The organism is Kitasatospora sp. NPDC001119, from assembly GCF_053598475.1.
The window spans coordinates 57672-114463 of record NZ_JBSFKI010000016.1; the positions used below are offsets into that span (position 1 = coordinate 57672).

Annotated in this window: 51 protein-coding genes; 24 read left to right on the forward strand and 27 right to left on the reverse strand. The window is 74.1% G+C overall.

The genetic code is table 11. The features are described from left to right. Window positions 1-1047 precede the first annotated feature (1047 nt). Window positions 1048-2118, reverse strand: coding sequence for a terpene synthase family protein (locus ACWDD9_RS20870; protein ID WP_449812280.1), 1071 nt, complete (start codon window positions 2116-2118; stop codon window positions 1048-1050). A gap of 293 nt (window positions 2119-2411) precedes the next feature. Between ACWDD9_RS20870 and ACWDD9_RS20875 the strand changes: the two genes are divergently transcribed. Beyond that, window positions 2412-2705 carry a hypothetical protein gene (locus ACWDD9_RS20875; protein WP_387821566.1) on the forward strand — a complete coding sequence of 98 codons (294 nt, stop codon included), beginning with the start codon at window positions 2412-2414 and terminating at the stop codon, window positions 2703-2705. 64 nt (window positions 2706-2769) lie between these two features. Here the strand turns inward: ACWDD9_RS20875 and ACWDD9_RS20880 are convergent, their stop codons facing one another. Together ACWDD9_RS20880 and ACWDD9_RS20885 are read right to left on the reverse strand one after the other, a co-directional pair. Next, window positions 2770-3357: an RICIN domain-containing protein gene (locus ACWDD9_RS20880; protein ID WP_449812281.1), complete on the reverse strand. Its 588-nt coding sequence runs from the start codon at window positions 3355-3357 to the stop codon at window positions 2770-2772. Window positions 3358-3388: 31 nt separating this feature from the next. Continuing rightward, entirely contained in the window at window positions 3389-4042 is a 654-nt protein-coding gene (locus ACWDD9_RS20885; protein WP_449812282.1) for a hypothetical protein, read from the reverse strand. A gap of 323 nt (window positions 4043-4365) precedes the next feature. On the opposite strand from ACWDD9_RS20885, the gene ACWDD9_RS20890 reads away from it, so the two are divergent. Further along, complete coding sequence (locus ACWDD9_RS20890; protein ID WP_449812283.1) at window positions 4366-7311, forward strand: AfsR/SARP family transcriptional regulator; 2946 nt, start codon at window positions 4366-4368, stop codon at window positions 7309-7311. A 74-nt stretch (window positions 7312-7385) separates the two neighbouring features. Here the strand turns inward: ACWDD9_RS20890 and ACWDD9_RS20895 are convergent, their stop codons facing one another. The 4 genes from ACWDD9_RS20895 to ACWDD9_RS20910 all read right to left on the reverse strand — a co-directional run bounded on the left by ACWDD9_RS20895 (window position 7386) and on the right by ACWDD9_RS20910 (window position 10895). Further along, entirely contained in the window at window positions 7386-7835 is a 450-nt protein-coding gene (locus ACWDD9_RS20895; protein ID WP_449812284.1) for a hypothetical protein, read from the reverse strand. 230 nt (window positions 7836-8065) lie between these two features. Then, on the reverse strand, window positions 8066-8575 hold the full coding sequence (locus ACWDD9_RS20900) for a hypothetical protein (protein ID WP_049649255.1): 510 nt from the start codon (window positions 8573-8575) through the stop codon (window positions 8066-8068). Between the two features lie 404 nt (window positions 8576-8979). After that, a complete protein-coding gene (locus ACWDD9_RS20905; RefSeq protein ID WP_449812372.1) occupies window positions 8980-9843 on the reverse strand; it encodes a serine hydrolase in 864 nt (287 codons plus the stop codon). Window positions 9844-9944: 101 nt separating this feature from the next. Next, window positions 9945-10895, reverse strand: coding sequence for a LysR family transcriptional regulator (locus ACWDD9_RS20910; protein ID WP_449812285.1), 951 nt, complete (start codon window positions 10893-10895; stop codon window positions 9945-9947). 165 nt (window positions 10896-11060) lie between these two features. On the opposite strand from ACWDD9_RS20910, the gene bla reads away from it, so the two are divergent. The 4 genes from bla (at window position 11061) to ACWDD9_RS20930 (ending at window position 14338) form a co-directional block, all read left to right on the forward strand. Further along, on the forward strand, window positions 11061-12020 hold the full coding sequence (bla, locus tag ACWDD9_RS20915) for a class A beta-lactamase (protein ID WP_449812286.1): 960 nt from the start codon (window positions 11061-11063) through the stop codon (window positions 12018-12020). A gap of 82 nt (window positions 12021-12102) precedes the next feature. Further along, the gene (locus ACWDD9_RS20920; protein ID WP_449812287.1) at window positions 12103-13194 is read left to right on the forward strand and encodes an MBL fold metallo-hydrolase; all 1092 of its coding nucleotides are present in this window, start codon (window positions 12103-12105) and stop codon (window positions 13192-13194) included. Window positions 13195-13361: 167 nt separating this feature from the next. Next, window positions 13362-13856, forward strand: a complete 495-nt coding sequence (locus ACWDD9_RS20925; RefSeq protein ID WP_449812288.1) for an HAD domain-containing protein — start codon at window positions 13362-13364, stop codon at window positions 13854-13856. Then, window positions 13853-14338 carry a hypothetical protein gene (locus ACWDD9_RS20930; protein WP_449812289.1) on the forward strand — a complete coding sequence of 162 codons (486 nt, stop codon included), beginning with the start codon at window positions 13853-13855 and terminating at the stop codon, window positions 14336-14338. The genes ACWDD9_RS20925 and ACWDD9_RS20930 overlap by 4 nt, the downstream gene beginning before the upstream one ends. Here the strand turns inward: ACWDD9_RS20930 and ACWDD9_RS20935 are convergent. The 5 genes from ACWDD9_RS20935 to ACWDD9_RS20955 form a co-directional block, all read right to left on the reverse strand. After that, complete coding sequence (locus ACWDD9_RS20935; RefSeq protein WP_449812290.1) at window positions 14245-14733, reverse strand: protease inhibitor I42 family protein; 489 nt, start codon at window positions 14731-14733, stop codon at window positions 14245-14247. The genes ACWDD9_RS20930 and ACWDD9_RS20935 overlap by 94 nt on opposite strands. Beyond that, window positions 14730-15119, reverse strand: a complete 390-nt coding sequence (locus ACWDD9_RS20940) for a hypothetical protein (protein ID WP_387975269.1) — start codon at window positions 15117-15119, stop codon at window positions 14730-14732. The genes ACWDD9_RS20935 and ACWDD9_RS20940 overlap by 4 nt, the downstream gene beginning before the upstream one ends. Window positions 15120-15127: 8 nt before the next feature. Beyond that, window positions 15128-16690, reverse strand: a complete 1563-nt coding sequence (locus ACWDD9_RS20945) for a hypothetical protein (RefSeq protein ID WP_449812291.1) — start codon at window positions 16688-16690, stop codon at window positions 15128-15130. Window positions 16691-16692: 2 nt separating this feature from the next. Further along, window positions 16693-17010 (reverse strand): hypothetical protein, encoded by a 318-nt coding sequence (locus ACWDD9_RS20950; RefSeq protein ID WP_380739742.1) that lies wholly within the window; start codon window positions 17008-17010, stop codon window positions 16693-16695. A gap of 232 nt (window positions 17011-17242) precedes the next feature. Beyond that, complete coding sequence (locus tag ACWDD9_RS20955) at window positions 17243-18397, reverse strand: DUF6183 family protein (RefSeq protein ID WP_449812292.1); 1155 nt, start codon at window positions 18395-18397, stop codon at window positions 17243-17245. Window positions 18398-18727: 330 nt separating this feature from the next. Here ACWDD9_RS20955 and ACWDD9_RS20960 point away from each other — a divergent pair, with 330 nt between their 5' ends. The 4 genes from ACWDD9_RS20960 to ACWDD9_RS20975 all read left to right on the forward strand — a co-directional run bounded on the left by ACWDD9_RS20960 (window position 18728) and on the right by ACWDD9_RS20975 (window position 24559). After that, on the forward strand, window positions 18728-19711 hold the full coding sequence (locus ACWDD9_RS20960) for an ABC transporter permease (RefSeq protein ID WP_049649271.1): 984 nt from the start codon (window positions 18728-18730) through the stop codon (window positions 19709-19711). A gap of 97 nt (window positions 19712-19808) precedes the next feature. After that, window positions 19809-20669: an ABC transporter permease gene (locus tag ACWDD9_RS20965; protein WP_449812373.1), complete on the forward strand. Its 861-nt coding sequence runs from the start codon at window positions 19809-19811 to the stop codon at window positions 20667-20669. Continuing rightward, a complete protein-coding gene (locus tag ACWDD9_RS20970; protein WP_449812293.1) occupies window positions 20666-22810 on the forward strand; it encodes a dipeptide ABC transporter ATP-binding protein in 2145 nt (714 codons plus the stop codon). Before ACWDD9_RS20965 ends, ACWDD9_RS20970 begins: the two co-directional genes overlap by 4 nt. A 51-nt stretch (window positions 22811-22861) precedes the next feature. Then, window positions 22862-24559: an ABC transporter family substrate-binding protein gene (locus tag ACWDD9_RS20975; protein ID WP_449812294.1), complete on the forward strand. Its 1698-nt coding sequence runs from the start codon at window positions 22862-22864 to the stop codon at window positions 24557-24559. A 114-nt stretch (window positions 24560-24673) separates the two neighbouring features. On the opposite strand, the gene ACWDD9_RS20980 is transcribed toward ACWDD9_RS20975, so the two are convergent. The 6 genes from ACWDD9_RS20980 to ACWDD9_RS21005 form a co-directional block, all read right to left on the reverse strand. Further along, window positions 24674-27001, reverse strand: coding sequence for a Helicase associated domain protein (locus tag ACWDD9_RS20980; RefSeq protein ID WP_449812295.1), 2328 nt, complete (start codon window positions 26999-27001; stop codon window positions 24674-24676). 44 nt (window positions 27002-27045) lie between these two features. Further along, window positions 27046-27342, reverse strand: a complete 297-nt coding sequence (locus ACWDD9_RS20985) for a hypothetical protein (RefSeq protein WP_449812296.1) — start codon at window positions 27340-27342, stop codon at window positions 27046-27048. Continuing rightward, window positions 27339-28046: a helix-turn-helix domain containing protein gene (locus ACWDD9_RS20990; RefSeq protein WP_449812297.1), complete on the reverse strand. Its 708-nt coding sequence runs from the start codon at window positions 28044-28046 to the stop codon at window positions 27339-27341. The genes ACWDD9_RS20985 and ACWDD9_RS20990 overlap by 4 nt, the downstream gene beginning before the upstream one ends. Next, the gene (locus ACWDD9_RS20995) at window positions 28043-30205 is read right to left on the reverse strand and encodes a hypothetical protein (protein ID WP_449812298.1); all 2163 of its coding nucleotides are present in this window, start codon (window positions 30203-30205) and stop codon (window positions 28043-28045) included. Before ACWDD9_RS20995 ends, ACWDD9_RS20990 begins: the two co-directional genes overlap by 4 nt. Continuing rightward, window positions 30205-30681 carry a hypothetical protein gene (locus tag ACWDD9_RS21000; RefSeq protein ID WP_387975241.1) on the reverse strand — a complete coding sequence of 159 codons (477 nt, stop codon included), beginning with the start codon at window positions 30679-30681 and terminating at the stop codon, window positions 30205-30207. Before ACWDD9_RS21000 ends, ACWDD9_RS20995 begins: the two co-directional genes overlap by 1 nt. A 190-nt stretch (window positions 30682-30871) precedes the next feature. Next, the gene (locus ACWDD9_RS21005) at window positions 30872-31789 is read right to left on the reverse strand and encodes a helix-turn-helix domain-containing protein (protein ID WP_387975238.1); all 918 of its coding nucleotides are present in this window, start codon (window positions 31787-31789) and stop codon (window positions 30872-30874) included. A gap of 228 nt (window positions 31790-32017) precedes the next feature. Here ACWDD9_RS21005 and ACWDD9_RS21010 point away from each other — a divergent pair, with 228 nt between their 5' ends. The 3 genes from ACWDD9_RS21010 (at window position 32018) to ACWDD9_RS21020 (ending at window position 35397) form a co-directional block, all read left to right on the forward strand. Then, on the forward strand, window positions 32018-32719 hold the full coding sequence (locus ACWDD9_RS21010) for a CHAP domain-containing protein (protein ID WP_449812299.1): 702 nt from the start codon (window positions 32018-32020) through the stop codon (window positions 32717-32719). A 382-nt stretch (window positions 32720-33101) separates the two neighbouring features. Then, window positions 33102-34619 carry a S8 family serine peptidase gene (locus ACWDD9_RS21015; protein ID WP_387975232.1) on the forward strand — a complete coding sequence of 506 codons (1518 nt, stop codon included), beginning with the start codon at window positions 33102-33104 and terminating at the stop codon, window positions 34617-34619. 238 nt (window positions 34620-34857) lie between these two features. After that, a complete protein-coding gene (locus tag ACWDD9_RS21020) occupies window positions 34858-35397 on the forward strand; it encodes a hypothetical protein (RefSeq protein WP_387975229.1) in 540 nt (179 codons plus the stop codon). Between the two features lie 124 nt (window positions 35398-35521). Here the strand turns inward: ACWDD9_RS21020 and ACWDD9_RS21025 are convergent, their stop codons facing one another. The 3 genes from ACWDD9_RS21025 to ACWDD9_RS21035 are packed head-to-tail and all read right to left on the reverse strand — an operon-like array spanning window position 35522 to window position 38126. Next, the gene (locus tag ACWDD9_RS21025) at window positions 35522-36124 is read right to left on the reverse strand and encodes a hypothetical protein (RefSeq protein WP_387975226.1); all 603 of its coding nucleotides are present in this window, start codon (window positions 36122-36124) and stop codon (window positions 35522-35524) included. Continuing rightward, window positions 36121-37380 (reverse strand): DUF7224 domain-containing protein, encoded by a 1260-nt coding sequence (locus ACWDD9_RS21030; RefSeq protein WP_387975223.1) that lies wholly within the window; start codon window positions 37378-37380, stop codon window positions 36121-36123. The genes ACWDD9_RS21025 and ACWDD9_RS21030 overlap by 4 nt, the downstream gene beginning before the upstream one ends. Window positions 37381-37382: 2 nt before the next feature. After that, window positions 37383-38126 carry an ATP-binding cassette domain-containing protein gene (locus ACWDD9_RS21035; RefSeq protein ID WP_387975220.1) on the reverse strand — a complete coding sequence of 248 codons (744 nt, stop codon included), beginning with the start codon at window positions 38124-38126 and terminating at the stop codon, window positions 37383-37385. A 400-nt stretch (window positions 38127-38526) separates the two neighbouring features. Between ACWDD9_RS21035 and ACWDD9_RS21040 the strand changes: the two genes are divergently transcribed. Next, a complete protein-coding gene (locus ACWDD9_RS21040; protein ID WP_380739712.1) occupies window positions 38527-39507 on the forward strand; it encodes an endonuclease/exonuclease/phosphatase family protein in 981 nt (326 codons plus the stop codon). Between the two features lie 280 nt (window positions 39508-39787). After that, entirely contained in the window at window positions 39788-40867 is a 1080-nt protein-coding gene (locus ACWDD9_RS21045; protein ID WP_449812300.1) for a hypothetical protein, read from the forward strand. Between the two features lie 93 nt (window positions 40868-40960). On the opposite strand, the gene ACWDD9_RS21050 is transcribed toward ACWDD9_RS21045, so the two are convergent. The 4 genes from ACWDD9_RS21050 to ACWDD9_RS21065 form a co-directional block, all read right to left on the reverse strand. Continuing rightward, entirely contained in the window at window positions 40961-43309 is a 2349-nt protein-coding gene (locus ACWDD9_RS21050; protein WP_449812301.1) for an FtsX-like permease family protein, read from the reverse strand. Continuing rightward, window positions 43306-43992 carry an ABC transporter ATP-binding protein gene (locus ACWDD9_RS21055; RefSeq protein WP_049654433.1) on the reverse strand — a complete coding sequence of 229 codons (687 nt, stop codon included), beginning with the start codon at window positions 43990-43992 and terminating at the stop codon, window positions 43306-43308. The genes ACWDD9_RS21050 and ACWDD9_RS21055 overlap by 4 nt, the downstream gene beginning before the upstream one ends. Next, window positions 43989-44522, reverse strand: coding sequence for a PadR family transcriptional regulator (locus tag ACWDD9_RS21060; protein WP_074005410.1), 534 nt, complete (start codon window positions 44520-44522; stop codon window positions 43989-43991). The genes ACWDD9_RS21055 and ACWDD9_RS21060 overlap by 4 nt, the downstream gene beginning before the upstream one ends. A 126-nt stretch (window positions 44523-44648) precedes the next feature. After that, entirely contained in the window at window positions 44649-45905 is a 1257-nt protein-coding gene (locus ACWDD9_RS21065; RefSeq protein ID WP_449812302.1) for an alpha/beta hydrolase, read from the reverse strand. Between the two features lie 145 nt (window positions 45906-46050). Here ACWDD9_RS21065 and ACWDD9_RS21070 point away from each other — a divergent pair, with 145 nt between their 5' ends. Then, window positions 46051-46509, forward strand: coding sequence for a MarR family winged helix-turn-helix transcriptional regulator (locus ACWDD9_RS21070; protein WP_049654428.1), 459 nt, complete (start codon window positions 46051-46053; stop codon window positions 46507-46509). A 111-nt stretch (window positions 46510-46620) separates the two neighbouring features. Beyond that, complete coding sequence (locus ACWDD9_RS21075) at window positions 46621-46905, forward strand: hypothetical protein (RefSeq protein WP_117484918.1); 285 nt, start codon at window positions 46621-46623, stop codon at window positions 46903-46905. Window positions 46906-46971: 66 nt separating this feature from the next. Here the strand turns inward: ACWDD9_RS21075 and ACWDD9_RS21080 are convergent, their stop codons facing one another. After that, on the reverse strand, window positions 46972-47784 hold the full coding sequence (locus ACWDD9_RS21080; RefSeq protein ID WP_449812303.1) for a maleylpyruvate isomerase family mycothiol-dependent enzyme: 813 nt from the start codon (window positions 47782-47784) through the stop codon (window positions 46972-46974). Window positions 47785-48005: 221 nt separating this feature from the next. Here ACWDD9_RS21080 and ACWDD9_RS21085 point away from each other — a divergent pair, with 221 nt between their 5' ends. The 7 genes from ACWDD9_RS21085 (at window position 48006) to ACWDD9_RS21115 (ending at window position 54116) form a co-directional block, all read left to right on the forward strand. Then, the gene (locus ACWDD9_RS21085) at window positions 48006-48530 is read left to right on the forward strand and encodes a SigE family RNA polymerase sigma factor (RefSeq protein ID WP_449812304.1); all 525 of its coding nucleotides are present in this window, start codon (window positions 48006-48008) and stop codon (window positions 48528-48530) included. Beyond that, a complete protein-coding gene (locus tag ACWDD9_RS21090) occupies window positions 48517-49389 on the forward strand; it encodes a hypothetical protein (RefSeq protein WP_449812305.1) in 873 nt (290 codons plus the stop codon). The genes ACWDD9_RS21085 and ACWDD9_RS21090 overlap by 14 nt, the downstream gene beginning before the upstream one ends. 252 nt (window positions 49390-49641) lie before the next feature. Beyond that, window positions 49642-50178, forward strand: coding sequence for an EF-hand domain-containing protein (locus ACWDD9_RS21095; RefSeq protein WP_449812306.1), 537 nt, complete (start codon window positions 49642-49644; stop codon window positions 50176-50178). Beyond that, on the forward strand, window positions 50175-51308 hold the full coding sequence (locus ACWDD9_RS21100) for an isocitrate/isopropylmalate family dehydrogenase (protein WP_449812307.1): 1134 nt from the start codon (window positions 50175-50177) through the stop codon (window positions 51306-51308). Before ACWDD9_RS21095 ends, ACWDD9_RS21100 begins: the two co-directional genes overlap by 4 nt. Beyond that, complete coding sequence (locus tag ACWDD9_RS21105) at window positions 51305-51928, forward strand: cysteine hydrolase family protein (RefSeq protein ID WP_449812308.1); 624 nt, start codon at window positions 51305-51307, stop codon at window positions 51926-51928. The genes ACWDD9_RS21100 and ACWDD9_RS21105 overlap by 4 nt, the downstream gene beginning before the upstream one ends. Beyond that, window positions 51925-52875, forward strand: a complete 951-nt coding sequence (locus ACWDD9_RS21110; protein ID WP_449812374.1) for an SAM-dependent methyltransferase — start codon at window positions 51925-51927, stop codon at window positions 52873-52875. The genes ACWDD9_RS21105 and ACWDD9_RS21110 overlap by 4 nt, the downstream gene beginning before the upstream one ends. Window positions 52876-53330: 455 nt before the next feature. Further along, window positions 53331-54116 (forward strand): MHYT domain-containing protein, encoded by a 786-nt coding sequence (locus tag ACWDD9_RS21115; RefSeq protein ID WP_049659004.1) that lies wholly within the window; start codon window positions 53331-53333, stop codon window positions 54114-54116. 155 nt (window positions 54117-54271) lie between these two features. Here ACWDD9_RS21115 and ACWDD9_RS21120 read toward each other — a convergent pair whose 3' ends face one another. Continuing rightward, complete coding sequence (locus ACWDD9_RS21120; RefSeq protein WP_449812375.1) at window positions 54272-56284, reverse strand: M4 family metallopeptidase; 2013 nt, start codon at window positions 56282-56284, stop codon at window positions 54272-54274. Between the last annotated feature and the right edge of the window lie 508 nt (window positions 56285-56792).

Here is a 56792-nt window from a genome sequence, read left to right on the forward strand (position 1 = left end):
GGCCGAGGACAGCCGTCGGCTGCCCCGCCTGCCGCCAGGCCCGAACGCCGCCGGCGCCGCCTCGAGGAGTCCCTGCCCGCCCTACGGGACGATGCCCGCGCCGGACCCGCCGGTCGCTGCCGGGGGTGCGGTGACATCAACTGCCGCGCATCGTTCGGCCCTTCCGTGGACGGGGCGGACAGCTCGGCGAGGAGCGCGGGATCGGGCCCGTCGTGGCGGGCCGGGCCCTCGTCGATCCCGTCGTGGAAGTCGCACACCAACCGCCCGGCGTGCTCCAGCGTGCGCGCCGACTCGGGTGCGGTGACGTCGAGTTCTCCGGGACGGGCGAGCAGGGGCGGGAACGTGGGCGGGGTCGGGGCCGGCGTGCGGTGTCGGGGGACGGTGCGGTCGTTCGTCCGGGTTCCTGCGGAGGTGCTGCTGCCTGCTCGTGGCCGACGGCTGCTCGCGGGGACGGGGCGGGCGCGGGTGGGTGTTCGGATACCCGGGTCACGGGCGTACGTCGTGGGCGTACGGGGACGACCGGCGGTTCAGCAGGGGGTGGGCGCGTCGAGCGGGGAGGGGACGGAGTGGGACTGCGGTTCGGCCGCCCGGAGGCCGACCTGGTCGCACAGGGCGCCGATACGCGCGGCCGCGGCGGGGGCGACCGGGCCGGTCAGGGCCGCGGCGAGGTCGTCGCAGAGGGCCAGGACGGCGGCCTCGGCCTCGCAGCCCCACAGGGGTCCGAACCGGGCCGGTGGCAGCGCGTGGTGGAAACATGCTTGTACCTCCCTGGAAGTGGCCCGGTGCGCGTTCGACCGGACAGCCGGCGAAGGGGGCACGCCTTTGCGACGGCCTTCACGGATGTGGCCCCCGTCCTGCCCTGAGGATCACCAACGACCTTGTCGATCACGGGTCACGGCCTCGACCCGACGCGCGTCCGAAGGGTCGTGTGGTCTTCCCGCCCTCTTGCCGCCGTCTTGCCGGGCGCTCGCGAGCTCCTGGGCCCGCGGGCGCCCGGCAAGAGGGCGACGGTGCCGGCGGGACAGCAGGACCACCGGTAGGCGAGGACTACGGGATCGCGGCCGGCGACGACGGCGACGTCGACCGGGGCCCGGCCGAGGACGCGGGCCGGAAGGCGTAGGCCGCCGAGGTGCCCAGCCCGCGGGGCTTCGCGAGGGCTCCGAAGGCCGTTCGGCCGAAGCGGCCGGTCAGCTCGTGCCACCGGTAGGAACCGGCCAGTGCCTCCTGCAGGGCTCCGACGAATTCCACCGCGTCGGGGGGTACGGTCCCGGGGGCCCCGGCGAGGGTGTGCACCCTGGCGGTCAGCAGGGCGTTGACGATGTCTTCGGCGCCGCGCCGGTCGGTTCCGAGGACCTTGCGGGTCACCTCCACACCGTTGTTGCCGACCGTGCCCTCGGCGGCCTCCCGGTCGTAGGACACGATGTCGTTGTGCAGGCTGACGCCGTCCACGAACGCGTCCAGGGCGGTGCGGAACTCGCGGCGGCCGTGGACGTGCCGCGGGAGCTCGCCGACCGCGTGTTCCATCAGCACGGCGGTGAACTGCAGGCCGCCGAAGTCGCGGCGGGCCCCGAGGTACTCGATCAGGTCGGTCACGGCGTGGTCGACGTGGTCGAGTTCCCACAGCACTCCGTCCAGGAAGCGCCGCACGCTGCCGACGAACCGGTCGCGCCAGGGCAGGGTCATGGTCGCGGCCGTGCCGGACCACAGGTCGGCGAAGGCCCGCTCCACCGGATTGTCCGGGACGAGCGGCCGTGGGAGGCCGTCCAGCGGCAGGAACCGCATCAGCCGTTCCGCCCGGGCCTCGGCCGACGCCCGGTCGTGGTCGCGACGGACGAGCGGCAGGAACAGATCGTCGACGAACCACAAGGCGACGTGCCAGTCCGTGACGAGCTCCAACTCGTGGGCGCCGGCGTCCGGGTGGGTCAGGGCGACGAACAGCGGGAAGTCCGCCCGGCCGAACGCGTCCTCGCTCCATCGCTCCGGCCACTCCAGGTACTCCTCGTCGAACATGCCCATCCGCCCGGCCCACTCCCTGGCGTGTGCGCGGGCCTGATCGACGTGCGGGTTGAGCCTGGACCGGAACGGCATGTGGAATCGCGGCTGTGCAAGGACCCCCATGATCGGCAGTCTCCCGCTCCGGCGCCCGCTCCGGGCCCCGATCGTGCCGGAGCCACCCCTACGGGTCGGGTTGCGCGCCGCGCCGTGACCGCCGTGGACGTCCGGCTGTCGAGGTCGTTCCGGTGCCTTCCCCGAAACGGACGGCTCGTCCGGAATGACGTCCGGGCCGACTGTAGGCGCTTCGCCCGTACCGGCGGCACTCGTCCGGCATTCGGCCCATCGGGCCCGCCCTCCAAGGGCGACGCCTGCCCGTCCCGGCCACGGCACCAGCCTGAAATGGATATGCGCAGGGTATGAGAATCACCTGCCGCGCCGCCCTCGGCGTCCCGTTGATGGCCGCTGCCGCCCTGGTCCTGCCCGTCGGCCCGGCCGCCGCGGCCACCGGAAACCTCTACCTCAACAACGCGGAGGTCTACACGGACCCCTCCGGCTGTTACCCCCTGGAGGACTCCAGCATCGTCGACAACAACACCGACACGGCCGTGACCCTCTACTCGGGGCCGGACTGCGACGGAGAGGAGCTCGGCCGTATCAGCGCCGGTGACGACGAGAGCGCCACCGGCGCCCGGAGCGTCTACGTCCCCTGACTCCCCCGCCCCCCCGGCCGCCGGCCCGGCCGCCGGCCGGGCCGGCGGCCGGGGGGTCACGGGTTCAGAGCTGCTGCAGGGTGAAGGCCGTTGCCCGGTAGGAGTACTGGGCCACGATGGAGTTGGCGTTGGCGGCCTCCGCGACCGCGAGCCAGTTGCCGGAGTGCTGCAGCTTGAGGACGAAGGCACCGGAGGACGGGTCCACGACCTTCCAGAACTTCTGGTTGGGGCCGATGTAGCCCGAGCAGTCGAACACGCTGATCCAGGAGGCGTCCACGCTCCCGCTGTCGTAGCTGCCGATGCAGTCGCCGTTCTGCCGGTTGCGCAGCACGTAGGCGCCGGTGTCCTCGGGGTCGCCCGGCCACCGGCACAGGCCCCACTGCTGGTTGCGCTGGCCGTTCCAGGGGTACTGGATGAGCGCTCCGTCGAAGAAGGTGCCGCCCTGGCTCATGTCGAGGACCTGCCCGGCCGGGGTGTTGATCCGGTAGTACCCCGAGCAGCTCCAGCCGTGCCAGTCGGACGAGTCGAACGTCGGCGGGGTGTCGGCGGACGCGGGAGCGGCGAGCAGTGTGGCACCGGCCAGCGCGGCCAGGACGCCGGCGCCGAGCGTGCGCAGGGCGCCCGCCGTCCGGCGCCGCAGCGGGTTCGTCATGGGTTCCTCCGTCGTGGTGTGGGTGGGCGGGTCAGCAGGAGAGGCGGATCTGGGCGGTGCGGCGCAGGGTGCCGGCCGGTTCGGTCTGGGCGCAGTTGACGCTGCCGATCTCCGGCAGCTCGTAGGTGGTGAAGCTCCCCCCGCCGCCGTCCGGGAAGGCGTTGATCCACACGCCGGTGGTCGGGCCGGTCTGGGCGCAGACGAACTTGGCGTACTCGCCCTGGACCCGGCGGGTGCCGCGGTAGAGGCCGTAGTAGCCGGGCTGGTTGAGGTTCCAGGTGGTCGAGACGGTGGTGCTGGTGGTGGTCGAGGTGGTCTTCTGGACGGAGAAGCCGACCTTGGCCTCGATCTTGACGAAGAGCACGCTCGCCGAGGCGCTGATCTCGGTGCTGCGGTTGACGACGGTGGTGACGGAGTCCACCCGGCTCAGGGTCTCGGTGCGCTGGCCGGTGGTTCCCGGGGCGACGTGGACGGCGAGGAAGTCGGTGACGACGGGGTCGACCTGGAGGGACGTCACGTCCAGCCAGGTCTGGTCCACGGCGGGGTTGCAGTTCGTCGTCGGCGGGCGGGTGCCGGCGTGGGCGGTGCCGGCCCCGATGCCCCCGATCTCCAGCAGGGTCATGATGATCGTGGCGGCGGCCGCGGCCGTCGCCGTCCGTCGGCGGGGCCGGTGGACGAGGGTCATCTGTTCTCCTCCGTGCTCTGGTGGATGGGCCGCGCCCCCGCGGCCGGAACCGTGCCGGTGCTGGTGCGGGCGGGGAACGGTGGGGCGGTGGGGCGGTCCGTCGTGGGGGATCCCGTCCGGCCCGGTGACGATCCTGCGCAAGGCCGTCATGAATTCCTCACGACCCCATCACGCTGCGGGAGGGCGCCCCGGAGCGCAGCGCCGCGTCCAGGGCGCCATGGACACGCCGCCGCGCCCGGGCGAGGATGGCCCTGCCGCACCCGTCACGGGGGCTCGGGGCGTAGGACGACGCACGGCACCGTTCGATCGCCGGAGGCCATGGGGTGGAGTTCAGGATCCTGGGGGCGCTGGAGGTGCGGGCCCGGGACTCCGGCCCGCTCGCCGTCGGCGGCCGGCTCCAACAGGCGCTCCTGGCCGTGCTGGTGGCCCACGTCGGCCGGACGGTGTCCGTGCCCCGGATCGTCGACGCGGTGTGGGACGAGTGCCCGCCCGCCACCGCCGACCGCCAGGTCCGGAACATGGTCGGGCTGCTGCGCCGCGCGCTCTCGCCCGGCCCGCGGCGCCCTTCACCGATCCGTACCGACGGCCCGGGCTACCTCCTCGCCGCGGACGGGGTCCGCGTCGACGCGCGGGAGTTCACCGCCCGGGTCGACGCCGCCGCCCGTGCGGGCGCCGACGGCGCGCCCCTGCTGCGCGAGGCCCTGGACCTGTGGCGCGGCCCGGCCCTGGACGGCCTGCCGGGCCGTGCCCTCGCCACCATCGCCGCGGGCCTGGAGGAGCAGCGGATGGCCGCCCTGGAGCGGCTCTTCGAGCTGGAACTGGCGGCCGGCCGGCACGAGCGGATCGTCCCGGAGCTCATCGGCCTGGTCGGGGCCACTCCCCTGCGCGACGGCCTGGTGCGGCACCTGCTGACGGCCCTGCTCCGCAGCGGGCGCCGGGCGGAGGGCCTGGCCGCGTACCGGCGGTACGCGGCCGACCTCGCGCGGGAGCTGGGCCTCGACCCGTCGCCCGAACTCCGCTGCCTCCAGCAGGAGTTGCTGGGCTCCGGCGTGCCGAACCCGGCCCCGCCCCGCGAGCCCGCCGCATCGAGGCGGCCGGCCGCCGCGGTGCAGCGGACCCTGCCGCGTCCCGCCCAACTCCCCTGGGAGTCACCCGCCTTCGTCGGCCGCGAGGCGCAGCTTCGCGCCCTCGGACGCCACCTGGTCGGCCCCGGGGGGCCGGGCGGCCGTGCCCCGGCCCCCGGGGCCATCGCGCTCGTCACCGGTGCCCCCGGGGCCGGCAAGTCGGCCCTGGCGCTGCGCTGGGCCCACCGCACCCGGGACCGCTTCCCCGACGGCCAGCTCTTCACCGACCTGCACGGCTGGTCGTCCACCGGCCCGCAGCACCCCCACGCCGTCCTGGGCTCCTTCCTGCGCGCCCTGGGCGTGCCGGCCGAGGACGTCCCCGCCCGGCTCGACGAGACGGCGGCGCTCTACCGGTCCACGCTGGCCGGCCGGCGGGTCCTGATCGTCCTGGACAACGCCCTGGACGCCGCGCAGGTCCGTCCGCTGCTGCCCGGCGCCGGGGGCTGCGCGGTCCTCGTGACCAGCCGTGAGCGGCTCACCGGCCTCGTCGTACGGGAGGGCGCCCAGCGGATCGAGCTGGCGGAGTTCAGCCCGGACGAGGGCCGCGCCCTGGTGCGCCGGGTGCTCGGGGCCGAACGCGTCGAGGCCCGGGAGCAGGCCGTCGCCCGGCTGCTCGACGCCTGCGGCCACCTCCCGCTGGCCGTCGCGCTCGCCGCCGCCCGGCTGCGCGACCGCCCGCACCACGACCTCACGGACTTCGCCGCCGAACTCGCCGGCAACCGGCTCGACGTCCTCAGCGCGGACGGCGACGACCGGTCCGCCTGCCTGCGCACGGCCTTCTCCTTCTCCTACCGCGCGCTCGACGGGCCCGCCCGGCGCCTGCTGGGGCTGCTCGCGACGAGCCCCGCCGTCGACCTGTCGGCGCCGGTCGCCGAGGTGCTCGGCGGCCTGGAGCGCGGGAGCGGCGCGCGGGTCCTGCGCCGGCTGGCCGACGTCCACCTCCTCACCGAGCACTCCGCCGACAGCTACCGCTTCCACGACCTGCTGCGCCTGTTCGCCGCCGAGCAGGGCGTGCGGCAGGAGAGCCGACGCTCCCGCCGCCTCTGCCTGGAGCGCTGGTACGCGTGGTGCCTCCACCACGCCTGCGCCGCCACCCGGACGCTGGTGCCGGGGCGGCCCCACGTGGCGCTGCCACCGCCGCCCCGGGACCTGGAGACCACCGCCTTCACCGACCCCGCCCAGGCGCTGCGGTGGTGCGACGAGCAGCGGGCCAACCTCCTGGCCACCGCCGCCCACGCCTTCGAGCACGAGGACGACGACGTCGCCTGGAAGCTCCCCTCACTGCTGTGGCCCTACCTGCACCGGACCGGGCCGCACGCGGAACGACTGGCCGTGAGCCGGACCGCGGTGGCCGCCGCCCGCCGGCTCGACGACCCGCTCGCCCTGGGCCTCAGCCTGAACGACCAGGGGCACGCCTGGGGCTCCGCGGGCGACCTGCCGCAGGCCCGCCGGCACTACGAGCAGGCCCTGGAACTCGTCCGCGCGGCCGGCGACCGGGCCGTCGAGGCACTGGTGCTGGCCAGCCTGGGGGTCTCGCACTTCAACTGCGCGGACTACGCCGGGGCGGCCGACCACTTCGAACGCGCCCTGCGCCTGCTGGCCGCGGACGGTCCGGGCGCCGCCCGGTGGACGGTCCTGCTGTGCGAGACCAACCTCGCCAGCAGCCTCCTGATGCTCGGCCGGGCCGAGGAGGCGCAGGCCCTGGCCGAGCGGCTGCTCGCGCCGGAGATCCGCCGGCTCGGCGGCGTCCCGGAGTGCAGCCTCCTGAACGTCGTCGGCATGGCCCGCTATGCCGCCGGCCGCCCCGAGGAGGCGCTGGTCCACCTGGAGCGCTCGCTGGCCGTCGGCCGGACCATCACCGGATACGTCGACCAGCGCGCCAACTCCCTGACCGCCCTGGCCGCCGCCCAGCAGGCGCTCGGCCGCGGCGCCGACGCCCTGCGCTCCTGGGAGGAGGCCCTCGCCATCTACCGCGAGCTGCCCGCCCACTACCGCGACGCGGCGGTCGGCCTGCTGACCTCCCTCGGCTTCACCCCGCCGACACCGCCGTCCCCGGGGCGCGCCGCTCGCCACCCGGGCCCGGACTCGGCAGCCGGCCCGGGCGGCGCGGACGGCGACGGCACCACCGACCCCGCGCAGCCGTGACCGGCGTCGGGACCTGTCGGGAGGCCTTGCCGGGAGATGTCGGTGCCGCGTGCCGCCGGTGGAGGCGACCGGCGTCAGGACGCGGCCGCGCGCGCCGCCTCGAGTTCGGCCACCAGCCGTTTGACCCGCTTGTTGGTCCGGCCCGAGCTGTGGCCCGCCAGCATGTACAGCGGGTCCGTCCCGCCGGAGGCCAGCACCAGCTCCGGGACGTCGGACGTGTAGACCCTGCCCTCCAGGACGGCCACCCGTACCTCCCGGATGTCCGCCCACGCGTAGGAGCGCGCTCCGAGCAGCCCGGAGTACTTCACCCCGGCCGGCCCGTAGGAGACGCCGAACACCGGCGCGCGGAACGTCAGCACCGCACCCGGGACACCGAGGATCAGGACCGGGATCAGGGGTCCCAGCCCGCGCGCGGCCCCCGTCGTCACCAGGCCCGTCGCCATCACCACGGCGATCAGCAGGCACGCGCCGCCCAGCAGGAAGTAGGTGAGCGACCAGGCCGTACGCCTCGTCCGCTTCCGCATGCCCGCGCCCCTTTCCGCTGTCCGCGGCGCGCGGCGCCGTCCGGGGTTCGGGGGTGCCGCCACCGCCCGTACGCAAGCATACGAACGTGTGGCCGCGCCGCCGGGGGCAGGGCCTCAGCGCGCTCCCTGACCCCTCGTCGTCCTGCTCCGGCCCTCCCCCGGCACCGGCGGGCGCCCGGGCGCGGCGGACTCGACCGGCCCGGCGGCCCGGCGCTGCCGGAGCGGCGGCGTCAGGCCCGCCCGCCGGGGACGGGGGCGAGGCGGCCGAGCATCGCGATCACGGTGATCCGTGTCCTGCTGTCGTTCGTCGCCGCGCAGTGGGCGTCGACGCCCCGCTCGTCCGGTGCCTCGTTCGGCTCGGCCAGTCCCAGCCGGATCAGGTCGACGGTGTACTCGTGGCACCGGGAGTAGTCCGCGGCGGCGCTCACCGCTTCGGCGTGGTCGATGCGACCGGGATCCGCGGCGCGCAGCAGCGCCGGGGTGGGCGGCGGGCCCAGCGTCTCCCCGATCCACCCCGAGACGGCCTCCCGGGGGCAGCCGCGCTCCAGCTTCGAGGTGGTCGCGGCGGAGAGCGCCAGGTGGATGAGGAGCGTCCCGAACCAGGCTGTGACCTCGGCCGGGGGCGTGTCCGTGCCCGCCGGCGGCATCACGGCCTGGTACAGCGCGGCCGGGTCGTCGGCGTGCGCGGCGGCGACGACCGCCTTCATCGCGCTGTCGAGGGCGGCCCTGTCGATGGTCATGTCAGCGGTTCTCCCCATGGTCGGCGGCCGTCAACGTAGCGCTCCGGCGCGGTGCGTGGCCGGTGAAGGGGCGGATTTTCCCCGGTACGCGTGAGGAGGGGGTCGACCGGATTGACGGCTGTCGGCTGTCGACTGTCGGCTGTCACGCGATTCCCCGTGGCCTCGGCTTTGTGGCGGCGTGATTCCCGACCCTGGTGGTCACGAGTCCCCCGGGGGGACGGTGACCGGCACCAGGCGCACGCGGTGGCGGCACCCGTGGCTGTGGGCCGTCGCCTTCGTCCTGCCCGTCGTGCCGTTGGCGGCGCGGCCCTCGGGCCCGGGTCGGGACGCCCTTCGGCGTACGGGCCGTCAGGCGACCGCCGACGGGTGCGCGATGGCGGAGGCCGGGACGCGGTGGGCGCCGGTCAGCACGCCCGGCCGGCTGCTGCCTGGGCCCGGAGGGCGTCGACGGCGAGGCGGGCGGCGGTGCCGATGGCGGCGTCGGCGGCGGGCAGGGTGATGGTGGTGGCGGCGGCGCGGGTGAAGACGGCGAGGGCGTAGCGGCCGCCGTCGGGGTATTCGACGACGCCGACCTCGTGGCGCAGCGTGGGGAGGGTGCCGGTCTTGCCGTGGACGCGGACGTCGTCGTAGGGGAAGCCGGAGGCCAGGCGGTGGGGCCAGACCTGGAGGCCGAGGAGGCGTCGCAGGGCGGTGCCGTGGTCGCCGGGGCAGGCGTCGCCGTGCCAGAGGGCGGCGAGCAGGGTGGTCATGTCGCGGGGGGTGCTGTGGTTGGTGAAGGCGGGGTCGAGGACTCTGAGGCGGGCGACGACGGCGGGGTCGACCGGGGAGTCGGGGCCGGTGTCCTCGGCGAGGGCGGCGATGAGGTCGCGGAGTTTGTGGACGGCGACGGTGCGGGTGAGGCCGAGGTCGGCCATGGTGCGGTTGACGGTGTCGAGGCCGATCCGGTCCCACAGGGTGTCGGCGGCGGTGTTGTCGCTGACGGCGGCGGTGAGGTAGGCGAGGTCGCGCAGGGAGAGGCGGGCGTCGTCGAGCATGGCGCCGAGGCCGGTGGACCCGGGGGTGCGGCCGGCGGCGGGGATGTCGACCTGCCGGGTGAGGTCGATGCGTCCGGCGGCGGCCTCGCGGTAGAGCGTCACGAGCAGGCAGAGCTTGTGGACGCTGGCGGTGGAGACGGCGGTATCGGCGCCGAGGCCGATCTCGGCGCCGGTGTCGAGGTCGCGTGCGTGGAGTCGGCCGGTGACGCCGGCGTCGGCGAAGGCCGCGGCGATGCGGGTGCGTGCGGCGCGGCCGTGCGGGGTCCGGTCGGCGGCCGGGCGGTCAGGAGCCGGGCGGTCGGCGGCCGGGCGGTCGGCTGTGGTGCGGTCGCTGGTCACAGCGGGAACTCCATTGCGGGCCGGGGGTAGAGCGGGGGGCGGTGGGGCGGCTGGGGCAGCAGGCCGCCGGGTCCGGTCAGCGCCTCGTGGGCGGCCTGGGCGAACAGCCGGACGGCGGGCCCGCCCCGCCCGGTCGGCCAGGCTGTGGAGGTCCGCCAGGCCAGCGGGGTGCCGGTGAGCGGACGCCAGACTGTACCCGGTGGGGGTGTGGTGCGCGGCACCAGGGCGATGGCGCTGCCGGTGAGCACGAGCGCGCCCGCGACGTCCGGTCCCGGCGGGTCGACGACGGCTTCGGGGGTGCAGCCGTGCCTGGTCAGCGTGGTGAGGATCTCGTCGTACAGGGCCGGGGCGGTGGCGCGCGGGAAGAGGACCAGGCGCAGGCCGGTCAGGTCGGCCACCGCGAGCTCCGGGCGGTCGGCGTGCGGGCCGCCGGCGGCGAGCAGGGCGCCGAGCGGCTGGTGCAGGACGGGGCCGAAGGCCAGTCCGTCGGCCGGGCAGGGGTGGCGGACGACGGCGACGTCGACGGTGTGCTGGGCGAGTTCGCGCACCACGGCCGCGACCGGCAGTTCCCGCAGTTCGAGCCGGGTGCCCGGGGAGGCGGTCTCGAAGCCGGTGAGCAGCGCGGCGAGGGTGGCCGGCCCGAGTTCGGGCGGGACGGCCGCGCGCAGGGTGCCGGCCCGTCCGCTGCGCAGGTCGGCGGCGGTGGCGAGGAGGCGGGCGGCGCTGTCCAGGGTCTCCTCGGCCTCGGCGAGCAGCAGCCGGCCCGCCGGGGTGAGGTCGACGCCGCGCGGGCCGCGGTCGAACAGGGTCACGCCGAGTTCGCGTTCGAGGCGCTGGATCCGCTGGGAGAGCGAGGGCTGGGCGATCCGCAGGCGCTCGGCGGCGCGGCCGAAGTGCCGTTCCTCGGCGACGGCGCGGAAGTGGCGGAGGTGCCCCAGCAGGTCCATGGCCAGCAATCATAGGTGTTTTCTTATCGTTCACTTCACGATTGCGGTCTTGGACTGGGTAGCCCGTGGCCTGTTTAGCTGAGCGTGATCGCGCGGATCGCGGCGGTGTGGACCACCGCCGCGGGGCGCGACCGTGATGACACGAACCACCTGGGGAGACCACTGATGACACCCGACCTCCGCCGTACCGGCACCCGTACCCGGACCCGCGTCGCGCTGCCCGCGGTGGCCCTGCTCGTGGCCGCGCTGGTCGGCGGGTGCGGCCGGGCGGACGGCGCCTCGACGGCGGCGGCCACCGGCGCCACTACAACGACGACAGCGGCGGGGGCGGTCTCGGCTGCCGCGGCGGACGCGGCCTTCGCGGAACTCGAGCAGCGGTTCGGCGCCCGGCTCGGCGTGTACGCGGTGGACACCGGCAGCGGCCGGGAGGTCGTCCACCGGACCGACGAGCGGTTCGCGTTCGCGTCCACGATCAAGTCGCTCGCCGCCGGGGCCCTGCTGCGCAAGGCCTCCGACGCGGACCTGGACAAGGTCGTCCCCTACCGCCAGGAGGACGTGCTGGCGTGGGCACCGATCACCTCGCAGCACGTGGCGACCGGCATGAAGCTGCGCGACCTGGCCTCCGCCGCCATCCAGTACAGCGACAACACCGCGGCCAACCTCGTCTTCGCCGAACTCGGCGGCCCGGCGGCCGTCCAGCAGTCCCTGCGCGACCTCGGCGACTCGACCACCAGCGTCGACCGCACCGAACCCACCCTCAACGAGGCGACCCCGGGCGACACCCGCGACACCAGCACGCCGCGCGTCCTTGCCGCCGACCTGCGCCGCTACGTGCTCGGCGACGTCCTCCCGGAAGGCCGGCGCGGGCTGCTGACGGACTGGCTGGTCGGCAACACGACCGGCGGCCCGTACATCCGCGCGGGGGTGCCCGCCGACTGGCGGATCGGCGACAAGACCGGCAACGCGGGCTACGGCACCCGCAACGACGTCGCCGTGGCGTGGCCGTCGGGCGGGCGCGCCCCGATCGTCATCGTCGTCCTGACCGACCGCGGCAAGGCCGATGCCACCTCCGACGACGCCCTGATCGCCCAGGCGACGAAGACGGTCGTCAGCGCCCTCGGCTGACGTCCGTATCCGCATCCGTCCCGAAGGAGCATCCCCTCCCGAAGGAGCGCCCCTTCCCGACCGACCAGGAGCCCCGACCGCGATGATCCGACCCACCCGCCGGGCCGCCACGGACGCCGACTTCACCCGGCGCCGTCTCGCCCAGCTCGCCGTCCTCGGCCTCGCCGCCGGGGCCACGCCGGCCGCCCTTCCGGGCACGGCCTCGGCTGCCGACCCCTCCTCGGCGACGGCACCGCCCGCCGGCCGCGCGCACTACGACCGCGCCCGCCGCCTCGCCGACGACGACCCCGTGCTGCGGGCCCTGGTGACGGCGCTGACGCCCGGCTCCGTCCTTCCCCCGCTGCCCGCGCCCGCGCCCGTCAAGCTGTTCGACAACCTGGTGCTGCTGAGCGCGGGCTGGGTCTCGGCGATGGCGGTGCTGACGGACGACGGCATCGTGCTGATCGACGCGCTCACCTCACCCGCCGATGCCGAGGGCGTCGTCGTCCCCGGGCTGCGGGCGGTCGGCGCCGACCCGGCGGCGATCCGGCACGTCGTCGTGACCCACGGCCACCCGGACCACTTCGGCGGCGCCCAGACCCTCGCCGACCGCTACGGCGCCCGCGTGCACATGTCCCCGGCCGACTGGGACCTCCTCGCCCGCACCCGCCCCGCCTACGCCCCCGTCCGCGACCTCGACATCGCGGACGGCGCGCAGCTCACCCTCGGCGGCACGACGATCGAGCTGCACCACACCCCGGGCCACACCCCCGGCACCGTGTCCCCGGTCATCCCGGTCCGGGCGGGCGGCCGGTACCACAGCGCGATGCTGTGGGGCGGCCTCAACCCGCCCTCGACGGTGGCGGAACTGCGCACCCTCCTCACCTCCGTCCACTCCTTCCGGGCCGTCATGCGCCGGACGAACGTGGAGGTCGAGCTCTCCAACCACCCGAACGACCACGGCCTCGAACGAGCCGAACAGCTGCGGCGCCAACCGCCCGGCGCCGCGAACCCCTTCCTCCTCGGCGGCCCCCGCACGCAGCGGTACATGGCGGTCATGGACGCGATGGTGCGCGGCCGCATCGCCGACGCGGAGGCTGCGGAGGAGGCGGAGGCGGGGGCGGAGGCGGGAACCGGGGCACGTGGAGCCCGGACCGTGGCGGCGCCGCACGCCTACCGCGGGATTCGGGCATGAAGCCGGAGCTTGTCGTCTGCGTGGTGTCCGGGGCAGACGCCGCTCCTCCAGGTCGGGTGGACAAGGCCGCACCACCCCGCACATGCACAGGTGGTCGATCGTTTCCCGCGTTCGCGGCGGTCGCTTCCCGTTGTGGCGGGGGTCCTACGGCGGCAGGATGAGTCGTCGTGACTGCCGACCTGCCGTTGTTGCTTCTGGACGTCGACGGGGTGCTGAACCCGTTCGCCGCGGCGGTGTGCCCGGCGGATTACCAGGAGTACGGGTTCTTCCCCGGTGAGGAGCCGGTGCGTCTGAACCGGGTCCACGGGCGGTGGCTGAACGGACTTGCCGAGCACTTCGAGATCGTTTGGGCGACGGGTTGGGAAGAGGAGGCGAACGAGTTCCTCGCGCCGTTCCTGGGGCTGGAACCGTTGCCGGTCGTCTTCTTCCCGCCCAAGCCGTTCGAACCGTGTGAGAAGGTGCCGGCGGTGGCGGCCTTCGTCGGAGAACGGGCAGCGGCCTGGGTGGACGATGCGCTGACGCCGCAGGCGCGGGCCTGGGCCGACGGCCGCGCGGCCGCGACCCTGCTGGTCGACACCGATCCGTGCGTGGGCCTGACCTGGAGTGCGGTCGAGCGGTTGTCGGGGTGGTCGATGGACCTGAGGCGGCCGAAGGCTGAGTGACCGTCGGTGCCCGGGACCGCGAGGCGCTCCGATGCCGCTCCGCCGACCGGGACGTCACCCTGATCAAGCGGGCCACCGCCCCGGCCACCTCCGAGGCCCTACGGCAGTACACCGGCATCGAGAGCCTGCCGGACCAGCGCGTCACCGGCTACCTGCTGGTCGACCCCACCGCCGCCGACCAGGCCGAGGCCCGGGTCACCGGCCTCCTCACCCGCTACGTGCTGCCCAGCGCCACCCTGTTCACCGCCCTGGTCGCCTGGCTGGTCACCGGGCCTGGCGCTGCGGCCGGTGGAGCCGATCCGCCGGGGCATGGCCCAGGGGCCCGCGCGGTGGTCCGCCCCCTGGAACGGACCCGCCGTACGCGAACCGGCCTCCTCGGAACGGGGGTTCAGCGGGGGGCGTCGGAGCTGACGTCGACGGTGAACTGGCGCTTGATCTGGTCCGGCCCTCCGGGCCAGTCCCCACCGAGCTCGTCGCGGTAGGCGATGTGCACGGTCATGGTGGTACGGCCGGGGTTCTGGGCGCGGAAGGTGAAGTAGTAGCGGCCGCCCGAGCCGGTGTTTCCGATTTCGCCGAAGTCGAACAGGTCCCTGACGTCGAAGTTGTGGACGTACTCGTCACCGGCGGCCTTCGCGACGGCCGGGTCGGGGGCTGGAGCGGCCATGCTCCAGACGTCGCCTGCCAACCGGTGGGCGGGCACCTCCACGGAGAACAGCTCGCCGGGCTTGACGGTGATCTGTCCCGAGGTCTGGGTGAATACGGTGCCGTGATCGAGTCTGCCGGTGGTCTTCCGGTGGACGGTCACCGCGCGCATGGTGGCCGGGACGGCCAGCGCCACGACGACTACCAGCAGGACGAGGCGCCACCTGCGCTTCACGGGGTCGCTTCCCGGTGGGTGACACGCAGCGCCAGGACGGCGGCGACGGCGTCGAGCCAGCGGGCGACCAGTTGGTCCCCTGTGGGGTCCTGTACGACCATGGCGGCTGCCTCCAGCCAGCCGCGGGCCACCGTGGCGGCCGGTCCGGGCAGCGGTTCGGGCAGGGCGGCCGCGAAGCGGGTGCCGCCGGCGCGGACGGTCTCGCCGAGGAAGGCCAAGGCCCGTGGCAGCGCGCCGAGCCGGTCGACGGTGATCGCGGCGGCCACCGCGCCGTCGCCGAACAGGGTGGAGCGGTGCGGTCCCGGGTGCGGCAGGCCGAAGCGCAGCAGGATCTCGACGTCCAGCTCGGCGAGCCGGCTGTCGCTCTGGGGTTGTGGGGTGTTCATCTGGTGCCTCACTTGGGCATTCGGACGCTTGTGACGTTGGGGAGGCTGTCGTCGGAGGCGCCGCCCATGTGGTTGTTGATGAAGTCGCTCTCGCTGACCCAGACGGTGTAGCCCCAGGGGTTGTAGAGCTCCAGTTGGTCACCCCGGTGTCCGATGATCATCATTTGGTGGCCGCCGTCTCCGCGGACCGACACGGGGACGGGCTTGCCCTCGTCGATCTTCTGCTCGATCTCGGTCAGCGCACTCTGGCGCTTGTCGCGGCTGTCGAGGTCGACGTTGTGGTACTCCGCGCCGGTGTGCTTGCCGATCTCGTCGTCGGCGACGTCGTCGGACTCCCAGTCCCACATCCCGCCCTTGTCGAAGTGCCACCAGGAGCGGGTGTCGTAGACCCGGTTGGTCTCCTTGTCCCATCGCTCTTTCGACGCCTGACCGTTGTCGTAGGCCGGGTCGCCGGGGTGACCGCCGGTGGTGAGCTGGAAGGCGAAGAGCGGGTCGACCATCGCCCGGGCGGTCACGGTCGAGGCCGCCACGCAGGTCGGATACGGTCCCTGACCCCATTTGACGCCCTGGTAGGCCGTGTCCGTCTTCTGGGTGGAGGTCGCGTCGAGCTGCACCGGGGATATCCGATCGGCGAGCCAGTCGGGATCGTCGGCGTGTTCGTGGATCAGGTCGTCGAACTTCTTGACCTCGTCGTAGCTGTGCCCGGCGGCGAGCGCCTTCATCAGGTAGGCGCGCTCCTCGGGGGACTTGCAGCCGGCCAGCAGCTGGTCGAAGCGTGCCCTGTCGGCTTCGCTCATCTTGTCCATGACCTGGCCGGCACGCGTCACGTCGTTGGCCGTGAGGATGCTGCCGTACTCCTGGCTGCCGGCGAGAGCGGCATCGACGATGACCAGCTTGTCCTCCGCGCTGAGGCCCTTGTTCTTGAACTTGCCCGCCAGCGCCTTGCCCGCCAGCGCGTTCAGCTCGCGGGCGGCGGCGCGGCCCGCGTTCTCGGCCTTCACCGCGGCGTCGTGGACCGACTTGATGCCCTCCCTCGCCTTCGCCTGGGCGGTGTGCATCGTGTCGTCGTCCCAGTGGACCGGGTCCGGCATATCGCCGACGGTGATGTCGTGCAGCAGTTTCAGCGCCTCGGCCAGCGGCGCGTGGCCCTGCCCGTGCAGGACCTGAGCCTCGCTCAGCGCGCCGGCCAGCGTCTTGAGCTGGTCCCGGCCCTTGCCCAGGGCGTCGCGGCAGCGCCCGAGGTCGTCGGCGGAGGCCTTGACCACCTCCGCGGCTTTCTCCCCGACCTGCCCGGTCCAGGCGTCGGGCAGCTGCTGCGAGCCGACCTGCGTCACCGTCATCTGGATCTGGTCCAGCCGGCCGCTCGCTGTGTTGTAGGCGGCGGCGAGTTCGCCTAGTTTGCCGGAGTCGCCCTTGGGCGCGGGCAGTTGCAGGGCGTCGTGGACGGCGTACTTGAGGTCGCCGGCGCCCCACATGCCGTGGGACTCGTCGATGGTCTTCTTCAGCTTCTCGGCCTGCTGGCGCTGGCTGCCCGACGGCCCGCCGAGCGGGTGCGCGCTGTGGTCGGCCACGGTCAGGCCCCCTGCTGGTACTGCTGCTGGACGCCGTGGTCCGTGGTCGCGTAGTTGGCCGCGGTGGTGTGCACCTTGCCGCCGAGATCCTTCAGCGCGTCGACGTTCACCTGGAGCTCGTCCTGCCAGGCCTGCCAGAAGGCCTTCGCCGCGTCGCCCGCGCCGTACTCGCCGAGGACGGCGGGGTCGGACATGTTCAGCTTGTCCAGGGCCGCTTTGACACCACCCACGTCCCCGCCGGCCGCGACGAGCTTGTCGCCCGCGTCCCCGAGCTTCTCCGGATGAGCGCCGAACCCCGTTCCGGCACCATCGATGCCCATGTTCCCCCCATGCTGTTCGACACGCTCTGTAGAGCATCGAACATCATAACGTCGGCCGATGGACAGTTCGACGGGCGTCGCCGGCACCCCGCTCACCGGTATCGGGGCGCAGGCCCAGCCGAGGGCGATAGCGCTGCTGCCGGTGACGGGAAGGGCGGGCGGGGCAGGCCGGAGGGGGCTGCCCGGAGGCCGGGTTGCGGCTGCGGGCCCGGCCGGCCGGGGTGGCGTGTGGTCAGTCGGTGTCGGTGGCGGCCAGGACCGCGAGGTGTCGGCCGTCGGGGTGTAGGGCGGCGAGGGCGAGGTCCCAGGCGACGTTGTGGAACCAGGGGGCGGACGCGGTGCCGAGGCGGAGCCAGGTCGTCTGCCGCACGCGGTCGGCGGTCCGGGTGATCGGCGCGTCGGCGGGGGTGCCGGTCAGGGCGGCCAAGGAGCGCCAGGCGGCGAGTCTGCCGTAGGCGCCGTAGTTGCCGTGGCCGTAGGCCGGTGCGCGCAGGGCGGCGGTGAGCAGGGTCCGTAGGGCGAGGTCGGGGTCGGAGGGGTGGAGCCGGGCCGGGGTCTGGCCGGGCGGCCAGGGGGTGAGCGGCAGGAGCGCGAGGAGTGCCGGGAGGTCTTCGGGGGTGACCGGGTCGGGCAGCCAGAACTCCTGGGCGGCGAGCTTGCCGTTGGACTGGGCGAGCCAGTGGGCGACGGCCGCGCCCATGGCCTCCGTCGTGGCGGGCAGGCTGGTCTCGGTCGGTTCGGCCGCGGCCGCCCGCTGCCGCGTCGCCGGCGTGGTCTCCAGCGCGTCGCCCGGCTCCGGCCACACGGCCGGGACCGTCCAGGTCCAGTCGTCGGCGGCCCCCGCGGGGCGCCGCAGCCCGTGCTCCTCGGGCAGCAGGGCCAGCGGCAGTACGGCGAGCGGGTGGCCCTCGGCCAGGAGGGTGTCGGCGAAGGCGCGCAGCGCGGGGTGGCCGTTGACCGCGTCCGAGACGAGCACCGTCTCGTGGAGCAGGCAGGCCGCGAACTCGCGCGCGTCCGCGGTCTCGGGCGCCCGGTCGAAGACCTCGTCGGCGATGTCCTCGATGCGGTGCCCGTGGGCGACGACCGCGGCCAGGTAGCGCGGGGAGACGCCGGGGTGCGGCGAGTCCAGCACGCGCACCAGGGCGCGCAGGCTCTGCGGCCCCGGGCGGGCGGCCAGGGCGTTCAGTGTCCAGTACAGGGCCGCGGCGCAGTGCCCCTGAAGGTCCCGGCCGGCGGCGGTGCGGGCGGCGAGTTCCGCCGCGAGGCCGCCGGCCCAGTCGAACTCGCCGGTGGCGACCCGCGATTCGACCTCGGCGCGCAGTACGGAGACGTCCGCGTCGTCGGCCTCGCACAGGGCGTCCACCGTGCGGGTGATGTCCTTGTCCATGGCGTGATTGTTTCCCGGCGGCGGGTGGTCCGCCGCCGGCGGCGCGCCCGCCGACGCTCGGCGACGGCGCGGACCGGTGGCCGCCGCGGCCCCTGCGACCTGCGGATTCGACGAATTGTGACGCGAACGCGTCCATGTGCTGCGGGCGCGTTTCGTGTTCGTGTCCACTTGCCCTGGTCCCTGGTGCCGGGTGTCGCTCGCACACAGACTGGCCTCTGCACGGTCGTGCAACCACCCCTTGGATCGAGGAAGTTCCACCCGCATGCCCAACTCCCCCAGACCCGGCGCTCCCCGGCCGTACCCGTCGCATCCGGTGGGGAGGTGGCGTCCGTGCTCCGGTACGTGACCCGCAGGGCGGCGGGCTGGTTCCTGGTGATCGCCGTGGCCACCAACGCCACCTACTTCCTGGCCAGTTGGTTCCTCGACCCGCGTTCGAACTTCAAGGAGCTGCGCCCGGTCCGCACCGAGGAGCAGATCTCCCGGGCCCTGGCCCCCTACAACCTGGACCCGCACGAGCCGCTGCTGCACCGCTGGTGGGACTGGCTGACCGGGGTGGTCCTGCGCTTCGACTGGGGCCGTTCCCCGGTCGGGGTGCGGGTGAACGGGGAGATCGGCTACCGCTCCCTGGTCAGCGCCGAGCTGGTGACCGGTGCGACGGTCCTGTCGGTCGTCGTCGGTGTCGCGCTCGCGGTGCACACCGCCTCGCGCCAGTACGGCTGGCGGGACCGGGCCGCCCAGGCCCTGTCCATGGCGCTGTTCAACGTCCCGGTGTCGATCGCCGCCCTCGCGCTGGTGCTGCTGGCCATCCGGCTGAACGAGCAGGCGGGTTGGCACTTCCTGTACGTCGCGGGCGAGAACTCGCCCGGCGTGGAGGGGTTCTGGGCGACGGTCGGCGACCGGCTGCTGCACCTGGTGCTGCCGACGCTCACCCTCACCCTGACGGGGTACGTGGGCTACCACCTCACCCAGCGCTCGCTGCTGCTGGACGTCATCGGCTCCGACTTCGTGCGCACCGCCCGGGCCACCGGGCTGACCCGCGCCCAGGCGATCCGCCGGCACGCCCTGCGCACCGCGCTGATCCCCACCGCCCAGTCCGTGGCCTTCGGCATCCCGGCGGTGTTCACCGGCGCGGTGCTCACGGAGACGATCTTCGGTTGGAACGGCATGGGCCAGTACTTCATCCAGACCATCAGCAAGAACGACGTGCACGGCACCGTGGCGACCGCCGCGTTCGCCGCCGCCCTGACGGCGGTCGGCGCGATCCTCGCGGACATCGCCACCGTCCTCCTCGACCCGAGGGTGCGGGTGAGCTGAGATGAGCACTCCTGTAACCCCTGTGACCCCTGTGGGTCCCGACGCGGCCGCCGAGCATGACAAGCACGACGGGCACGACAAGCACGACGGCCGTTACCTGGGCCGGCGCCGCCTCTACCTGCGCCGCTTCCTGCGCAACCGGACCGCCGTCGCCGGCGTGGTGATCTTCCTGCTGCTCGTGCTGTTCAGCGCGCTCGGCGGCCTGTTCACCCCGTACGGCTTCGCGGACACCGACTTCTCCGCCCTCACCCAGGCCCCGAGCGCCGAGCACTGGTTCGGCACCAACCAGGGCGGCAACGACGTCTACGCCGCCGCCGTGCACGGCCTCCAGCGCTCGCTGGTGATCGCGGTGACCGTGTCCCTGCTGACCGTCGCCCTCGCCGCGGTCGTGGGCGCGGGCGCCGCCTACGTCGGGGGCCGGGTGGAGAAGGCGACCCTCGCCCTCATCCACTTCCTGCTGGTCGTGCCGTCCTTCCTCGTCCTCGCCCTGGTCTCGCACCGGCTGGCGGGCGACTGGCGGGTCCTCATCCTCGTCCTGACGGTGTTCGGCTGGATGTCCACCGCCCGCGTGGTCTGGTCGGTGTCGACGTCCCTGCGCGAGCGCGACTACGTGCGCGCCGCGGAGTACATGGGCGTGCGCCCCCTGCGCATCGTGCTGCGCCACATCATCCCCAACCTGGGCTCCCTGCTCATCGTCAACCTCACCCTGGGCGTGGTCTCCACCGTGCTCAGCGAGACCGCCCTGTCCTTCCTCGGCTTCGGCGTCCAGACCCCCGACGTGTCGCTGGGCACGATGCTCGCCGACGGCGCGGGCACCATCACCAGCGCCCCCTGGCTCTTCGCCTTCCCCGCCGGGCTGACCGTCCTGCTCACCGTCTCGATGACCTTCGTCGGCGACGGCCTGCGCGACGCCCTCGACCCCACGTCCACCACCGGCGCGGCAGGAGCCCGACGATGACCCTCGCACCCGCCCCCCGCACCGGGCCCGCGACCGCTCCCACCGGGTCCACCGACCCCGCCGGGCCCGCACCCGTCCTGTCCGTACGCGGCCTGAGCGTCTCCTTCCCCTCCGAGGCCGGACCGGTGGAGGCCGTGCGCGGCGTCGACTTCGACCTGCTGCCCGGGCGCACCCTGGGCATCGTCGGCGAGTCCGGCTCCGGCAAGTCCGCCACCGCCCTCGCCGTCATGGGCCTGCTGCCGCCCACCGCGCGCCTCGGCGGCCGGATCCTGCTGGGCGGCCGCGACCTGGCGGCGATGGACGACAAGGAGCTCTCCCGGGTCCGCGGCAAGGACATCGGCATGGTCTTCCAGGACCCGATGTCCGCACTCACGCCCATCTTCACCGTCGGCCGGCTGCTCTCCGAGGCCCTGCGCGTGCACCGGGAGCTGTCCCGGAAGGACGCCTGGGAGCAGGCGGTGGAACTGCTCGACCTGGTCGGCATCCCCGACCCGCGCGAACGCGCCAAGTCCTTCCCGCACGAGTTCTCCGGCGGCATGCGCCAACGCGTCGTCATCGCCCTGGCCATCGCCAACAAGCCCTCGGTGCTCGTCGCCGACGAGCCCACCACGGCGCTGGACGTCACCGTCCAGGCGCAGATCCTCGACGTGCTGCGCCTGGCCCAGCGCGAGACCGGCGCCGGCCTCGTCCTGATCACCCACGACCTGGGCGTGGTGGCCGGCCACGCCGACGACGTCGCCGTCATGTACGCCGGGCGGATCGTCGAGCACGCGGGCGTCGACGAGCTCTTCCGCCGTCCCACGATGCCCTACACCGCCCGCCTGCTGGCCAGCGTCCCGACCGTGGACAGCGGTGTCCCGCGGCCCCTGGTCCCGGTCGGCGGGGAGCCGCCGTCCCTGGTGGCCCTGCCCGGCGGCTGCCCCTTCGCGCCCCGCTGCGCGGTGGCCGTGGACGTGTGCCGGACCACCGAACCAGGCCTGGCCGCACCGGACTTGACCTCAGCGGACCTGAGCGCACCGGCGCCGGCCGGGCGGCCCGGCCGCGCCGCCTGCCACCGCGCCCGGGAGATCGCCGACGGCAGCCTCGACCCGGTCGGGGCGGCCCCGCCCGTGCCGACGGCCGGCCCCGCCGAGCGGACCGCCGGCGAGGTGGTCCTGCGCGTCGAGGACCTGGTCAAGACGTTCCCCGTCACCAAGGGCGCCCTGCTCAAGCGCCGGGTGGGCACCCTGCGCGCGGTCAGCCACGTCGGCTTCGAACTGCGCGCGGGCGAAACCCTGGCCCTGGTCGGGGAGTCCGGCAGCGGCAAGACCACCACGCTGCGCGAGGTGCTGCGGCTGCGCGCCCCCGAGGGCGGCCGCATCGAGGTGGCCGGCACCGACGTCGCCACGCTGCGCTCGGCCGCCGAGGTGCGCGAGCTGCGGCGCCACGTGCAGATCGTCCTCCAGGACCCGACGGACGCCCTGGACCCCCGGCTGACCGTCTTCGACCTGCTGGCCGAACCGCTCCAGGCCGCCGGCGCCGACCGCACGGCCGTCCGCTCCCGGGTCACCGAACTCCTGGACCTGGTGGGCCTGGACCGCGCCATGGGCGACCGCTTCCCCGCCGCCCTGTCCGGCGGCCAGCGCCAGCGCGTCGGCATCGCCCGCGCCCTGGCCCGCGAGCCGAGGCTGCTGGTCCTGGACGAGCCGCTGTCCGCCCTGGACGTCTCCGTGCAGGCCGAGATCATCAACCTGCTCGCCCGGCTGAAGCGCGAACTGGGCCTGGCCTACCTCGTGGTGGCGCACGACCTGGCCGTGGTGCGCTACTTCTCCGACCGCGTCGCGGTGATGTACCTCGGACACGTCGTCGAGTCCGGCGCCACCGAGGAGATCTTCGCCCGGCCCCGGCACCCGTACACCCGGGCCCTGCTGTCGGCCGTCCCGGTCCCCGACCCGGAGCGCGAGCGCCACCGCGAGCGCATCGTCCTCGCGGGCGAGCAGCCCAGCGCCGCCCGGCTGCCGCAGGGCTGCGTGTTCGTCGACCGCTGCCCGCTCCACCGGGAGGCCGACGAGGCCGTACGCACGCGCTGCCGCACCGAACGGCCGGCGACCGTCGGCGCCCCGGACGGCTCCGACCACCGGTACGCCTGCCACGCGGTCTGACCCCCACCCCCCGCTCTTCCCCGTCTCACCGAATCCCACCAAGGACACCCCATGCGTCGGAAGCTCGCCCTGCCCCTCGCGCTCGCCGCGGCCGTCTCGGTCGCCGCCACCGCCTGCTCCTCCTCGTCCCCCTCCGGCGGCTCCACCGGCGCCTCCCCCGGGCAGGACGCCAAGAACGCCGCCAAGGTCGCGTCCTCCGTCACCGACTACAACCCCCAGCCGTACGAGAACATCAAGGACGGCGGCACCTACACCTCCGCGGGGACCTTCGACGAGCAGGGCAACCCGTTCAACGTCAACGGCACCCTGAACGCGCTGCGGGTCTGGTCCTGGTACAACGCCGACGCCATCACCTACTCGCCCACCGGCGAGGTCCAGTACAACCCGGACTACTACAGCGACGTGAAGGTCTCCGTCGAGGGCGGCGACCAGAAGGTCGTCATCACCCTCAACCCCAAGGCCGTGTTCAACGACGGCACCCCGATCGACTGGCGGGCCATCGAGGCCACCTGGAAGGCCAACAACGGCTCCGACAAGGAGTACGCGGCCTCCTCCACCGACGGCTACGACCGCATCACCTCCGTCACCCGGGGCGCGGACGACAAGCAGGCGGTCATCGCCTTCAAGGGCGTCAACGCCTCCTGGTCCGCGCTGTTCACCACCTTCCTGCACCCCCAGGCCGCCACCGTCGACAACTTCAACAAGGCGTACGTCAAGACCGCCCACCCCGAGTGGGGCACCGGGCCGTACACCGTGGGCACCTGGGACGACCACTCCGGCAACATCACCTTCGTGCGCAACCCCACCTGGTGGGGCCGGCCGGGCAAGCTCGACAAGCGCGTCTACGTCAACCTGGAGAGCGCCGCCTCGATCAACGCCTTCAAGAACGGCGAACTCGACTACGCCCCCGTCGGGACCGCGGAGAACCTCAAGCAGGTGAAGACGGTCAAGGACGCCGAGATCCGCAGCGGCGGCAGCCCCTTCGAGTACTCGCTGTACCTCAACACCAAGTCCCCGCTGCTCGGCGACGTCCAGGTCCGCAAGGCCGTGCAGGAGAGCATCGACCGCGCCCAGATAGCGAAGATCCGGTTCCAGGGCCTCGACTACACCGAGCCACTGCCCGGCTCGTCGGTGCTCTACAGCTTCCAGCAGGGCTACCGCGACAACGTCGCCTCCGTGCTGAAGTACGACCCGGAGGAGGCGCGCAGGACCCTGGACGCGGCCGGCTGGCAGCCCGGGGCCGACGGCATCCGCGCCAAGGACGGCAAGCAGCTCGCGATCGGCTACACCCTGCTCGGCGACGGCCCCATCGAGAAGGCCACCGCCAGTGCGTTCACCGCGATGCTCAAGGCCGTCGGCGTGAAGGTGGACGTCAACAAGGTCTCCGAGAACGACTTCTCCAAGGTCCTCAGCGACCGCCGCTTCGACCTGTTCATCTCCGGCAACCGCTCGACGGACCCCTTCGGCGCCCGGTACCTGTGCGACTTCTACTGCTCCGACCGCGACTCCAACATCACCGGAGCCGGCACCCCCGAACTGGACAAGGAGATCCGCGCCACCGGAGAGATCGCCGACCTCGGCCAGCAGATCGCGGCCGTCAACGAGGTCGAGCAGAAGGCCCTCCAGCAGTACTCCCTGCTGCCGCTCTACAGCGGCCCCTCCACCTACGGCATCCGCAAGGGCCTCGCCAACGTCGGCGCCGCCATCTTCTACAGCCCGCTGCCCGAGACCGTCGGCTGGCAGAAGTAGCAGCACCGCCGGCGCCCGGGGCAGTCGACTCCCCGGACCGTCGGGGGACGCACGGCGCACGTCGGACGTGCGCTCGCCGAAGGGCGGCTCCGCGGGCCGCCCTTCGGCGGAGCATCACCCGGTCCGGCCGCCGGTGGCGGTCCCGGCGTGCCGGTGGAGGGCGTCCAGGAGCGTGATCTGACGATTCGTCAGTTTGCCGTCGGTGCGGGCCTTGTCCTGTTTGCGCAGCCAGGTGCCGGGGCGGAAGGCCGGGTCGGCCTCGCCGCCGGTGCGGTTCACCGGGCCGTCGAGGGCTCCGCCGGCGGCGAGGTAGGCGAGCAGGCGGCGGTAGGAGCGGTTCCAGTCCGGCTCCAGGCGCCACAGCTCGTCCAGCGCGTCCAGCTTCGCCACCTGGCCGGGGTCGAGGCTGTCGGCCTTGCGCTGGCGGCGCATCCACGCGCCCACCGCGTAGTCGTCCAGCTTCGCGGTGGCGGGGATGGCGAGGTGGCCGTGCCGGCGGTGGAACGCGGCGGCGTACGCGGCGCCGCGTTCCCAGGCGTTGGCGTTCTTCGACCAGATCATGCCGAGCGCGTCCAGCTCCGAGATCCGGGCCGGGTCGAGCAGGCCCTGGCCGTGGAGGTGGCGCTGGCGGGTAAGCCAGGAGATCAGCTCGGCGTTCCTGGTCTTGTCGACGGGGTCGAGGTGACCGTGCCCGGTGTGGAACCCGGCGGCGACGGCGTGCATCCGCTGCCACTCGACCGCGCGCGGGTTGAACGCGCGCAGCTTGACGGTCTGGAGGATGCGCGCGGCGTGCCGGCGGGCGTCGACCTTCAGCCACTCGACCGGCGACTCGACCGGGGCCGCCGGCTGCTGATCGCCCTCGGCCGGCTTGGCCGCGGTGGTGTGCGCGGCGCCCTGGGAGCGGTGGGCGCGCAGCTCGGTGATCCGGCCGACCACCCGGGCGTCGTGCGCCGCGAGAGCGCGCAGGACCCGCCAGATCGTACGGAAGCTGGAGGCCTCGATCTCGGTATCGGCCTCGGCCTTCACGGCCTCGCCGGCGTCGTGGACCTCGGACGGGTGCGCGGTGGCGGTGTCGTCGCCGGCCTGAGGCGTCGGCAGGTAGACCGGGATGACGATCCACGAGACCTTGCCCTGCTGGTAGGACTGGCGCAGGGCGCGGCCCACGGCCTGGACGATGTCGATGACCGAGCTCTTGGGGTCGGCGAAGCAGACGGCGTCCACCGCGGCGACGTCGATGCCCTCGGTCAGCAGCCGGCTGTTGCAGAGGATGCCGCACTCCTCGCCGTCCTCGCCGGTGTGGGCCTTGAACTCGGCGAACGCGGCCCGGCGGTCGCGGAGGCGGTCCGTGCCGGCCACCGCCTTCGCCCAGATCCGCTCCGGGCGCTCCGCGTCCTCCAGCAGCCGGGAGGCGTCCGGCAGGGTGTCCGCGAACTCCCGTGCCGCGCTGACCCGGGAGTGGAACGTGATGACCCGCCGCAGGTCGAGGTCGGCGACGGCGCGCAGCACGGCGATCTGCAGGGCCAGGCGCAGCAGTTCCTCGTTGGAGCGCTGGGTGCGCAGGTCGGCGACGGCGGGGAGGCGGAGCAGTTCGCGCAGGTCCTCGTCGGTGACGACGGGGACCAGGACGCGGTAGTCGGCGAGGTAGCCGTGCTCGATGCCCTGGCCGAGGGTCCAGGTGAAGACGGTTGTGCCGTAGATGCTCTCGTCGTCCATGGAGCAGAGCGCGGGCAGCGCCTGGCTGTCGGCGTCGGCGAGGTCGGCCAGGCCGTCCTTCGCGCGCCGGTCGTCGGCGATGCGCGGGGTCGCGGTGAAGTAGAGCCGCCGGGTGGCGGGGACCTGGGCGTCGTCGTGGACGGCCGCCCATGCCTTGCTCTCGGCGCCGGCGGTCCGGTGCGCCTCGTCGATGACGACCAGGTCCCAGGCGGGCAGGCCGAACTCGCGGTGGGCCTGGACGATCCGCTCCAGCGAGGCGTAGGTCGCGTACACGGTGACCGGCTGGTCGTCGGGGGCACCGGCGACCAGGTCGGCGATCCGCGGGGCCTGGGTGGTCACCCTGGCGTGGACGCGGCCGCCGGCCTCCGCGCTCTCCAGCGCCTCCTCCCGTGAACAGGCCGCCACCGCCAGGCCGCGGCGTCCACCTCGCAGGGACCAGGCCTCGGCGGTCTGCTCCAGCAGCTCGATCGTCGGCACCAGCACCAGCACCCGGCCCCTCGCCGCCAGGCGCCGGGCGCAGCCGGCGGCGATCAGGGTCTTCCCGGAGCCGGTCGCCGCGACGACCGTCGCGCGGCCGCCGTCCTTCACCTCGCGCACGGCGGCGGCCACCGCGTCCTTCTGGAACCCGTGCAGCGGCAGCGGGTTCGCCACGGCGATACCGAGCGGCTGCGCCGGGAGCGGCGGCCCGGTCGGCGCGTCCTGCTCGGCGGTGGCGGTGGTGCTCTCCACGACGCGGGTGTCTCCATTCGTGTGCCGGGTGCTGAGGGGAGGGGTCAGTGCTCGTCGGGGTAGGCGTAGCGGTGGAGGGCGTCGATCAGGCCTTCGACCAGGTCGCCGAACGGCGTGGTCCGCCAGTCGCCGTCGAAGCCGCCCTCGGCCAGGAGGATGTCGGCGAGTCGGTCGGTCAGCTCCTGGGCGTCCTCCTCGCTCGGCGGGGTGGCCGGGTCGAGGGCCACGCCGCGGGCCTCGGCGGCGCGGCGCAGCACGGTGAGCTTCTCGTCGGAGCCGGCGAACCATGTGGGGCGGTGGGGGTCCGGTGCGGTGTGCCGGTCCGGATGTCCTGCGCTCACCGGTTCTCCCCGGGGATCCAGCCGCGGACTTCGAGGTACTGGATGTCGGCGTCGGCGATGGCGCGGCCGGTCTCCACCAGCCACGTCTTCATGGCCTCGGTGACGTCGCCGTGGTGGTCGGCGACGCGCCGGGACCACTCGGCGGCGTCGAAGCCCCCGGTGCCGGCGGAGCCGTAGGTGCGCTCCTCGGTGCCGTCCGCGCGGGGGACGAACCCGCGCCGGATGCCGCCGGAGTCCTGCTCCGAGCCCGCGCTGTAGACGTACTGGTCGGCCTTCATCCGGACGGTGAAGGCGAGGCGGCCGCCGGCCCGGCCGGTCTCGTGCACCACGGGTGCGAGGTGGGAGGCGCCGGACCTGATGGCCTGTCTCCCGGCGCGGCCGGCCATCGACCCGCCGGCCTCGCCGACGGTGTCCTTGCCCCGGACCCGGGCCTTCTGCCCGGTCCTGGTGCGGCGGCGGCTGGTGTTCGCCTCCGCGATCCCGGACAGCGTCTCCTCGTCGCGCTCGCCGCCGCGGACCGCCCGGACCAGCTGGCGCAGCGCTCCCACCATGCTCGCGCCCTTGCCCTTGGTGAAGAACTGGGAGACGAGCGAGGCGTCGCGGCCGAGCATCGTGGCGACCTGGCGCTTGGTGTAGCCGTGGTCGATGAGCTGCTGGGTCAGCCGCGCGGCCTCGTTGGGCTGGTTCGGGTCGGCCGGGCTCACCGGGTCTCCTCCGCGGCGAGTTCGGCGCGGCCCAGGCCGCGCAGCTTGAGGTACTGCTCCTGGCTGGTGGGGTGCTCGACGGGGCCGGTGAGGTGGCCCTTGAGGAGGTAGTCGCCGGGCTCGCCGCGGTAGGGCCAGGGCTGGCGCTCGGTCAGGGCGATGCCGTCGGTGCCGAAGTAGACGACGGTGCCGGGCTTCGCGTGCAGGGCGCCGGCGTGGCCGATGACCTCCTTGCCCTGGCGGTACCTCATGTCCAGCAGCGCCGCCCGCGCCCCGGACCACACGTAGGCGGCCCACTCGGGGTGGGCGTACGGGTCGCGGGAGAAGCCGGCCTGCCGCTGCCAGGTCACCACCTGGTCGTCCCGGCCGAGGATCTCGACCCCGGCGGGCAGGGTCTCGCCGACCGGGGTGGTGCCGGAGACCAGGCGCGGGCGCTGGGCGAAGCCGCCGAGGCCGAACAGCAGCACCGCGCGGACGGCGCGGGAGGCGAGGTAGGCGGCGGTGCGCTGGCGGTCGTCGCCGTGCATGCGGGAGAGGTTGGTCAGGTCCGCCCACGCCGACTTGAGTCGCTTGCCCCACTCGTCGAGCGGCTTGCCGTCCTCCCAGAGCAGGCCGCCGAGGACCTCGATCCGCCACGGTGCGAGGTGGTTGGCCAGGGCGAGGTGGACCTCGGCGCCGCCCGCCCAGGTGGTGAAGGTCTCGCCGGGCGCCGAGGGGTAGGTCCAGGCGCGGTCGCCGGTGACCGGGGCGGGCAGCAGGCCGACGTGGTTCCAGCCCTGCGGGACGGTGACCTTGACGTTCCAGTGCGAGCAGGACATCAGGGCCTTGGTCTGCTCGGCCTCCGTCATCGCGGCGAACCCGGCGGCGGTGATCCGGCGCGGGGTGCCGACCGGGGACTTCCACAGGTGCTTGGCGTAGGCGAAGGTGCGGTCGTACTCCACCAGGGCGGGCAGCTGCTGCGGCACGCGCGGGGGCAGGACCAGCTCGGTGCGGCCCTGGCCGCCGGTCGCGTGCAGCAGGCCGCGCAGTTCCTCGGACAGGACCGGGTAGCCGCCGGCCCACTTGCCGGTGGTCGGGACGGTGCGCGACCACAGGTCCCGGCCGGTCTGCGACGGCGAGCCCATGAGGACCGCGTCGTCCCAGTGGCGGCGCAGCGCCTGCCACAGCAGGGTGAACGCCTGACGGCAGGTGACGACGTCGGCGCCGTCCGGGTCGAACCACTCCCCCATGGAGCGGATCTCGGTGGTGCCGCTGTCCGGGGCCGCGGTGGGGGCGTAGCGGCCGACGGGCTGGCGCTGGTGGACGAAGTGGCCGGCGAGCTTGTCGCGGCCGGAGCCGACGGCGGTGGTCCACCGCTCGGACGGGGTGTTCAGCCAGGCGGCGACGGCGTCCTTGAGGGTGGAGTAGCGCTCAGCGCCGTCGTGCCAGGGGGCGCCGGCGGTGATGTAGACGCGCTCGGTGCCGGGCGCGGTGGCCAGGACGGCGTCCAGGATCTCCCCGGGGGTGCGGGCGCCGAGGTCGAGGCGCACGGTCTGGTCGCGGACCGCGAGCATCCCGGCGGCCGCGTCCAGGAACACCGTGGAGCGGGCCTGCTGCGTGAAGTTCGGGCGCTTGGAGAGCAGGCCGGTCGTCACGGCCTCGAACCGGGCGCCTGCCGGGCCTTCGGGGAGGGTGGGCAGCTCGCGCGGGCCGGCCTCGACCGCCGGACGTACCGAGGCCGCTGGGACGACCGGCGCGGCGACGGCCGGGGTCGGCTGCTCGACCGGGGCCGGCTGCTCGAGTACGGCGACGGGGCGGGTCAGCGCCGGGGCGACGGCGGCGGGTGGCTCGGCAACCGGCGCCGGTTCTGCCGCTTCCTCCGCTTCCGCCACTTCCGCGACGGGCACCGGGACGGGCGCGGCCGCGCGGACGGCGACCGGGGTCGGATCCAGCAGCGGGGCGATCCGCACGACGTCGCCGACCGACAAGCCCGCGGCCTTCGCGATGGCGTCGGCCTTCGCGCCCTCGTACCCCGCCAGCCCGGCCACCCGTCGCGAACGCTGGGCGGCGAGCCTGTCCAACTCCTTCCGCGCGGCCGCGACCTGCTTCTCGGCGGCCGTGATCCCGGCGCGCAGCTCGCGCAGACCGGCGAGTTCGGCGGTGTACGTCTTGCGGTCCATCAGGCGCCGCCTTCCGCGGTGACGGTCGCGGTGGCGAGCGCCGCCGTCTCCCGGTCGATGCGGGCCAGGGCGGCCTTGAAGACGGGGACCAGGTCCTCGTTCATGACGTAGCCCGTCGTGCGCTGGTAGGAGGGGTTCTCGGGGTCGTACTGCGCCTCGACGGGCTGCGGCATCCCGACGGGCCAGCGCTTCTTGGCGGCACCCCGGTTGACGGCCTTGGTGATCGCACCGGACCGACCGCGCAGGGACTCCGACCCGTCGGGGCCGCGCAGGTGGCCGGAGGCGACCCAGCCCTCGCCTTCGGCGGCGAGGCGGATGATCTGCACGGCGGTGGCCGGCAGGTCCCGCAGGAGTTGCGCGGCCCTGGTGACGGTCCACTGCGCGTCCTGGAGCACCGGCGCCGCCCCGTGCCTGCCCAGCAGCGCGAAGAGCTCACGCGCCAGGTCCTCGGACACGTCCTCCAGGACGAGTCTCATGTGAACCCCCTCATAGTCCCATGGTGTCGGCTAACTCCACATAGGGTAGCGTCGCGGCGCGTTCCGGCAGCGGGCGACCGGGCAGGTGGCCGCCGGTGAGCCGGGCCGGCCCGGCGAGGTCGTGGAAGCGCGGGAAGCGGGGCCCGGGACGGTCTCGCCGTTGAGCCGGCAGATGTCGAAGACGTCGGTCTCAGGGGCGCCTGGAATCCTGGCACTTGAGCACGGCGGGCGGGGTGGCGCCGTCGTCGAGGCAGATCCTGACGGTGGAGGCACCGCCGGCAACATCCGCGGGGATTGCGGCGTTGTAGTTCTCGCTTGCGCCGCAGACGACGCCGGTGTGAATGCTGCCCAGTTCGCTGCCGGAGGCGGAGTAGCTCGTCGCCATGGTGTCCCGGCAGTCGGCCGAGTCCTCGGACTTGCCTTGCCCGCTCAGGCCGACCGAGCGGTTGTACCAGGTCAGGGTGCCCTTCGTGGAGGTGTTTCCGTAGATGATGTCGAAGTCGGTGGTCGGGAAGGCGGCAGGAGGCGCGGCGGCGGGCGACGACCGGCGGGCCTCGTCCGCCCCGCCGGTCGTCGCCGTCGGGGCGAGCAGGCGGTGGACCAGCAGCCCGCCCGCGACCACCCCGGCCAGGGCCGCCGTCGCCACCGCCACCCAGGCGACCCGGTGCCGGCTCCGGCCCGCCGCCGGGGCCGCCGACGGCTCCCCGGCCCCGGTGACCACCACCGCCTCACCCACGGCCGCTCCTGCCGCCACCGCGACCGCCGCCACCGGCACCGGGGCCGCCACTTTGGCGGATGCCGCCCCCGCCCGCAGTTCCTCGTCCACCCGCGCGCGCAGGGCGAGCGCCTGGTCGAGGTCCCCCTCCGCCAGCCGGTAACAGGACCAGAGCGCGCGGACTGCCGCCTCCGGCGCCGGGTGCCGGCCGTCCGGGCTCTCGTAGCGGGAGACGGTGGTCTGGGCGATGTTGAGCCGCCGGGCCACCGTCTTCTGCGGCAGTTCCCCCGCACGGGCCCGCCACTCGCGCAGCGTCCGCGCCAGCTCCACCCGCGCCGACGGCCCGGCCCCGACGCCCTCCGCCTCCGGCCCGGTGACTCCCCTGTCCGGCATCCGTCCGCTCCCCTCTCCTTCGGCCCGTGCATATCCGCAGCTCGGAGCGCACGCATACCCGACTGCATACGAATGAGTAACCATCTGATCGCGCAGCGTAGGAGTCGGCGGCCCGGCCGTGCAACGCTGACGACCAGCCGGTGAAACCCCCGGCGAATCCCACCCTCTCCCGTACCCGGGCATTCGTATGCCGCCCCGGGGCACGGGATGCACTCGAAGGAGTCACCGATGTACCCGACCCGTCACCTCACGCTCCCCACCCTCAAGCAGCGCACGGGCCGCGCCGTCGCCCTCGCCGTGCTGACGGCGGCCGCGCTCACCGGGACCGGCGCGGCGGACGCGCTCGCCCTCCCGGCGACCCCGCCCGCCGCCGGCTCCACCGCCACCGCCGACAGCAGCGCCACCGCCACCGTCACCGGCGGGACCACTGCCGACGCCGACGCCCTGCGCGAGGGTGCCGCGGCACCGGCGGCAGCCACCCTGCGGGACCGGATCGCGGCGGCGGCGCGCGGTCAGATCGGGGTCACCGAGAGCGACTCGGCCTGCCAGAAGTACCTCACCGGAAAGGGCCAGACCTGCCGCAACACCTCCTGGTGCGCGGCGTTCGCCGAGTGGACCTGGCGGCACGCCGGGGTGAAGAGCGCCCCGACCACCCTGCTCGGGCGCGGGGTCGGCAAGTGGGGGCAGGAGCACCACCTGTTCCACACCGGCTCGCCGAAGCCCGGCGACCTCGTCGTCTACGGCCCGCCGGCCTACGAGCAGGGCGGCCACGTGGGCGTGGTGGTCTCGGTGAACCGTGACGGCACCCTGGACACCGTCGAGGGCAACGTCAGCAACAAGGTGGCCCACCGCCACATCGACCCGCGCACCGCCAAGGGCGGCGTCAAGAACTGGAAGATCTCCGGCTACGTGACCCCGCCCGGCGCCTGATCCCCACCTCCGCGCCCGGCCCGGGGCCGCCCCTCCACCCCATGGAGGACGCGGCCCCGGGCCGGGGGGGGTTCGCGGGCGGTGCGGCTGGGGGCGGGGCCCCGGGCCCGGTCACGGTGTACGCCCTGGCGACCAAGCCGTGGCGTTCCGGGGGCAGTTGTCGATCCCTGCTCTCCGGTTCGACGCGGGGCCGCGCACCTTGGCGGGCGTCCGGGGGGGCGTGCCCGGTGCGGGAACTCCCGGTCGCGCGGGCCGTCTTGGGCACGGTCGGCATATCGGGGCGAGGTGGTGGACAGCTTTACTCCCGTACCACCCTCATGTGCCTGCCCGGCCGTCACTCTGCTGTCGGGCGGGTCCCCCACCCTGATGATGCGGAGACCACATGGCTCGACGACGTTCCTTGCCCCGGCTCGGCCTGGCCGTCCCGGTCGCGCTGGCGCTGACCGCCTCGCTCGGCTTCCTTCCCGCCTCGGCCTCGGCGGCACCCCGAATACCGTCCGCCGCGCAGGCCGAGGACGCGCACACCCTGTCGTACGTCGTCAACACCAGGACCGACCACCGCACGATCGCCGAGGTGCAGCGGGCCATCACCGCGGCCGGCGGCACCGTCGTCGTCACGTACGACGGGATCGGCGTCATCGTCGCCCACTCGGCGGACCCCGGCTTCGGCGGGCGGCTGCGCGCGGTGCGCGGAGTGGAGTCGGCGGGTGCCACGCGGACCGCGCCGCTGAGCGCGGCGGGGACCACCGAGGCGGGTGCCGTGCGGCGCCTGTCCGAGGCCGAGGTGGCGACGATCGCGAAGGCGTCCGGCAGCGGCACCGAACCCCTCGAAGCCGAGCAGTGGGCCCTGCGGGCGATCGGCGCGGACAAGGCCGCGGAGATCAACCCGGGCAGCAGGGACGTCACGGTCGCCGTCATCGACACCGGCGTCGACGACACCCACCCGGACCTCGCCCCGAACTTCTCCCCCTCGCAGTCCGCGAACTGCGCCAGCGGCAAGGCCGACACCACGTACGGCTCCTGGCGGCCGGTGGACGCGAACTACTTCCACGGCACGCACGTGGCGGGCACGATCGCCGCCGCCCGCAACGGCGTCGGCGTCGCGGGCGTGGCACCCGGGGTGAAGGTCTCCGGCATCACCGTCTCCCAGCCCACCCCGCGCCAGCTGATCTACGCCGAGAGCGTCGTCTGCGCCTTCGTGTTCGCCGCCGACCACGGTGTGCAGATCACCAACAACAGCTACTACGTGGACCCGTGGCAGTACAACTGCCTGGACGACCCCGACCAGAAGGCCATCGTCGACGCGGTCAACCGCGCCCAGCTCTACGCGCAGCGCAAGGGCACCCTCAACGTCGCCGGGGCCGGCAACGCCAACCACGACCTGGCCTCCGACGGCTTCACCGACGGCGGCAGCCCCAACGACTCCACCCCGGCGAGCCGGACGGTCGACCCGCACCGATGCTGGGACCTGCCCGCGCAACTGCCGGGCGTCGTCACGGTCAGCGCGACCGGCGCCAAGGGCGCGAAGGCGTACTACTCCAACTACGGCCTCGGCGTGATCGACGTCGCCGCGCCGGGCGGCGACCAGTACCAGGCCTCGGACACACCGTCCAAGGAAGGCGGCATCCTGTCGACGCTGCCCGACAACCAGTACGGCTACGAGCAGGGCACCTCCATGGCCACTCCCCACGCCTCCGGTGTGGCCGCGCTACTGAAGTCCGCCCACCCGGAGGCGACCCCGGCCCAGCTGCAGGCACTGCTCAAGGCCCAGGCGGACAACCCGGGCTGCCCGGCCGGCCCGAACGGCGACGCCGCCGCGGACCCCGTCTGCGCGGGCGGCAAGCGCGTCAACGGCTTCTACGGCTTCGGCATCGTCAACGCGCTGCGCGCGGTCAAGTAGCCGGCGCCGCACCCGTCCCGTGCCCGAACGCGCTGACGCCCCCGGCTGTCCAGGCCGGGGGCGTCGGCGTTCGCGGCACGCCGGGTGCGCGCCACGCCCCACAGGTCGGGCGGTAGGCCCCGGGACCTTTCGGGCGGGTGCGGGCATTGAACGTCAACTACGCTGCTGTCACCATCAGTTGGCCGATGCAGGACCGGTCCGCCGAGCGGGCGCGGATACGGGGAGGGAGGCGGCGAGGGTGCGGACGGCAACACGGATCGCGGCGGCGGTACTGGCGGTGGCGCTCCTGGCCGGAGCCGCGGCGCTGACCTGGACACTGGCCGCGGAGCGGATGAGCGCGGCCCTGGGGTTGGGCCCGCCGGACGGCGTCGTCGTGGTGGAGGACTGCTACGAGGTGTCCGACAGCGAGGGCTACAACGACGGCACCAACTGCAAGGGCCGCTTCACCCCCGCCGGCGGCGGCGCGGACCAGGCCCGGCCCATCGTGGTACAGGACACGAGCGGAAAACACCGGGCCGGCACCCGGCTGCCGGTACGGCTGGCCAAGGGCGTGGCCCACGAACCGTCGGCGTCACCCGTCATCAAGTACGGCATCGCCGCCGCCATGATCCTCGTCCTGGGCACCGTGTCGGCCGGCTGGCTGCTGACGACCGCCTGGCGCGGCCACGCCCCGGAGGGCAGCATCCTGCTCACCAGCGCCGGCGTCGGGTTGATGGCCGTCATGCTCCTGGGCATCGCCGCCGGCCTGCTCGCCGGAATCGTCGCCCTGTTCCTCTGAGCCGGATCGGCAGCCCGTCATGCGGCAACCGCTCGCTGCCGCGACTCGGGCGGGCACGTCATCGGTGCGGCCACGACCGAGGCCCCCTTCATCCGACGGTCCCGCTCCGACAGCGATCGAGACGTCAGTCGCCATCGACACCGGCACGCCGGCGCAACGGGGGGACGACGAGCGAGAGAGCACCGATGGCAAGCAGGACCAGAGCTTGTATCGACGCGGTAACTGATCTGGCGTCGTGCAGTGGCCAGGCCCAGATGCCGGGCCTGTTGTGCACCAGACCGAAGGAGGCGCACAGGAAGGGGAACAGCGCAGTGGCCGCCGTGGCGACTCGCCCTCCCGCGAGCCAGCGGATGATGAGGGCGAGGCCGAGGTAGCCGGCGAAGTCGCGGGCCAGGGCGGTGGCGGCGCTGCCCGCGCCCGCCGTGGATGCCACGACGGCGGCCAGCGCGCAGACCACGACACATGCGGCCATGAAGACCGCGTCCCATCCGCCCACGGCGCGGACCGCGACGCGCTCCGCGACAGCGTCGGCACGGGCCTGGCCCTCCAGGATCAGGCAGACGGGAACCAGCGGAAGGAGCGAGGACATGGGCAGGTCGAACGTCAGCCCGCCGATCACCACCGGGATGGGGACCGTCACGGAGTCGGCGCCGCTGCCCAGCAGGATGCAGGAGAGCAGGCCGACGGCGACGGCGGGCACGTACCTGATGCGCAGCCACCAGATCATCGGGCCGCCTGGAAGGAGGGCGCGCCCGGCTGATGGTACTGCGCGGGGTCCAGGACCGGCTTGACGTCGCAGCGACCCAATGTGTCCGCGTTCTTCCGGAACCACGCGAGCTGTTCACCCTGCGGGAGTGTCATGACCTGACGGGCGATCTGCACCTCCTGTGGCCGGTAGCTGCCTTCGACCGTCCTGGGGGTGACTCCGGCCGTGAGCTTCAGCCAGGACGACAGTGGGGCGACCGCCTCCACGCCGGGCCAGCGGGCGAACGACTCCTTGGCGCAGTCGGGAGCCCCGTTGGGGATGTACCCCAGCGCGACGAGTGATTGCACCTCGTCCTTACCGGGCCGGGCGGATAACGGTGCCACCGTCAAGGGCTGTGCCAGACCAACGGCTTGGAGACGCTGGTGGGCCTCGACCGCCCAGTCGGTGATGCTGGTGGCGTCGGCCCGCTGCTCGGGCCACAGGCACACCCGTGGCGCCGCCGTGGTGCAGGTCTGCTCGCTTTCCGGACGTGCTTGCGCTGCGCGGTATCCGAGAGGTGCCGCGATCCCCGCCCCTGCCGTCGCCGTGGCCACCAGTGCCAGGACGGCGGTCAGCCGGTAGTTCCCGCGCAGCCTCGTCCAGATCCAGGCGGCGACCACCATCCCGACAGCCACGACGGTCGGCGCGAGGACCGCCCGGGTGGCCGGCAGTTGGTCCAGCGCGCAGCACTCGGTGAGGTTGCGGCCGTTGAGCTGACGGACCCAGAAGGCGTCGAGGGTCGACGGGTAGGCCATCCAGAGGAAGCTGGCGACGAGGGTCAGGGGCACGGCGAGCAGCCGCGGCAGGACATGTCCGAGTACGTAGCCGGCCACGGTGTGCGCGAGGACGACCAGCAGTTCCAGGAGGATGACGACGGGGGTGGACCAGCCCGGGAGGCCGCCGGCCTGCGGCACGAACAGGGCGAGGGCAGCCAGGACGGACACGGTGCCCAGGGCCAGGGTGGGGGCCAGGAGGGGGAGGGCGATGGCGGTGGCGGAACGGGCGGGTGCCGTACCGAGGACCGCGGACCGGCGCACCTTGAGGCCTTCCCAGGCCCCGCAGGCCGCGACGGCGGGCGCTGTGAAGCTGAGCAGGAAGCTGCTCTGGGCGGTGACGGAAGGCCAGTAGCCGTCGGTGATCCAGCCGGTCATTCTGCCGCTGTACATCGTGATCCACACGAGCAGGACGGGCATGGCCCGCACGGCTGACGAGATCCGGAAGATGGTGCGCCAGGGCACGGTCAGACCTCCCCGGTGACGATGCCGGCATAGGCGGTCTCGGCACGGCGTTCCGCGGGGACACCGTGCGGCGCGAGCGTCAGGAAGGAATCGATGGGCCCTTGATGACGCACCTTTCCCTGGTCGAGGACGACGACCGAGTCGTAGGTCTCGGCCAGGTCCTCGGTCTGATGAGTGGAGACGACGAAACTCGTGAGGTGGCGCAGCTCGCCGATCAGTTCCCGGAAGACTCCGCGCTGGACCGGGTCGAGTCCCGCCGTGGGCTCGTCCAGGAGCACGACCTGGGCGTCGTGTACCAGGGTCTGGGCGATCCCCAACCGTCGTAACTGTCCACCGGAGAGTTCCCCGCTGCGCCGGTCCGCGAGCGAGGTGAGCCCGACCTTCTCGATGGCCTGCCGGGACCGCTCCCAGGCCTCGCTCCGCGACATGCCCTTGAGCCAGCCCGCGTAGGCCGCCTGTTCCCGCACTCGCAGGCCGGGCACCGGCCGCACGTGCTGAGGGAGCCAGCCGACCTTCCGGCGGTAGGCCTTGAGGTCCTTGGAACTGCTCGTGTCCAACCCGTCAAGGGTGATGCGACCGGTCTCGGGCCTGAGAGCGGAGGCGATCAGGCCCAGCAGGGTCGACTTGCCGGCGCCGTTCGGGCCGAGCAGCACGCTGCACCCTTCTCCCAGGCGGAGGCTGAAGGAGTCCAGGACCCGGGAGCCCTTGCGGTAGCCGAAGGAGCAGTCAGTTACTTGAACAGGCATGATCACCGATCCGCTTTGCATTCTGAGCTGGTGAGAGATGTGGTGCCGCGTCACCCGGACGCTTTCCCACAGACACGTGCAGCATCGGCTATCCCACTGCACACCTGTCCGGGCGGTGACACAGCCGGGGCATCCATGCGGGCGCCGGCACGTGTCGGAGCGTTCCTCCCCGGAGATGGCGACGGAAGCATGCTCACATCCGTTGATCTGCACCGTCTTCCTTCTGGAGGGCTGTGCCGCGAGGCCTGCTACGAAAGTTCGGATCCGATGATGCCGTACAGATCGGCGCGGGGCCCGGCTTCGGCCGGTGGTGCGGAACCGGGCCCCGGGCGCGGGCGTCCGTCCTTCTCGACGGCGGCCGGTGATCATGGCTGCCGGCCGCCGCCCTGGAAGGAGCACCGTGACGGACCGTACGTCGAAGAGCGCGTCGCCCGCCGGCCGGAGCCGTTGGCGGCTCGCCGCGCTGGTCGGGTGCGGGGTGCTGCTGCTGGGCCCGGCCGGGCTCGCGGTGGTGCGGCTGCTCGGGTGGGACGACGGCACGGTGCTGGCCCTGCCGATGGCCGGGCTGCCGTACGCGGCGCTGCTCAGCGTGCTGCTGCTGGCGGTGGTGGCGGTGCTGCGCGCCCGGTGGCTGACCGGGGTCGCGGCCGCGCTGGTGGTGCTGCAACTGTGGTGGCTGGTGCCCCGGTTCGTCCCGGACGGGGCCCACGCGCCCGCCGACGCGCCCCGGCTGCGGGTGGCGACCAGCAACAACTTCATGGGGCAGGTCTCGCCGAAGTCCCTGGTCGACCTGGTGCGCGAGCAGCGGATCGACGTGCTCGCGGTCGAGGAGCAGAGCGACTCCGCCGCCGACGCCCTGGACGCGGCCGGCATCCGCACCCTGCTGCCCCACCGGGAGCGGCCGGCCGGCACCGACACCGCGCTCTACACCCGGCTGCCCGTCGGCTCCGCCGCCGACCCGGCCTGGCCGACCACCAACCTGACCGTCGACGTCGGCGGCCGCCCGGTGCAGCTCGTCGCCGTCCACACCTACTACCCGCTCGGCGACGCCCGCCGCTGGGCCGAGGACCTGCACGGCCTGCGCGCCGCCGCGCCCGGACGCAACCACAACGCGGTCCTGCTGGGCGACTTCAACGCCACCCTCGACCACAAGCCGATGCGCGACCTGATCGGCACCGGCCTGACCGACACCCACGAGGAGCTCGGCGCGGGCCTCTTCCCCACCTGGCCCCAGGACCACCCCGACTACCGCGTCCCGGCCGTGATCCAGATCGACCACGTCCTGCACGGGCCCGCACTCACCGCCGTCGACGTCTCCGAGCACGCCCTGCCGCGCAGCGACCACCGGGCCGTGGTGGCCGAACTCGCCGTCCTGCGCTGAACGCCGAACCCGGGCAGCCGGGGGCAGCGGTCGGCCGGCGGCCGGCCGGCGGGAGTGAGCGTCCCGCGACGGACGACGGCACGGGGTAGACGCCGGCCGGGCGCGGCCAGGGGTGTGCGGCGGGCGCGGAGTTGAGTATCCGTGCTCAGGACGTCCGCGGGAGGGCGTCCCGCGTCTCCGGCAGTCGGCGGGTGGCTTTTTTCGCTTTCCATCGACCTTCAGGCTCTGATAGGACAGCACCCGGCCCGATCGGGCCCATGTGCGCAGGGGGGAACACGACATGTGGAAGACCAAGCATCGGCACCGGGGGCGCGTCGCCTCGATGCTGGCTTCGGCGGTGGCGCTCGCCGCCGTGATGACGGCCGCGCCGGCCGGGGCCGCGCCCCGGGCCGTCACGGCTGAGGCGCCGACCGCCGGGCTGAACCTGATGCTGCGCGCCGATCCGGGGAAGGTCGTCCAGACCCGTCGGGCGCCGGACGGGACCTGGGACGCCGCCAGGGAGGTCCCGCAGTTCTACAGCTTCCGGTACTGGACGACCGTCGTCGACTCCGGACGGCTGCGGCTGCTCGGCCTCCGGTACTCCGGTCCGATGAGCACGCAGTTCGTCCAGTCGACGCAGCAGCCCGACGGCAGCTGGCCCGCGCCGACTCCGATGAAGGGCCTGGCGGAACTGCCCCTCTCCAGTCAGTACTTCCAGACCGGCAGGGCCGGCGCGGCGGTGGTGAACGGCCAGGTCCAGCTGGCGGCGATCGACCCCTCGGGCCGGCTCGTCCACACCGTGGAGGGCCCGGACGGGAACTGGCAGCCCTGGGGGGCGATCAGTGCCCCTCCGGGACTCGCCTCGGACCGGTTCTCCAGCCTCGCGACGGCCGAGGTGAACGGTGAACTCCACATCGTGGCCACCGTGTCGAACGACGGAAGCGTGCTCCACACCATCCGGCACGCGAACGGCACCTGGGACGGCTGGGGCAACATCATGGGCGCGGCCGGGACCCCCTCCCCGTGGGGTGCGCCGCACGACGTGGTCGCGGCGGGCATCAACGGACAGCTTCAGGTCGCCGTGGTGAACAACAGCCAGATCGCCGTCTACCACACGATCCGCACCTCCGACGGCAACTGGGGCGGCTGGGGGCCCATCGGCCAGCAGGTCCTCGACCAGCCCTTCTACGTGTGCGGCGCCGACGGCGCCAACGTGGACAACGAGCTGCACCTGGTGTTCGAGACCTGCACCAGCAGCGGCACGCTCTTCCACACCGTCCGCCACGCGAACGGCAGTTGGAACAAGGCCGGGTACGTCCAGGGTGCCGTCGACCTCTCCCCCTGGCGGCCGGTCCCGAACGGATCGGCCGCCGGCGGCTGACCGCGCCGGTGACGGTCGACCGGCCCGGGGGCCGTCGCCCGGGCCGGCTGACCGTCCCCCACCCGGGCGGCGCCGTCCGGGCGGGGGGCGGGGTTATTCGTGGCGCAGGGCGTCCGGGCGCATCAGGCGCAGGAGTTGGGGCAGGCCGAGGGCGGTGGTGAGGAGGACGGCGCCCGCGGCGGTGGCGGTCATGGCGAGCAGGGAGGCCCAGTCGGTGTTCAGGGGGACGCCGGAGGAGTACTGGAGGACCGTTCCGGTCAGGAGGCCGGCGGCGGTGGCCAGGGCCAGGCCGAGGGCCATCGGGAGGAGGGTCTGCCACAGGACGGACAGGGCCAGGACGCGTCGGGGGGTGCCGACGGCGTTCAGGACGCCGAGGACGCGGCGCTGTTCGCGCAGGCGTTCCAGTTGGCCGACCAGCAGGCTGAGGGCGACCAGCAGGAGGGTGATCGCCGATCCGGCGGTCAGCAGGCGTTTGACGGCGAGGTAGGTGGCGTCGGGGGCGGGGTCGAGCGGGAATTCGGTGCGGGCCTGGGGGTCGATCGCCATGACGGCGGTGGTGAGGTGTTCGTTCGGGTCCGGGAGGGCGTCGGCGAGTGAGACCAGGACGGTGGCCGGCTGTCCGCGCAGGGCGTCGGCGGGGACGGCGGCGGGGGTGAGCAGGAGCAGGCCGGCTCCGATGCGGCCGTTGGGGTCGGCGTCCTGGACGGGGGTGACGGTGGCGGTCGGGGCGGGCAGGGGGAAGGGGGCCGGTTCGCCGGTGCCGCGGTAGTAGGCGGCGTGGACGGTCGTTCCGGGCGGGACGGGGTCGGTGCCGGGGCGGGCGGTCGGACCCTGGAGGGCGAAGGCGTCGCCGTCCTCGCAGTGGGGCAGGGTGGCGAATCCGCGCAGGACGGCGCAGGAGGCGATGCGGACCGAGGGCAGTTCCCAGGACTTGGCCGTGGCGCTCTCCAGGGCGAACTCGGTGTAGGCGGCGGTGGCCTGGATCCCGGGGCTGCGGGCGAGGCGGTCGGCGAGGGCGTCGGCGGTGGGGCCGCCGCCGGGGAAGGTCACCGATTGCCGGTAGGGGCCGGTGGTGGGCTGGGGCCGGGCGTACTGCTCGTACTGGGTGCTGATGCCGAGGAAGAGCGTCTGCAGGGCGATGGCGCCGGCGATGGCGACGACGACGCCGCTGACGGCGGTGGCGGCCGGTCCGGAGCCCGTCTGCAGGCGGCGGGTGGCGAGTTGCCAGGACAGGGCGCCGCCGCCGGCCCGTCGGGTGACGGCTTCGACGAGCCAGGGCAGGAGGGTGCAGACGCCGGTCAGGGTGAGCAGCACGCCGAAGGCGACGAGGAGCGAGCCGCGGGTGCCCTGGGCCGGGTCGGAGAGGGTGAGGGCGAAGACCGTCAGGGACAGGCCGGCCAGTGGCAGCATGAGGCGCCATCCGATGCGGCGCCGGCCGGGGTCGGAGCGGCGGACGGTGCCGAGCGGGTCGAGGGCGGCCCGGCGCATGGCGAGCAGGGTGACGCCGACGGCCATGAGCGGGACGACGACGGCGATCGCGGCGGCGATGGCGGGCTGGGGTGCAACGTCCTCGGGGTAGAAGCTGAATCCGGCGAGGCGGACGCGTCCGATGAGCTGCCGGCCGAGGAGGAAGAGCGCCGTTCCCGCGGCCAGGCCCAGCACCGTTCCCACCAGGGACTCCCCCGCGGCGATCCGGGCGGTCATCCGGCGGTCGGCGCCGCCCAGGCGCAGTGCGGCGAGCCGGCGGTCGCGGCGTTCGCCGCCGAAGCGGGCGGCGGCGGCGAGGAAGACGCCGACCGGGGCGAGCATCACGGTCAGGCCGACGGCGTTGAGCAGGACCAGCTTGGGGTCCATGTCTTTGGGCGGTGAGAAGTGGCCGAACGCGGTGATCCGGACGGCGCCGGTGTCGACCGAGAGGTGGTCGCCGCCGAGGACGTAGTCGGCCTGGCCGGGTCCGAGCAGTCCGGCGGGGCCGATGGTGCCGGTCACGGGGTAGGGCAGGCGTTCGCGCAGCAGGTGGTTGGCGGGGTCCTTGAGGAGGTCGGCGAGGGCCGGGGAGACGGCCATCGTGCCGGGGGCCGGGTAGGCGGCGAGGCCGGGCGGGAGTGCGGCGTTCGGGCCTTCGGGTTGGACGACGCGGCCGCGGACGGGGGTGCCGTGGAAGGCGGTGTCGGCGGGGGCGACGAGGACGGTGCGGTCGCCGGGGGTGGGCAGGTCCTCGTCCCGGAAGGTGTCGTTCTGGGTGTAGAGGCGCTGGTCGCGATGGTGGACGAGGCCGGGGAAGGAGGCGGTGAAGAGCAGGAGGGCCACGCCGAGGCCGACGCCGCAGGCGGTGAGCAGCAGGCGTCCCCAGCCGTCCCGTCCGCTGGTGACGGCGAGCCGGGCGCCGAGGGCGAGTTGGTCCAGGTGCGGTCGGCGGACCCGGGGGTCGGTGGCGCTCACCGGGTGGTGGCCAGGTCGCGGGTGCGGCCGTCGCGGACGACGATCTCGCGGTCGGCGTAGGCGGCGACCCGTACGTCGTGGGTGACGAGGACGACGGCGGCGCCGCTCTCGCGGGCGGCGCGGGTGAGCAGTTTCATGACGCGTTCGCCGTTGAGGGAGTCGAGGGCGCCGGTGGGTTCGTCGGCGAAGACGGCTCGGGGGCCGGTGATCAGGGCGCGGGCGGCGCCGACGCGTTGGCCCTGGCCGCCGGAGATCTCGCCGGGGCGTTTGGCGGCGGTGTCGGCGACTTCCAGGCGTTCCAGCCATTCGGCGGCGCGGGCTTCGGCGGCTTTGCGGCGGGTGCCGTTCAGGCGCAGCGGGAGGGCGACGTTCTCCAGGCAGGAGAGTTCGGGGACGAGTTGGCCGAACTGGAAGAGGAAGCCGAAGTGGGTGCGGCGCAGGGCGCTGAGTTCGCTGTCGGTGCTGGTGGTGAGGGAGCGGCCCTGGTAGGTGATGGTGCCCTGGTCGGGGCGGGTGATGCCGGCGAGGCAGTGCAGGAGGGTGGACTTGCCGGAGCCGGAGGGGCCCATGACGGCGACGAGTTCGCCGGCGGCGACGGTGAGCGAGGCGCCGGCGAGGGCCGGGGTGGGGCCGAAGGACTTGTGCAGGTCCTGGGCGTGGAGGAGGGGTTCGGCGGTGGTCAACGCGGGGTCTCCGTCAGGCGGGCGGTGAGGTCGTCGAGGCGGGCGGCGGTGAGTTCGAGCCAGCGCAGGTCGGCTTCGAGGTGGAACAGGGCGTGGTCGCAGATCAGTTCGTCGGCGAGGTCGCCGGCGAGTTTGCGGCGGGTCAGTTCGCGCATGGTCCGCAGGTGTTCGGCGCGTTGGGTGTCGAGGACGTCGGCGGCGGAGCGGCCGGTGAGGATGGCGAGCACGACCTTCTGGTAGAGGGTGCTCTGCAGGTAGGGCTGCGGGTCCTCGGGGTGGGCGAGCCAGTCGGCGAGGTCGGTGACGCCGGCGTCGGTGATGGCGTAGCGCTTGCGGTCCGGGCCGCCGCCGGCTTCCACGCCCTCGACGACGACGAGGCCGTTCTTCAGCAGGCGGGAGAGGGTGGCGTACACCTGTCCGTAGTGCAGGGCGCGGTCGCGGCCGAAGTGCTCGTCGTAGAGGCGTTTGATGTCGTAGCCGTGGCGGGGCTGGGCTTCCAGGAAGCCGAGGAGCATCTGTCCGAGTGACATGATCAAGGACTATACACACCATGTATACATGGTGTGTATAGCGAGGCGCGCGGTGCCGCCGCCGGGCTCGGGGGAACGCCCCGGGGCGTGGAGGTGCCCCGGGGCGTGGCCGTCCGTCCGCGCGGGTCAGCCGCGGCGCAGCGCGGTGAGCGGGGCGGGGGCGGTGCCGAGCCACCATGCCGGGTCGGCGCTGCCGTCGGTGGTGCGGCCGTCGCGGTGGACGTAGTGGCGCACGTCCCGTCCGGGGTCGGTGAACTCGCCGGCCAGGGCCCGCTCCAGCCACTCCGCCCCGAACCGGAAGACCTCGGCCGCCACTCCCCCGAGCGGGTGGAACTCGTCCTCGTAGACCCGCAGCTCCTTCGGCGCCCGGATGCGCTCGAAGCTCTCCAGGGCCTGGGCGAGGTCGGTGAGCTCGTCGAACTCGCCGATGCCGTGGAGCACCGGGCAGGCGATGTCGGCCACCAGGTCGCCGAGCGGCATGCGGTGGGCGAGGTCGTGGTCGAAGGCCTCCTCGTCGGTGTACCCGGCCATGTACATGTAGTTGTTCTTGAAGGTCGGCTGGGCGCGCTCGAAGATCGTCGCGAAGTCCCCGGTGACGGCCTCGAAGGCGGCGAGCGCGGCCAGGCGGCCGTCGGCGGCGGCGGCCCGGGAGCCCCAGTAGCCGCTCATCGAGATGCCGAACATGCCGATCCGGTCGGCGTCGACCTCCGGGAGCGCGGCCAGGTGGTCGAGGTAGCGGCCGATCGCCCGCTCGTAGTTGCCGAGGTCGACGGTCAGCCCGCCGGCGCGGCTCTCGCCCTGGCCCGGCCCCTCGATGGACAGCGCGACCATCCCGCGCGAGGTGTAGTAGCGCTCGGCCGCCCAGATGTAGTCCTCCTTGATCATGTCCATCCCGGGGCCGAGGATGACGGCCGGCGCGTTGCGGACCGGCCCGGCCGGCAGGTGCAGCAGGGCGAAGATCCGCGAGCCCTCGAAGTCCAGCTCCACCCGCCGCACCCGGCCCTCGCGCAGCGCGCCCAGGCGCTCCACGCAGTGGTTGGCGTGCTCGCGCATGGCCGCCTTGCGCGGGTCGGCGGCGTCGAAGAGCGAGTACTGCGCCCGGCCCCACATCACGGCCGCCCTCAGGTAGAGGTCGGCGGCGGTCTGCGCGAAGCCGCCGCGCTCGTGGTGGGCGGCGCGCTCCTCGGCCTGGCCGGCCACCGTCGCCCACGCCTTGGGCAGCATCGCGCCGCTCCTGACGAGGGCGAAGACCTTGGCGAAGTCGGTGTGGTCGTGGCCCAGCTGCTCCATGGTGCCGACGGCCTCGGGGTGCAGCGCGTCGAAGCCGCCCTGGGCGAGGGCGATGTCCAGGGCCCAGCTCTGGCCGGCGGAACGGACGGTCATGACGGTCTCCTCTACGGGGTCCGACGGGGGGATCCGGTTGCGGGTCCCCCGGCGGGATCCGATTGGCTAAGCACTTAATGAATAAGTACTTAGCCATTAAGTCCCGAGGCTAGGCTGCTGTCAACCCGACGAAGAGGACCGACCAATGGCCGAGCCGCCACCCACCGACGACCGCGCCCGGGCGCTCGACCGCCTGGCCCGCGCCGCCTACCGCCTCAGCGCCGCCGACGCCCGGCTGCGCGGACGCGCCACCCGCACCCCCGGCGCGCTCTCCCTCACCCACGCCCGGGCCCTGCGCACCCTGGCCGAGCAGGGCCCCCTCAGCATCGGCGGGCTCGCCGCCGGTACCGAGACCACCGGCGCCGCCACCACCCAGCTGGTCAACGGCCTGGTCGCGGCCGGCTACGTCACCCGCACCCGCCAGCCCGAGGACAAGCGCTCCGTCCTGGTCGCCCTCACCGACACCGGCCGGGCCCTGCACGACCAGCGCCAGCGGGCGCTGGCCGACGCCCTGCACGGCGACCTGGGCGACTACGACGACGACGCCCTCGACCGGGCCACCGAGGTGCTGCAGCGGCTGTCCGCCGTCTACGACCGGCTGTGACGCCCCGGACCCGCCGGGGCGGGGGCCGCCCCTGACGTCCGGGGGCGCCGGGGCTGGGCCGGATGCCGCTGTGCGGGTGCAGGGGGGCGGTGTTGCGGCGAGGTTGTGGAGGTGGACACCGTCATCGTGCTCGAACCCGATACGCCGACCAACGTGCGGATCCTCGGCCCCGGCCGCGTGCCGGCGGACCCCGAGAACCCGGTACGGATGGCGCACGCCGCCCCCGCGGAGGCCTCGGGCGTCTGCGGGCCGCTCACCCTGTGCGGCCTGCGCACCTCCGAGATGACCCTCGCCCCGCACCGCTCCCCCGGGCCCGGCCGGCCGCGCTGGAACACCTGCGGGGCGTGCCGCGACGCCGAGGGGGGCGCGGCGGCCCGCGCCCCCGGTCCGGCGTAACCCGGCCCGGCCCCGGCCCCGGCCCGGGCGGGCCGCCCGGCGGGGTCAGGGGTCAGGGGTCAGGGGTCAGGGGGCGGCGAACAGCCCGGGGAAGGACGGGGCCAGCCAGGGGCGGCGGCCCCAGGCGAGCACCTCGCCGCGCAGCAGGGCGCCGGGGGCGCTGCGCCGGCCCAGCGCGATGAGCAGGAACGCCACCGGTTCGACGAGGATCGTGCAGTCCGGGCGGCGGGGCGGGTCCTGGCTCACCGCGGCGGCGCCGTCCGTGAAGGTCACCGCGAACCCGTCCAGGCCCCGGCCGCGCAGCCGGTAGCAGGCGCTGTGGCCGGCCGCGGCCCGGGCGTCCGTCACCCGCGGCATGACCGTGCGCACGAACGGCATCGCCAGCCCGACCCGGCGCCGGTCGATCGGGTGCGGGCGGCCGAGGGCGACGGCGATGTCGTAGAGGTGGCCCAGCATGTGGGTCAGCAGGTAGGCGCCGAGGGTGTCCAGGTCCATCCGGCCGAGCGGGGTCGACACCGGCTCGGTGCCCGCGCGCGGGGCGGCCGCCAAGGTGAACTCCCGTGCCCGCCGGGCGATCTCCTCGGCGAGCACGTCCGGGTCCCGTTCGGGCCGCTCGGCCAGCGAGGCCGCGTTCGCCGCGGCCAGCGAGCCCGGGGTGCCGTCCCCGTACGGCCGTTCCTCGCCGGCGGCCAGCGCGGCCATCAGCTCGTTGGCCATCGCCAGGTGGGCGGCCGCCTCGGCGACCGTCCACTCGGCGCCGGGGATCCGGGTGTCGCCGCGGCAGCCGGCGAGCAGGGCGACGGCCTCGTCGCCGACCGCGGTGACCTCTTCGAAGAGCGCGGTGCGCGCGGCACCGGGAGAGTGCGGGGGGAGAGTCATGGAGGTGAAGCGTGGACGAGCGCCGCGCCGCTGTCCAGGTCCCCGCACCGCCCGGGGCACCGGGCCGACTCCCGGACCGGCTCGCGGGTCCGCGCCCGCAGGCAACCCGAACCGCCCCCCGACGCGTCGAGCTGCCGTGAGAGCAAGAACGAACACGCGGCCCGGGCGGCCGCCACGGCAGACGGGAACGGCACGGACACCATGGCGGGGACGACGGCAGGATGACGAACGCGACACCGCCGGACTTCGAGGAGTTCGTCGCCGCCTGCGGGCCCAAGCTCCTGCGCACCGCCTGGCTGCTGACCGGCGACCCGCACCAGGCCGAGGACCTGCTGCAGACGGCGCTCGCCAAGGTCTGGCCCAAATGGACGCGCATCGCCCCCGACCGGCCCGAGGCGTACCTGCGGAAGGTCCTGGTGAACTGCCACGTCTCCTGGTGGCGGCGCCGCTGGACCGGGGAGCTGCCGCACGGCGAACTGCCGGAGCCGCCGCCGGGCCCGGACCCGTACGACGGGGTGGTGCTCGGCCGGGTGGTCGCCGAGGCGGTGCGGTCGCTGCCGCCGCGTCAGCGGGCCGTGGTGGTGCTGCGCTTCTTCGAGGACCTCAGCGTCGAGGAGACCGCCGAGGTGCTGCGCTGCAGCACGGGCACCGTCAAGAGCCAGACGCACCGGGCGCTGGCCGGCCTGCGCGGCCGGCTGCCGGCCCGGGAACTCCTGCTGGACGGGGGACCCCGTGAACGGCACTGACCTGCTCGACCCGTACGGTCCGGGCGACGGCGGGCCCGACGACGAGGAGGAGCTGCGGATCCTGCTCCACCGGGCCGTCCCCGCCCTCGGTTCGCCGGAGGACCGGATGGAGCGCGTCCTCGCCCGGGTCGAGCGGTCCAGGCGCCGCCGGCGGGCGGCCGGGCTCGCCGCGGGCCTCACCGCCGGACTCACCGCCGCCGTGCTGGCCGCCGCGCCCGCGCTCGCGCCGGCACCGGTGCGGGGGGCCGCGACGGGGCCCGCGGGCTCCGTGTCCGCCCCGGTCCTGTCGCCCCCGGCGGCGGCGCCGGCCCCGTCGGTCTCGCCCGCCCCGACAGTGCCGGGGGAACCGTCCGCCGGGAGCGGGGCGACGGTCTTCTTCCCCCGGCTGCCCGAGATGGTCCTCGACCCGCCGGTGAACTGGCACGCCCTGGCCGCGTCGAGCGCCGACCCCCGGGAGCGGTTCGGCTACCTCGGCACCCAGCCGCTGGGGGCGTCCCCGTCGTGCGCGACGGTCGCGGCCCGCTGCCCGCTCGCCGGGCGGCTGGCCGTGGACGGCGCCGTCCTCGCGTTCCGGCTGGTGGACGACCAGGGGCTGGCCGAGAAGCTCGGCCCGGACCCGTCCGGGCTGGGCGACACGGCCCTCGACAAGGAGTGCGCGGCGCTCGGCGGCGACCGCGAACTGACCGGCCTGCGCGCCATCGACCGCGACGGCCCCGCCGCGGTGGTCGAGGTGACGGCCTGCCTGCGCCAGGCCTCCGACCCGACGGTGCGCCAGGCGCGGCAGGCCTTCGACTCCGTCCGCTCCGCCCCGCCGGGCGGCCGCTCGCCGGGCCCCACGGGCCGGGCGGCAACGCCGTAGGCCCCGCCGTCCGGCCCCTCGCCACGCGCGAGGGGTCGGACGGCACCCCGGCGGCGGCTGCGGGCCGTCGCACGAGCCAGCCTGACTATCTGTCCAACCGACCGGCCCGTCATGCGCGCGCGGGCGCATTGCCCACGATCGGGTGGTCCGGCCGCACTTCGCACGCCGACGGCCGGTCCGGGACCGGATAGTGGAGCGGTCGCCGAGGCACGGGCCCGGCGCCCTTCGTCCGGAAGACCGAGGTGTACCGCCATGCCCACCACCGCAGCCACCGACCGTGTCGGGCTCGTGTTCTCACTGTTCGACGCCGACGGGAACGGCGCCATCGAACCGGCCGACTTCGACCTGATGGGCAGCCGTGTCGTCGCGGTGCTCCCCCAGGCCGACGAGGAGGCCAGGGACCGGCTGCTCGACGCCCTGCAGCGCTACTGGCGCACGCTGGTGACCGAGCTGGACGCCGACGGCGACGGACGGATCAGCCCCGAGGAGTTCACCGCCGTCGTGCTCGACCCGGAGCGCTTCGACGCCACCATCGACGAGTTCGCCCGGGCGCTCTCCGAGCTCGGCGACCCGGACGGCGACGGCCTGGTCACCCGCCCCGACTTCCTCGCCCTGATGACCGCGATCGGGTTCGACCACCGGAACACCACGGCCCTGTTCGACGCGTTCGGCCCGGTGGACGGCGACCGCGTCCCGGTCGCCGTCTGGGCGGAGGGCATCCGCGACTACTACCGCCCCGAGAAGGCCGGCATCCCCGGCGACCGCCTGGTCCCCGGGACGGCCCGGTGACCCCGGCCGCCCACCAGGGCACCGGCCCGGCGCCGGTGCCCGGCGCCGGGCAGCCCGCGATCGGGCTGGCGGTGGGCCGGGGCACCGGCCCCGAGCTCGCCGCCGTCTTCGAACGCGTCCTGCGGGTGCTCACCGCCGCCCGCCCCACGGGCGTGCGGATCGTCCGCTCCCCGCGCCTCTACCACTCCTACGTCTCGCTGCGCCCGCTGGCCGGCCCCGCCGGGATCCAGGACCTGACCGGGCAGGACGCGGAGCACTACGAGCGGTTCTGCCGAGACCTCGCCGACGCCGGCACCACGGCCGTCTTCCGCACCGCGATCAACGCCCAGTCCCTGTACCTGGTGCGCCACCGCCTGCGCGCCGTCAAGGTCGACCTGTTACGGGAAGGAGAAACGTCACTGCTCCTGGTCCGCGACCAGGCCCAGGGCTTCTACACCGGGGAGAACCGGCACACCCCGGGAGAGGTCGTCCGCACCATGGCCTTCAGCCGGGAGACCACCGAGGCCGTCGTCCGCCACGCCCTGGAGCGGGCCCGGCGCGAATGGCCCGACGGGCGGATCGACCGCATCGTCATGGCCTACAAGTTCCATCTCCTGGACGGCGCGTTCGACGCCTGGGTCGCCGACATCGCCGAGCGGCTGGGCATACGGATCGAGGTGTTCCAGCCCGACACCGTGAACCGCAACCTCATCACCCACGGCCTGCCGGACCGCACCCTGCTGATCGCCGGGAACGAGTGGGCCGACATCATGCACGTGGTCCTGCTGGACCGCTTCGGCGCCCAGCGGCAGGAGAGCCGCTGCACGGAGAACGTGTACCTCGGCCCCGGCGCGGCCGGACTGGTGGAGTACCAGACCGTGCACGGCTCCGCCGACGACCTGGCCGGGCGCGACCTGGTCAACCCGGTGGCCACCCTGCGCGCCGCGGCCCTCGTCGCCGAGCGGCACGCCGCGGTGCCCGGCGCCGTCGGGGCGGTCGAGACCGCCCTGGCCGTCCTGGACGACAAGGGCGTGCACACCCCGGACCTCGGCGGCCGGCACTCCACCACCGCGGTGGTCGACGCGCTGGTCGACGTCCTCGACCTGCCCGGCGCGTCCACCGGATCCACCGCCCCGGTGGGCGGGCCGTGAGCGCCCGGACGGGAACGGCCCTGGTGGTGGTGGACCTGCAGAACGACTTCTGCACCGGGCCGGTGGCCAGGGCCCGGTTCGGCGGCGACGGCGCCGTCCTGGACGCCGTGGTCGCCAACAGCGTCCGGGCGGTGGACCTGGCCCGGCGCGCGGGCGTGGAGGTGGTGTTCGTCCGCTTCCTCGGCGACACCGCCCACCAGGGCGCGGCCTGGCGCGCGCGGGACCGGCGGCTGGGCAAGCGGCCGAAGTGCCTGGAGGGCACCTGGGGAGCCCGGTTCCACGGGGTGGCCCCGGCCCCGGGCGAGCGGGTCTTCACCAAACGGGCCTGCTTCGACGCCTTCCTCGGCGACGGCCTGGAGGAGCACCTGCGCGCCGGCGGCACCGGGCACCTCGTCTTCGCCGGCCTCTACACCGACGTCTGCGTGGACTCCACCGCCCGCACCGCCTTCCAGAAGGGCTTCCACATCACCGTCCTGACGGACTGCACCACCTCCCTGCACCTGCCCCACGACGAGGTCCTGCGGTTCATGCGCGTCCTGTACGGCGCCCGCACCACCACCGGCGACGACCCCGCGGCGTGGACGGCGCCCGTGCACGAGGAGGACCCGTGCACGCCCTGACCGGACCGGAGGACGGGACGGCCGCGGCCGCGGCGCACGGCGTCGCCTCCGGAGTGGGCCGTACCGCCCTGCTGGTGGCGGCCGCCCGCGCCATCGAGACCCACCGCCCCGACGCCCTGGCCCGCGACCCGCTCGCCGAGCACTTCGTGCGCGCCTCCCCCGCCTCGGCGCACTGGCCCCTCCACCCCGACCAGGTCCCCGACGCGGAGGCCGACCCGCTGTGGGGGCGCCTCGGGCGCTACTTCGGGCTGCGCACCCGCGTCCTGGACGACCACCTGCTGGCCGCGGCGCGGGCCGGCACGCGCCAGGTCGTCATCCTGGGCGCGGGCCTGGACTCCCGGGCGTACCGGCTCGACTGGCCGCCCGGCCGCGTCCTCCACGAGATCGACACCGAGCAGGTGCTGGCCTTCAAACGGGCGGTCCTCGACGCGGCGGGCGCGGCCCCCGCCACCGAGCGCCGCCCGCTGGCCGCCGACCTCCGCGGCGACTGGGCCGGGCCGCTGCTGGAGGGCGGCTTCGACCCGGCGGAGCCGACCGCGTGGCTCGCCGAGGGGCTGCTGCTCTACCTCCCCGCCGAGGCCGAGCGGCGGCTGATGGCCACCGTGCACCGGCTCAGCGCGCCCGGCAGCACCCTGGCGTACGAGCTCAAGGACGTGGCCGCCGAACCGCCGGCGGTGCGCACGGCCCCCGCGTACGTCGCGGCCCGGGAGCGGCTCGGCATCGACCTGCGCGCCCTCTTCGACGCCGGCCCCCGCCCCGACTCCGCCGCGGAACTCACCCGCCTGGGCTGGACGGTGGCCGTGCGCAGCCCGTACGACTTCACCGCCCTGCACGGCCGCGGTCCGGCGCCGGAGCCGGACGACGCCCTGGCGGCCAACCGCTGGGTCTTCGCCGCCCGCCGCGGTCGGCCGGGCGGCGTCCCGGGCGGCATCCCGGGCAGCCGCTGAATTCCGCGGCATTCCGCGGTATTCCCTGCCGTTCGGCGGGGGGGCTCCCCCGCCGGACGGGCGGGATTATCCAAGGGGTTTTCCGAAAGGGAAAAGGATGCACCCGCTGCGAAAACCGCATTACTCGACGTAATGTCGATCATGGATTCCGCCGCCTCGCGCCGCCCTTGGCCGGGGCCCGGGTACACGTCAATTCCGTTATACGGCACGGGATTTCGCAGATCCCCACGTGACCGGCGGGGGTGCCGGAAAATGCCGGACGCCGGCGGATTCACCTGACCGATCCTCATCGGTTCACCCGGTTGTCGATTTCGCGGAAACTGTTCGTCGCTATACGATCCTTCAGGAATCGGATCCTGATCCCCGGCCGGACCGGCAGACCCCGCAGTCGCCGCACCGGCCCGGGCAGAAGCGCGTTCCGCCCGTCCCCCCGCACGAACGCACTCCAGGTGACCATGCATCCCCACACCGCCCACATCGACGGGTTCCACTACGGCTGGATCAACCCGGTCCTGTCCTACCTCATCGCCTGCACCGGCGCGGCGCTCGGACTGCGCTGCACCGTACGGGCCCTGACCCTGCCGCCGGCCCGCCGCCTGGGGTGGCTGCTGCTGTCCGCGGTCGAACTCGGCTGCGGCATCTGGACCATGCACTTCATGGCGATGATGGGCTTCGCCGTCACCGGCTCGTCCGTCGTCTACCGCGTCCCCGAGACCCTCGGCAGCCTCCTGCTGGCCATCGTCGTCGTCGGCGCCGGCGTCCTGTACGTCGGCTACCGCCGCAGGACGCTCGCCTCCCTGCTGATCGGCGGCACCGTCACCGGCTGCGGCGTCGCGGCCATGCACTACCTCGGCATGGCCGCCATGCAGGTCCAGGGCGTGGTCTCCTACGACCCCGTCCTGGTGGCCGTCTCCATCGCCATCGCCGTGGCCGCCGCCACCGCGGCGCTGTGGATGACCCTCAACATCACCGGCTTCGCCGCCTCGCTGGTCGCCTCCCTGATCGCCGGGGTCGCGGTCACCGCCATGCACTACACCGGGATGGCCTCCGTCTCCGTCCGGCTGGACGACCGGCTCCTGCCCGCCGGCCTGCCCGCCTCCCAGTTCGTCGTCCCGCTCGCCGTCGCCATCATGGCCGTCATCGCGATCGGCGGGTTCGTCCTCACCCTCTCCCCGCAGGACCCGGTCGACGTACCGGCCCGGGAGCCGCTGCGCGTCAAGCTCTTCGACCGCGGCGCCTGACCGGCCCGCCGTGCCGCGCGCACGGCACCGACGCCCCGGGGGCGGCCCGGACAACGGGCCGCCCCCGGGGCGTTTCGCGCGTACGGCTGCGCCGCGGCCCGTCCCCCTCGACGGGCCGCGGCGCAGCGGCTTCACGGGGTGTCAGCGCGTGCGGGTCACACGGCCTGCCACAGCGCCGGGACGTTCGGCGGCTCCCAGCCGACCATGGCGGTGTGGCCCTGGAGGCAGCGGTAGGAGGCGCCGTTGTAGGTCACGACGTCGCCCGCCTGGTAGGTGGTGCCGGCGGTCCAGGTGCCGCCGGGGTTGGGGTTGCCCCCGCCGCCGACGGTGAGGCTGTACTGGGCGGTGTGGGTGGTGGCGCCGGCGGTGCCGGTGACGGTGATCTGGTAGGTCCCGGTCGCGGCGCTGGAGGCGGCGGACAGGGTCAGGGTGGAGGAGGAACCGGCCTGCACCGACGAGGGGTTGAAGCTCGCGGTGACGCCCGCCGGGAGGCCGGAGGCGGTGAGGCTCACGGTCTGGGCGGTGCCGGAGGTGACGGCGGTGCTCACCGTGGAGGTGGTGGAGGCGCCGGGCTGGGCGGAGCCGGAGGCCGGGCCGAGGGAGAGCGAGAAGTCGTTGCTGCCGTTGTTGGAGCAGGTGGGGTCGCCGCTCTGGGCGGGGACGCTGACGGCGTCCCAGGCAGCCTTGGCCCGGTTGAAGAAGGTGCAGGTCGGGTCGAGGCTCTTGGCGGCGGTCAGGGTGGCGGTGCGGTAGCGCTTGTAGGTCATGCCGCTGGTCTTGAGCAGCATGCCGCCGTAGAAGACCCGGCCGGCGTCCTTGATGCCGATGCCGGTGACGGAGGAGTTGTTGCAGGTGGGGCTGGTGGGCTTGCCGCCGCCGGGGTTGGAGCCCTCGGCCAGCAGGTAGAACCAGTGGTTGAGCGGGCCGGCCGCCGCGTGCTCCTCGGTCTGCGGGATGGAGGAGGAGTAGCAGTTGGGGTTGTTGCTCACCAGGGAGGGGTTGTACATGTTGCGGATCGGGCCGTTGCCGACCAGGTTGATCATCTCGCCGACGGTGTAGTCCGGGGAGTCGTACGGGGCGGGCTCGTTGGCGTACGACTCGGTCAGCGCGCCCATGATGTCGCCGGTGGCCTCGCCCAGGCCGGACTCGTTGTTGGCGCCGCCGGGGGTGTACTGGTCGATGCCGTGGCCGAACTCGTGGCCGACGACGTCGATGGAGGCGATCCACTTGTTGGCCTGGCTGTGGCCGATGGATATCGTGCTGCCGTCCCAGTAGGCGTTGACGTCGTTGAGGCCGACCTTGACCGGCCAGCTGCCGCCGTTGCCGTTGTGCCCGTTGCGACCGAGCCAGTCGCGGAGCATGTCCCATTCCTTCTGGGCCGCGAACATCGCGTCGCCGCAGCCGGTCTCCTTGCTGGAGGCGCTGCCGGTGCCCCAGGAGTCGCTGGACTTGGAGAAGACCTGGCCGGTGCTGTAGTCGGAACACGACAGGCCGGGCCGGTTCGGGTCGCGCAGCGAGTAGGAGCCGCCGGAGTTGGTGGTGCTGATGGTGACGGGCGCGGGGCCGTTCCACTCGCTGTTGATGGTGCCGGCGCGCACGTCGTCGTAGCTGTCGACGACCTCGCCGGTGGTGGCGTCCACGAAGACGTGCAGGCGGCTGGGGGCGCTGCCCTTGTGGCCGGTGAGGACGGTCTCCCAGGCCAGGCGGCCGGTGCCGTCCTTGACGCGCACGACCAGGCGGCGGGACTCGACGGAGTCGACGGCGGCCAGCTTGGTGCGGGCGGTCTTCTCGGCGTGCTCGGCGCTGACCTGCGGGGTGGTCGAGCCGCCGACGGGGCCGGTGGCGGCGGACTGCAGGGCGCGGACCTTGCCCTGGGCGTCGGCGAGGACGACCGCGTCGCCGCCGACCACGGGCAGGCCGTGGTAGCTGCGCTCGTAGGAGACGGAGTAGAGGCCGCCGAGCCAGGGGGTGACGGTCTTGCGCTCGTAGGTCTCGCCCGGGCCCTTGGCCAGCGCGTCCAGTCCGGCCGCGGCGACGGCGTCGGCGGCGTTGACGGCGGCGGCCAGGGCGCTCGGCGGCGCCGGGGAGGGGGTGGGCGCGGCGGTGGCCGGGCCCGTGGCGGCGGCGATCATGCCGGCCAGCACGGTCAGGGTGGTCGCCGTGGTCAGCAACCTGCCTGCGGTGACTCTGCGTTGCATCGAGGCTCCTCGCATGTGGGGGTCCTCGACCGCGGACGGTAGGGGCTGGTGGCGCGCCGCGCAGCCGTATCCGGGGGACGGCCGTGCGGGCCGTCCGCGCTCGGGTGCCCGAACCCTCACACGGCGTCATGCTCGGGTCAATGCCCGGTGCGCGCGGGGCGGTGGGTTGGCGAATTCCGTCAAGCCGGCCGGTCCGGTTCGGCGCCAACCTGGGCTTTTGTCCCAGTGGTTGAGACCACGTCAGGTGACGGGCCATGATCGGACGGCGACCGGTCGGGGAGGGCCGGCGGCGGTGGACCGGACCGGCGAGCGGGCCCCGGGGCCGCCCGGCCGTCGGGCTCCGACGCCTCCCCCGGCGGCACCCCGGAGCGGCCCGGCGCCGCGGGGGCGCGGCGGCGGGCCGGTCGGCGCCGGGGCCGCGGGCACGACGGCGGAACCGGGAATCCGGTAGCAGACTGTGACGGGGCGGAAACCCACA

Coding starts and splice junctions, on each gene's coding strand:
- ACWDD9_RS20870 (WP_449812280.1), bottom strand. CDS start 2,118: ATGGGGGTCCTTGCACAGCCGCGATTCCACATGCCGTTCCGGTCCAGG.
- ACWDD9_RS20875 (WP_387821566.1), top strand. CDS start 2,412: ATGAGAATCACCTGCCGCGCCGCCCTCGGCGTCCCGTTGATGGCCGCT.
- ACWDD9_RS20880 (WP_449812281.1), bottom strand. CDS start 3,357: ATGACGAACCCGCTGCGGCGCCGGACGGCGGGCGCCCTGCGCACGCTC.
- ACWDD9_RS20885 (WP_449812282.1), bottom strand. CDS start 4,042: ATGACCCTCGTCCACCGGCCCCGCCGACGGACGGCGACGGCCGCGGCC.
- ACWDD9_RS20895 (WP_449812284.1), bottom strand. CDS start 7,835: ATGCGGAAGCGGACGAGGCGTACGGCCTGGTCGCTCACCTACTTCCTG.
- ACWDD9_RS20900 (WP_049649255.1), bottom strand. CDS start 8,575: ATGACCATCGACAGGGCCGCCCTCGACAGCGCGATGAAGGCGGTCGTC.
- ACWDD9_RS20910 (WP_449812285.1), bottom strand. CDS start 10,895: ATGGACCTGCTGGGGCACCTCCGCCACTTCCGCGCCGTCGCCGAGGAA.
- bla (WP_449812286.1), top strand. CDS start 11,061: ATGACACCCGACCTCCGCCGTACCGGCACCCGTACCCGGACCCGCGTC.
- ACWDD9_RS20920 (WP_449812287.1), top strand. CDS start 12,103: ATGATCCGACCCACCCGCCGGGCCGCCACGGACGCCGACTTCACCCGG.
- ACWDD9_RS20940 (WP_387975269.1), bottom strand. CDS start 15,119: ATGAACACCCCACAACCCCAGAGCGACAGCCGGCTCGCCGAGCTGGAC.
- ACWDD9_RS20950 (WP_380739742.1), bottom strand. CDS start 17,010: ATGGGCATCGATGGTGCCGGAACGGGGTTCGGCGCTCATCCGGAGAAG.
- ACWDD9_RS20955 (WP_449812292.1), bottom strand. CDS start 18,397: ATGGACAAGGACATCACCCGCACGGTGGACGCCCTGTGCGAGGCCGAC.
- ACWDD9_RS20970 (WP_449812293.1), top strand. CDS start 20,666: ATGACCCTCGCACCCGCCCCCCGCACCGGGCCCGCGACCGCTCCCACC.
- ACWDD9_RS20975 (WP_449812294.1), top strand. CDS start 22,862: ATGCGTCGGAAGCTCGCCCTGCCCCTCGCGCTCGCCGCGGCCGTCTCG.
- ACWDD9_RS20995 (WP_449812298.1), bottom strand. CDS start 30,205: ATGGACCGCAAGACGTACACCGCCGAACTCGCCGGTCTGCGCGAGCTG.
- ACWDD9_RS21000 (WP_387975241.1), bottom strand. CDS start 30,681: ATGAGACTCGTCCTGGAGGACGTGTCCGAGGACCTGGCGCGTGAGCTC.
- ACWDD9_RS21005 (WP_387975238.1), bottom strand. CDS start 31,789: ATGCCGGACAGGGGAGTCACCGGGCCGGAGGCGGAGGGCGTCGGGGCC.
- ACWDD9_RS21010 (WP_449812299.1), top strand. CDS start 32,018: ATGTACCCGACCCGTCACCTCACGCTCCCCACCCTCAAGCAGCGCACG.
- ACWDD9_RS21015 (WP_387975232.1), top strand. CDS start 33,102: ATGGCTCGACGACGTTCCTTGCCCCGGCTCGGCCTGGCCGTCCCGGTC.
- ACWDD9_RS21025 (WP_387975226.1), bottom strand. CDS start 36,124: ATGATCTGGTGGCTGCGCATCAGGTACGTGCCCGCCGTCGCCGTCGGC.
- ACWDD9_RS21035 (WP_387975220.1), bottom strand. CDS start 38,126: ATGCCTGTTCAAGTAACTGACTGCTCCTTCGGCTACCGCAAGGGCTCC.
- ACWDD9_RS21045 (WP_449812300.1), top strand. CDS start 39,788: ATGTGGAAGACCAAGCATCGGCACCGGGGGCGCGTCGCCTCGATGCTG.
- ACWDD9_RS21060 (WP_074005410.1), bottom strand. CDS start 44,522: ATGTCACTCGGACAGATGCTCCTCGGCTTCCTGGAAGCCCAGCCCCGC.
- ACWDD9_RS21065 (WP_449812302.1), bottom strand. CDS start 45,905: ATGACCGTCCGTTCCGCCGGCCAGAGCTGGGCCCTGGACATCGCCCTC.
- ACWDD9_RS21070 (WP_049654428.1), top strand. CDS start 46,051: ATGGCCGAGCCGCCACCCACCGACGACCGCGCCCGGGCGCTCGACCGC.
- ACWDD9_RS21080 (WP_449812303.1), bottom strand. CDS start 47,784: ATGACTCTCCCCCCGCACTCTCCCGGTGCCGCGCGCACCGCGCTCTTC.
- ACWDD9_RS21085 (WP_449812304.1), top strand. CDS start 48,006: ATGACGAACGCGACACCGCCGGACTTCGAGGAGTTCGTCGCCGCCTGC.
- ACWDD9_RS21095 (WP_449812306.1), top strand. CDS start 49,642: ATGCCCACCACCGCAGCCACCGACCGTGTCGGGCTCGTGTTCTCACTG.
- ACWDD9_RS21115 (WP_049659004.1), top strand. CDS start 53,331: ATGCATCCCCACACCGCCCACATCGACGGGTTCCACTACGGCTGGATC.